Origin of the sequence: Leisingera sp. UBA4491 (assembly GCF_002388965.1) — a bacterium.
In the GTDB taxonomy this organism is placed as follows: Bacteria; Pseudomonadota; Alphaproteobacteria; order Rhodobacterales; family Rhodobacteraceae; genus Leisingera; species Leisingera aquaemixtae.
This window is the reverse complement of record NZ_DGNN01000026.1, coordinates 55491-111323: the sequence shown is the minus strand read 5'-3', so window position 1 is coordinate 111323 and position 55833 is coordinate 55491. Positions and strand designations below refer to the sequence as shown.

The following is a 55833-nucleotide window of genomic DNA, read 5'->3' as shown; positions in this document are numbered from 1 at the left end:
GCAGCCGGAATGCGCCATCTGCCCAGAATTCGATTTCCACCGGCGTCAGCCGGTAACCGCCCCAGAACGGCGGCCGCGGCGGGTTCGGACCCTTGGCGGCCGTCACCTTTGCCACCTCCGCCATCAGGGCGCCGCGGCTGTCCAGCGGCTGCGACTGCTTCGAGGCCCAGGCGCCCAGCCGGCTCTTGAGCGAGCGGGACTTGTAGTATTCATCTGCCTGCGGGCCGTCTTCGCGGCTGATCGTGCCGCGCACGCGGATCTGGCGGCGCAGCGATTTCCAGTGCATCACAAAGGCCGCCTTGCCGGCCTGTTCCAGCTCCTGCGCCTTGGCGCTTTCGTAGTTGGTGTAAAACACAAACGCCCCGTCCTCGATGTCCTTCAGCAGAACCATCCGGGTGTTCGGCAGCCCCGAGCTGTCGACCGTGGCCAGCGCAATGGCATTGGGATCATTGGGTTCGGTCTGCTCTGCCTCTGCCAGCCAGGCGCGGGCAATGGCAAACGGATCCTCGCCCGCGAAAATTCCAGATCGGTCAGACATTTCTGCACCTCTTCATGGGGTTTCGCAGCAACCTATGCAGCTTCCTGCCCGGCGGCAAGAGCGTGAACCCTTGAAGCGGCCCGCGCGGCATACTAAACACCGTCTAATTCAAGAGATCACAGGCGGAGAACCTGCATGTCTAGTCAACTGATGGCCGGTAAGCGCGGCCTTATCATGGGCCTGGCCAACGACAAATCCATTGCTTGGGGGATCGCCAAGGCCTGCGCCGATGCCGGCGCCGAGCTTGCCTTTTCCTATCAAGGCGAAGCGCTGAAGAAGCGTGTCGGCCCGCTGGCCGAACAGCTGGGCAGCGGTATCGTGCTGCCGTGCGATGTGTCGGACGAGGCCTCGATCGACGGCCTGTTCGCAGAGCTGGAAGCCAAATGGGGCAAGCTGGACTTCGTCGTTCACGCCATCGGCTTTTCCGACAAGAACGAGCTGCGCGGCCGCTATGTCGACACCAGCCGCAGCAATTTCCAGATGACCATGGACATCTCGGTCTTTTCCTTCACAGCGGTTGCAAAACGCGCCGAAAAGCTGATGGGCGAAGGCGGCTCGCTGCTGACCCTGACCTATTACGGTGCTGAGCAGGTGATGCCTCACTATAATGTGATGGGTGTGGCCAAGGCCGCGCTGGAGGCCTCGGTGAAATACCTGGCCGAGGATCTGGGCAAGGACGGCATACGCGTCAACGCGATCTCTGCCGGCCCGATCAAGACCCTGGCTGCGTCGGGCATCGGCGATTTCCGCTACATCATGAAGTGGAACGAGTACAACTCGCCGCTGCGCCGCAACGTGACCATCGGCGATGTCGGCAACTCGGCGCTGTACCTGCTGTCCGACCTCAGCTCCGGCGTGACCGGCGAGAACCTGCATGTCGATGCCGGCTACCATGTGGTGGGCATGAAGGCGGTGGATGCACCGGACATTTCGAAGTAAAAACACATACCGGGCCCGGACAGCACACCGGGCGCCGGCAAGCTGACGCGATCTCGCGGGGAGCAAGAAATATGACTGACCGTTTGCCGCACGAAAAAGGCTTTCACATCAGCTGGGATCAAATCCACCGCGACAGCCGCGCGCTCGCCTGGCGGCTGGACGGGCAAGGCCCCGACAGCGGCGCCTGGCGTGCCGTGGTCGCGATCACCCGCGGCGGCATGGCGCCGGCCATGATCGTCAGCCGCGAGCTGGACATCCGCACCGTCGACACCATCTCGGTGCGCTCCTACCACCACCAGGCCCAGGGTGAGGCCGAGGTGCTGAAAGCCCCGGATGAGAGCCTGATGGGCGACGGCGAGGGCGTGCTGATCATCGACGATCTGGTCGACAGCGGCAGAACCCTGGAACTGGTGCGCGAGATGTACCCCAAGGCGCATTTCGCCACCGTCTATGCCAAGCCAAAGGGCCGTCCGATGGTGGACACCTTCATCACCGAGGTAAGCCAGGACACCTGGATCTTCTTCCCCTGGGACATGGCCCTGCAATATGTGGAGCCTTACCGCGGCAAGGACTGATCCGGCCCCGGCTTACAAACCTGCAAAGGCGCGCGTTACAGCGCGCCTTTTTCTTTGGCCCTGCCCGTGCCGGCCGTTACCGCTTGAGCTGCCTAGGCGGCCGTGCCAGACATAGGCCGGCGCCCGGTCCCGCGCGCCCGCACCTCAGCCGCAGCCCGGAGCCGCTCATGCCCCTGCCCCGCACCCAAGCCACCTTTGTCTCGCCCATCGTCGAATCGCGCCGCTGGGTGGCCGGGGCCGCATTTCCGCCGGACCGCCCGCTGCTGAACGTGAGCCAGGCCGCCCCGGCCGAAGCCCCGCCGGAAGGGCTGCGGCAGGCGCTGGCCGATGCGGCGCTGAACGACGTCTCGGCCCATCTCTATGGCCCGGTGCTGGGCAATGAGCCGCTGCGCCGGGCGCTGGCGCAGCAGATCTCCACCCATTACCAGGCGCAGGTGCAGACAGAGCAGGTGGCCATCACCTCCGGCTGCAACCAGGCCTTTGCCGCCGCCATCGCCGCCCTCTGCGGCGAAGGGGATGAGGTGATCCTTCCGGTGCCGTGGTACTTCAATCATAAAATGTGGCTGGACATGGCGGGCGTCACCGCCGTGCCGCTGCACGTGGGCTACGGCATGCTGCCCGCCCCGGCAGCGGCCGAAGCGCTGATCACGGACCGCACCCGCGCCATCGTGCTGGTGACACCCAACAACCCCTGCGGCGTCGAATACCCCGATGGCCTGGTGCAGGCTTTCTTCCGCCTCGCCCGCGACCGCGGCCTGGCGCTCATTGTGGATGAGACCTACCGTGATTTCGACAGCCGCGCGGGCGCGCCGCACGGTCTGTTCCAGAGGCCGGACTGGGACCGCACGCTGATCCATCTCTACTCCTTTTCCAAGGCCTACCGGCTGACCGGCCACCGGGTTGGCGCCATCGCAGCCTCTGCCGCGCGAATGTTCGAAATGGAGAAGTTTCTGGACACCGTCACAATCTGCCCCTCGCAGCTCGGCCAGGCCGGCGCGCTTTGGGGAATTGAAAACCTGCAGGGCTGGCTGGCAGGCGAACGCCACGAGATCCTGAACCGCCGCGCCGCGATCGACGACGGCTTCCCGCTGCTGGCCGCCAAAGGCTGGAACCTGCTCGGATGCGGCGCCTACTTCGCTTATGTGAAGCATCCCTTCGACGCCCCGGCGGAGGAGATCGCGAAGCAGCTGGTGGCCGAGGCCTCGATCCTGATGCTGCCGGGCTCAATGTTCATGCCGGCAGGCGACCCCGACGGCGACCGCCAGTTCCGCATCGCCTTTGCCAATGTGGACAGGACGGGCATCGGCACGCTGTTTGACCGCCTTGCGGCCTTTAACCCCTGATCATCCGGCAGTTTGATCCGCAACCGTCTTGCCCCTCTGCGGGCAGCCGCGTATTCAGTCAGCGGCATTTCCCGCTGCCAGGCAAACGCTTGCGCAGCAGAACACTTAAGAGGGCATCATGGCCGCAGGCATGAAAAAGCTATCCAAAACCTTTGTCTGGATCCTGATGGGGATGCTGATCGTCGGCCTTGCCGGATTTGGCGCGGTGAATTTCACCAGCTCCTCCTCCTCCGTTGCCCAGGTCGGCGAAGAGGAAGTCAGCATCGGCAACTATGTGCGGGAACTGCAGCGCGAACAGCGCGCCCTGCAGGCGCAGACCGGCCAGGCGGTGACCATGGCGCAGATGAGCGCCTTTGGCATGGACCGGATGGTTCTGGGGCGGCTGATCTCCCTGGCGGCGCTGGACCACGAATCCAGACAGCTGGGCCTGTCGATCGGCGATGACAACCTGATCGAGGAACTGTCGGCCATTGACGCCTTTAAGAACGTCAGCGGAGACTTCGACCGCGAGGCCTACCGGTTCGCCCTGCGCAATGCCGGCCTGACCGAGAAAGAATTCGAAGACGACCTGCGCCGCGAGGCCGCCCGCACCCTGGTGCAGAATGCGGTGCTGTCCGGCAGCAAAATGCCGGCAACCCTGACCGAGACGCTGACCAGCTTCATCGGCGCCCGCCGCAGCTTCTCTTACGTGCAGCTCAATGCCGCCGATCTTGCCTTGACCGCCGAGGCGCCGTCCGACGCGGACCTGCAAGCCTTCTACGAGGCCAATCAGGACCAGTTCATGCTGCCGGAAACCAAGGTCATCACCTACGCCGCCCTGCGCCCCTCCACGCTGCTGGATGAGATCGAGGTGGACGAGGCCCAGCTTCAGCGCCTGTTCGAGGACCGCGCCGATCAGTACCAGGTGCCCGAACGCCGCCTGGTCGAACGTCTGGTCTTCGCCAGTGAGGACGCCGCCGCCAGCGCCAAGGCGCAGCTGGAAACCGGCGGTGCCACCTTTGAAAGCCTGGTCGAGGCCCGCGGCCTGACGCTGCAGGATGCCGACATGGGCGACGTCACCATGGGTGATCTCGGCGCCGCAGGCACTGAGGTGTTTGCGGCGCAGGTTGGCGATGTGGCAGGCCCCCTGCCCTCCGATCTCGGCCCGGCGCTTTACCGCGTGAACGGCCGTCTGGAGGCGCAGATCACCACCTTCGAGGACGCCAAGCCGGACCTGATCGAGGAGCTCGCCTCCGACCGCGCCCGCCGTCTGGTGGAAACTCAGGCTGAGGATATTGACGACATGCTGGCCGGCGGCGCCACGCTGGAGGAGCTGGCCACCGAAAGCGGCCTGGAGCTGGCCCAGATCAACTGGACCGAAGACACCAGCGACGGCATCGCCGCCTACGAGGGCTTCCGCACGGCCGCCGCTGCCGTCACCGCCGAAGACTTCCCGGAGGCCGGCTTCCTGGAGGACGGCAGCCTGTTTGCCCTGCGCCTTGATGACGTCCTGCCGGAACGCCCGGAACCCTTTGCCGATGCCAAGGACAAGGTCCTCGCAGCCTGGCAGGCGGACCGTCTGGCCAAGGCGCTGAAGGATCAGGGCGAGGCGATTCTGGCCCAGGCTGAACAGGCCGGCAGCTTTGCCGAAGGCGCTGATGTCAAAACCGAAACCGGCCTGACCCGCACCGCCTATATCGACACCGTGCCGGAGGCGCTGGTCTCCCGGGTCTTCACCATGGAGGTCGGCGATTTCCGCCTGGTGCAGGACGCGGAGTCGGCTGTGGTGGTGCGTCTCGACGCCATCCTGCCGCCGGAGCAGAGCGATGATATGACCCTGCTCACCCAGGCGCTGCAGGCACAGCTGGACCAGTCCCTGGCCGAGGAGCTGTTCGAGGCCTATGTGCAGGACGTTCAGGCCCGCGCCGAACCCCGTGTCGACCAGCAGGCGCTGAATGCGGCGCAGGCAAACTTCCAGTAATCAAGGCAAGCACCCATGGCCCTGACCCCCGATTTCGACACTTTCGCCAAGGCTTACGAGGCCGGTGAAAACCAGGTCGTCTACACCCGCCTTGCCGCCGATCTGGACACGCCGGTGTCGCTGATGCTCAAGCTGACCGGCGCCCAGAAGGACGCCTTCATGCTGGAGTCGGTGACCGGCGGCGAGGTGCGCGGGCGCTATTCGATCATCGGCATGAAACCGGACCTGGTCTGGCGCTGCCACGGGGAGCAGTCTGCGCTGAACCGCTCGGCGCGGTTCGATGCGGATGACTTCACAGCCCAGGACGGCAACCCGCTGGACAACCTGCGGGCGCTGATTGCCGAAAGCAAAATTGCCCTGCCCGACGATCTGCCGCAGGCCGCTGCCGGCCTCTTCGGCTACCTTGGCTATGACATGATCCGTCTGGTGGAGCATCTGCCGGACGTCAACCCCGACCCGCTCGGCCTGCCCGACGCGCTGATGCTGCGCCCCTCGGTCATTGCCGTTCTGGACGGGGTCAAGGGCGAGGTCACCGTGGTCTCCCCTGCCTGGGCCAGCGACGGCCAGACCGCCAAGGCAGCCTATGCCCAGGCGGCGGAACGGGTGATGGACGCGGTGCGCGACCTGGAACGCGCCATGCCCGCCGAAAGCCGCGACCTTGGCGACGCCGATGAAGTCGCGCCGCCCCAGTCGAACTTCACCAAGGAGGGCTACATGGCCGCGGTGGAGAAGGCCAAGGACTACATCCGCGCAGGCGACATCTTCCAGGTGGTGCCGGCGCAGCGCTGGACGCAAGCGTTCCGCCAGCCGCCCTTCGCGCTCTACCGCTCGCTGAGGCGCACCAACCCGTCGCCCTTCATGTTCTATTTCAACTTCGGCGGCTTCCAGGTGGTGGGCGCGAGCCCTGAAATCCTGGTCCGCGTCTTCGGGCAGGAGGTCACCATCCGCCCGATCGCCGGCACCCGCCCCCGCGGCGCCACCCCGGAAGAGGACAAGGCGCTGGAGGCCGATCTGCTCGCCGACAAGAAGGAGCTGGCAGAGCACCTGATGCTGCTGGACCTCGGGCGCAACGACACCGGCCGGGTGTCCAAAATCGGCACCGTCCGCCCGACCGAAAAATTCATCATCGAGCGCTACAGCCACGTGATGCACATCGTCTCCAACGTCGTGGGCGAGCTGGCAGAGGACAAGGACGCGCTGGACGCCTTCTTTGCCGGGATGCCCGCAGGCACCGTCTCCGGCGCGCCCAAGGTGCGCGCGATGGAAATCATCGACGAGCTGGAGCCGGAAAAGCGCGGCATCTACGGCGGCGGGGTCGGCTATTTCTCGGCAGGCGGCGACATGGACATGTGCATCGCGCTGCGCACCGCCATCGTCAAGGACCAGACCCTTTACATCCAGGCCGGCGGCGGCGTGGTCTATGACAGCGACCCGGAAGCGGAATATATGGAGACGGTCCACAAATCCAACGCGATCCGCCGCGCCGCGGCAGATGCGGCCCGCTTCACCGGCAACGGCAACCGCTAACGCGTTAGAGGCCCCGCCGCCGCTTCATCTTTCCCGAAGTACTCCCGCCGGAGGCAACGGCGCCCGCTCAGGGCGCCGTTTCACTTGGGCGGCAGCTGCGCTTCCAGACTGGCAGAGACAGGCGCCAGCGCCACCCGGGCAGCCCGGTCCTCCAGGCCCCAGATCAGCAGCGCCGAGATCGTGTCGGGGCGCAGCCGGCCCAGCATGATCACCGACCCCTCTTGTCCGGCCCGGAACGCGGCCTGATCCAGAAACCGGCGGATCGCTCTGGGGGTCTGGCCCGCTCCGTCGAAATCGCGGAACACCACGCCGGCAGGCACGCCATCGCGCAGCGCCAGCCGCTGCACCGTGTTCAGGCCGCTGTTCTGCGTCACCAGGCCATAGCCGGCCGCGGCCGCCATCGCCGCCACCTGGTCCGCCAGCGGCCGGTTGCCCTGCACGCCGGTCTCCACGCCCTCAAGGATCGCAACCGCTTCTGGCACCCTGCTGCGCCAGACCTCCAGCGCCATCTCGGCATCCTGCGGCGTGGCCGCGCGCGGCAGATCCGCCAGCATCAGCACCTCAAAGCCGGCCGCCCGGCGCGCCGCCATCTTCGCCGCCGCATCCGGATCGCCGGGGTCGATGGCAAAGCTCAGCGGGTAGGGAAACGCCGCCAGCGCCTCTGCTCCGACAGCGCCTGCGTCATCAATCAGCACGATCGACATCAGCGGCCGGTCTTCCGGGTTGTAAAACGGTTCGGAAAACGCCTGGAACGGCGGCTTGTCCAAAGGCTGCGCCGCGGCCAGCGCGATCTCCTGCGCGTCGTCCCGGTCGGTCAGCGGCACCACCGGCGTGCCGATCCGGGGCGCCAGCGCCTCCTGCTGCGGCGCGTCAGCTGCCGGCGCGTCTTCTGCCGGCACGGCGTCATCATCGGCGCTTTCGTCCGGCACGGACGGCGCCGCGCCGATCACCGGCAGCGTGGTCGCCTGCGGCGCCGCGCCGATATCGGGGGCCAGCACCGACGCCGCGGCCTGCGGATCCGGCGCGCGGCCCACCGCGGGCAGCGGCGCTGCATCCTGCGGCTGCGCGGCGGCGGTGATATCGGGCTCCTGCGCGGGCTGTTCCGGTTCCGGCGCCGGATCTGTTGCCGCTATGACGGCGGCCTCGCTGCCGGGCGCCTGCGGCGGCTCCGGCTGGGCGGCTTGCGGCTGGCCTTCGGGGCCGCCAGGATCCAGCCCCGGGGCGGCGGCCGGCGCCGGGCTGCTGCCCTCCAGCGTTGTGGCCGCAAGGCCGACCTCCGGCTTGCCCGCTGGCGCGGTATCCGCCCCGGCCAGCGCGCTCAGATCGTCGCCGCTGCCGGTTGCGGCCGGCCCTGCGGGCTGCGCCTCCACCAGATCGGCATCCCGCCCCTGGCCGTTGCCGGGAATCTCTGCGGTTTCCCTGCCGCCATCCGGCAACTGCGGCGCATCGCCCGGATCATGCACTGCCGGCTCCGGCTGCGCCGCTGCGCGATCCTCTGCGGGCTGCGCCTCAGCAGGCTGCGGCACTGCCGCCATCGTGTCTTCGCCCGGCTGGCCCTCCGGCCCGCTGACCGGCAGCGGCACCGACAAAGACAGCATCGCCAGCCCGCCTGCGGCCAGCAAAGCCCCGACACTCACGCCGCCCAGAAATCCACGCATGCCTGTTTTGCCTCTCAATCCGTATGATCGTGCTGCGCCGTTCCGGCCTGCAGGGATGGAGCCCGTTACCGGCCCTCTCCCGCAATCGCCTATCCTGCCCTTGACGCTGCCCCGTATCCCTGAACATGTATGTTTCGACCACTATACTGCGGCGCGCCCCCGGCCCGCCACCCTTAAAAGAGCCCGCTACGATGCTGCTGCTGATCGACAACTACGATTCCTTTACCTACAACCTCGTGCATTATCTGGGCGAGCTTGGCGCGGAAATGGAAGTGCACCGCAACGACGCCATCAACGTGCAGGAAGCCATGGCGATGAAGCCCGCGGGCATCCTGCTGTCGCCCGGCCCGTGCGATCCGGATCAGGCGGGCATCTGCCTGGCGCTGACCGAAGCCGCGGCTGAGACCGGCACGCCGCTGCTGGGCGTCTGCCTTGGCCATCAGACCATCGGCCAGGCCTTCGGCGGCAAGGTGGTGCGCTGCCACGAGATCGTGCACGGCAAGATGGGCCAGATGCACCACAACAACACGGGCGTTTTCAAGGACTTGCCATCGCCTTTTGAAGCGACGCGCTATCACTCCCTGGTGGTGGAGCGCGACAGCCTGCCGGACTGCCTGGAGATCACCGCAGAACTGGACGACGGCACCATCATGGGCCTGCAGCACAAAGACCTGCCGATTCACGGTGTCCAGTTCCACCCCGAATCCATCGCGTCCGAACACGGCCACGCGCTGCTGAAAAACTTCCTGGACGTGATGAAGGTGCCCGCATGAGTGACCGCCTGAAGCCGCTGATCGGGGCTGCCGCCGAACGCGCCCTGACGCGCGAGGAGGCGGAAACCGCCTTTACCCTGCTGTTTGAGGGCGAGGCCACGCCCAGCCAGATCGGCGGCCTGCTGATGGCGATGCGCACCCGCGGCGAGAGCGTTGACGAATACGCCGCCGCCGCCGCGGTGATGCGCGCCAAATGCAACCCGGTGACGGCGCCCGCCGGCGCGATGGACATCGTCGGCACCGGCGGCGACGGCAAGAACACCCTGAACATCTCCACCGCGACCGCCTTTGTGGTTGCGGGCGCGGGCGTTGTGGTGGCCAAGCACGGGAACCGCAACCTCAGCTCCAAATCCGGCACCGCCGACCTGCAGTCCCAGATGGGCATCAACGTGATGGTCGGCCCGCAAGTGGTTGAAAAAGCGATCAATGAAGCCGGGATCGGTTTCATGATGGCGCCGATGCACCATCCTGCAGTGGCGCATGTGATGCCCACCCGGCAAGAGCTGGGCACCCGCACCATCTTCAACATCCTCGGCCCGCTGACCAACCCGGCCGGCGTGAAGCGCCAGCTGACCGGCGCCTTCCGCCGCGAATTGATCCGCCCGATGGCCGAGACGCTCAAAACTCTGGGGTCCGAGCGCGCCTGGCTGGTGCACGGCTCTGACGGCACCGACGAGCTGACCATCACCGGTATCAGCTGGGTCTCCGCGCTGGAGGAAGACGGCAGCATCCGCGACGTTGAACTCCACCCGGAGGACGCGGGCCTGCCGGTGCATGGCTTCGATATGATCGTCGGCGGCACGCCTGCGGAAAACGCCATGGCCTTCCGGGTGCTGCTGCAGGGCACGCCCTCGGCGTACCGCGACGCGGTGCTGCTGAACGCGGCCGCAGCGCTGGTGGTGGCCGGCAAGGCCGCTGACCTCAAAGACGGCGTGGCCCGTGCCGCCGAGTCGATCGACAGCGGCGCCGCCAAGGCCAAGGTCGAGGCGCTGGCCCGCATCACCTCAGCCGCATGACAGGTCTGCCATCAGGGCTGGGCCGCTGGGCCGGCCTGCCCTTTTTCACGGAGCACTGGCCCGGTATCGAAGCCGCCCTGCAGGCGGACCCGCACGAAGTCCTGCCGCCCACGCCTCAGCGGTTCGCCGCGCTGGAGCTGACCCAGCCGGAGGACACCCGCGTGGTGATCCTTGGCCAGGACCCCTATCCGACGCCCGGCCATGCCCACGGGCTAGCCTTTTCGGCGGACCCCGGCGTGCGCCCGCTGCCCCGGTCCTTATCCAATATTTATAAGGAGCTGGAGGCCGATCTTGGCGTGTCCCGCCCGAATGGCGACCTGCGCGGCTGGGCCCGCCAGGGCGTGCTTTTGCTGAACACCGCGCTGTCGGTCCCTGCCGGCAGCGCCAATGGCCACAAGCACCTAGGCTGGCACCATCTGGTGCATCAGGTGCTGGCGCTGACCTCCGCACGCCCCACCGCTTACATTCTCTGGGGTAATGCGGCGCAGAAGCTTGAAAAACATATTAAAACGGGCGATCACCTGATCTTGAAAACCGCACATCCCTCGCCCCTGTCGGCGCGGCGCGGCTTTTTTGGGTCCCGGCCCTTCTCAAAAGTGAACAATTGGCTCGCCGCCCGCGGTGAAGCCGGCATAGACTGGAACGCAGGAACGGAGGCACCGGTATGACCCAAAACGTGCTGGACAGGATCAAGGCCTACAAGCTGGAGGAAGTTGCCGCGGACAAGGCCGCCAAACCGCTGGAGGCGGTGGAGGCCGAGGCGCGCGAAGCCTCCCCTGTGCGCGGCTTTGCCGACAGCCTGATGAAGGCCAGCCGCCAAGGGTACGGGCTGATCGCAGAGATCAAAAAGGCGAGCCCCTCCAAGGGCTTGATCCGCCCGGATTTCGAACCGGCAGAGCTGGCCAAGGCGTATGAGGTTGGCGGCGCCACCTGCTTGTCGGTGCTGACGGATACCCCCAGCTTTCAGGGCGCCAAGGCGTTCCTCACCAAGGCGCGCGCGGCCTGCGCGCTGCCCGCGCTGCGCAAGGACTTCATGTACGACACCTACCAGGTGGCCGAAGCCCGCGCGCTGGGGGCCGACTGCATCCTGATCATCCTGGCCTCAGTCTCCGACGATCAGGCGCAGGAGCTGGAAGACTGCGCCTTCGGCTGGGGCATGGATGTGCTGTTGGAGGTGCATGACGCCGAAGAGCTGGAGCGCGCCTGCAACCTGAAATCGCCGCTGATGGGCATCAACAACCGCAATCTCAAGACGTTCGAAACGACGCTGGACACCACCCGGCACCTGTCGCGCATGGTGCCGGCCGACCGGACCATTGTCTGCGAAAGCGGCCTGTCCACGCCTGAGGATCTGGCCGAAATGGCCCGCTACGGCGCCCGCACCTTCCTGATCGGCGAAAGCCTGATGCGGCAGGACGACGTCGCCGCGGCCACCCGCGCGCTGCTCGCCAACCCGCTGACACCCGGCATGATGTAAAGGAGGCAGCCCATGAGCCTCACCCATTTCGACACCAAGGGCGACGCCCATATGGTCGATGTCTCGGACAAGGCGGTCACCTCGCGCATCGCCACCGCCGAGGGACACATCACTATGGCGCCGGAAACCTTTGAAATCATTTCAGAAGGCCGCGCCAAGAAGGGGGATGTTCTGGCCGTGGCCCGCCTGGCCGGCATCATGGGCGCCAAGAAGACGCCGGACCTGATCCCGCTCTGCCATCCGCTGCCGGTGACCAAGGTCGCGGTGGAGCTGACGCTGGACCCGGATCTGCCCGGCGTCCGGATCGAGGCCACCGTCAAGACCACCGGCCAGACCGGCGTCGAGATGGAGGCGCTGACCGCCGTCTCCACCGCCGCGCTCACCGTCTATGACATGGCCAAGGCGGCGGACAAGGCGATGCAGATCGGCGGCATTCGTGTTACGCTGAAAGATGGCGGGAAATCAGGCAGGTACGAGGCATAAATGATCCCCGTCAGCCAAGCCCTCGCGCATCTTCTAACGCTGGTCTCGCCGCTGGAGAGCGAAGACGTCCCCCTGGCGGAGGCCGCAGGCCGGGTTCTGGCCCGGGACATGCACGCCCGCCGCGACCAGCCGCCCTTTTCGGCATCTGCAATGGACGGCTATGCCGTCAACGCGGCGGAGGTCGAGAGGCACGCGATGTTCAAAGTGATCGGAGAGGCCGCCGCGGGACATGCTTTTGACGGCCGCGCCGGCGCAGGCCAGGCGGTGCGCATCTTTACCGGCGCCCCGGTGCCCGAAGGCGCAAATTTCGTTGTAATTCAAGAAGATGTGAGCCGCACCGGCGATCTTATCACGATCACGGATGACCCCGGTGAAAACCCCAACATCCGGCCCCGCGGAGGCGATTTCACCGATGGCGAAACCGTCACTGCGCCCCGGCTGCTGAGTGCTGCGGATGTCGCCCTGCTGGCCGCGATGAACATTCCCAGCGTGCCGGTCACCCGCCGCCCCGAGGTTGCGCTGATCTCCACCGGGGATGAGCTGGTGATGCCGGGCGCAGACCCCGGTCCGGACCAGATCATCGCCTCCAACACCTTCGGGCTCAAGGCGATGCTGGAGGGCTTTGGCGCCCGCGCCCGCATCCTGCCCATCGCACAGGACACCGAAGGCGCGCTGCGCACCGCCTTCGGACTGGCAGCGGGCGCCGATCTGGTGGTGACGATTGGCGGCGCATCCGTTGGCGATCACGATCTGGTCGGCAAGGTGGCCCAGGATCTGGGCATGGAGCGCAGTTTCTACAAGGTTGCCATGCGCCCCGGCAAACCGCTGATGGCGGGCCGGATGGGGTCTGCGGCGATGGTGGGCCTGCCCGGCAATCCGGTGTCCGCCATGGTCTGCGGCCACGTCTTCCTGGCGCCGATGGTCCGGGCGATGCTTGGCCTGCCGGACGCGGGCCAGCAGCTGCGGAACGCCCGGCTGGCGGAGCCGCTCGCCGCAAACGGCCCGCGGGAGCACTACATGCGGGCCCGCGCCGCCGACGGGGTCATCCGCGCCTTCCCCGACCAGGACAGCTCGCTGCTGACGGTACTGGCGGAGGCAAACGCCCTGCTGATCCGCCCGCCCGGGGACAGCGCCCGCGTCGCAGGCGAGCCTGTGCAATACATGCCGATCTGAAATCGCGCCGCCTTTGCAAAAATACACTCACGGCTGGCCCGCGCCTTTGGCGTGTCCATTATCTGGCACAACCGTAAGCGGCCATGTTGACACAAAACGTGAACATGCGTAGAACAAAAGAAAACATCTACACGAGGCGCGGAGGGAGCGGCGATGCTCACGAAAAAACAGCTGGATTTGCTGGAATTCATTCACAAACGCCTGCAGCGGGACGGGGTTCCGCCCAGTTTCGATGAAATGAAGGAAGCGCTGGACCTGCGCTCCAAATCCGGCATCCACCGGCTGATCACCGCGCTGGAGGAGCGCGGCTTCATCCGCCGCCTGGCCCACCGCGCCCGCGCCATTGAAATCCTGCGCCTGCCCGACAGCCTGGGCGGCAAAGCCGAACCGCAGGGGTTTGCCCCCACCGTGATCGACGGCGGCCAGACCGGTGCCCGCGCCGCCGCCGCGGCGGCAGATCCGATGCGCCAGGCTGCGGTTGAACTGCCGGTGATGGGCCGCATCGCGGCCGGTGTGCCGATTGAGGCGATCAGCCAGGTCTCGCACCAGGTGGCGGTGCCGGGCGGCATGATTGCCCCCAACGGCCAGCATTATGCGCTGGAGGTCAAAGGCGACTCGATGATCGAGGCCGGCATCAACGACGGCGATATCGTGGTGATCCGCGAAGCAGACACCGCGGACAACGGCGACATCGTGGTGGCGCTGGTGGAAGGCCAGGAAGCCACGCTGAAATATTACCAGCGCCAGGGCGGGATGATCGCGCTGGAGGCTGCGAACCCGGTCTATGAAACCCGGCGATACCCGGAGGATCAGGTCCAGGTCCAGGGCCGCCTGGTCGGGCTGATCCGCACTTACTGAGACGCCGCCGCCGCGCCCAGCAGGCGGCGCAGGCGGCGCACTTCCGGGCCTTCCGGCTGCCATCCGCTCCACAGGCGCATCCCGGTTGCTGCGCGGGCTGTCAGCAGCCGGCCATCGGGCCGCACCGCGATACTGCCGGTCTGCCGCAGGATGTCCGGCGTCAGCACCAAACAGCCGGCCGGCACCGCGGCGGCCACAGTGGACACGACAATATCGCCCTCTTTACAATTGCTTGCCTGCAACAGTTTACGTTTGCCCGGCGCGTGAACCAGCCGGACGCCCGTGCCGTGCCAGACAGGCAGCGCGCCGTCCCGGACCTTCCAGCGGGCCGCGGCCTCGGGCTGGCTGGCTGCGTCGCCATCATTCTCCAGCCAGATCTCAGCCGTGAACCCCTGCCCCTTGGCGCGGGACAAGGCGCGCCCCTCCGCCTCCATCACCCCGATCAGCCCGCCGGAGCTGGCGATGATCACCGGCGGCCGCACCGCCCCGCTCCAGATCCACAGCGCCGCAGCCGCGGGCAGCAGCCCCGCGAGCCGCAGCCGTCCCTGCCAGATCACCGCAAACACCATGCCGGCGGCAAACAGCGGCAGCACGGCGCTGTCCGGCGCAGTCACATGGGACACCGCGCCCTCGAACCCGGACACCGTCCGCGCCACCCCCAGGATCCAGTCCATTCCCCACTGCATCACGGTCAGGCCGATCCCCTCCAGGCCGGCGGGCAGCAGGCACAGCGCCAGCACGGCGGCAGGAATCACCACCGTGCCCATGACCGGAACCGCCAGCAGATTTGCAAAAAGGCCGTAGTGCGGCAGGGTGTTGAAATGCGCCGCTGCAAAGGGTGCCGTGGCAGCGCCCGCCACGGCGGAGGAGATCACCAGCGCCAGCACCGGCCGCAGCCAGCCCGGCCCCAGCGGCACCCCGCCGTCGCGCAGCGCGGCAAACACCGCCACCAGCGCAGCAGTCGCGGCAAAGCTCATCTGGAAGCCGGGGCTCAGCAGGCTTTCGGGCCGCCGCAGCAGCACGATCAGCGCCGCCAGCGCCACCGCCCGCAGGGTGATCGCGCGCCGGTTCAGCAGCACCGCGCCCAGCATCACCGCGACCATGACAAAGGCGCGCTCCGTCGCCACATTGCCGCCTGACAGCAGCAGATAGCCAGACCCCGCGGCCAGGGCGGCCAGCGCCGCCAGTTTCCGCACCGGCCAGCGCAGGGCCAGCGGCGGCACCAGGCAGAACAGCACCCGCACCGCGGCAAAGACAAAGCCGGTGAGCAGCCCCATGTGCAGGCCCGAGATCGCCAGCAGATGCGCCAGGTTACTTTGGCGCAGCGCCGTCAGCGTCTGCTCCCCGACGCCGCTGCGGTCGCCTGCGGTGAGGGCCGCGGCAAACCCGCCGGTCTCGCCGGGGATCCGCTGCTGCAGGTGCTGCGCCATGGCCCGGCGCAACCGCTCCACCGGCACGCTGTCCCCCGGTGCTCCGGCCAGCAGCACCGGCGCTCTGGTATATCCCAGCCCGCCCAGCTGCTTGAACCAGGCATGGCGGCGGAAATCAAAGCCGCCGGGCTCCGCCGGGCCCTGTGGCGGCAGCAAATGCGCGGTTGTCATCACCAGCGCGCCGGGCGGCGGCACCGCGTCCTGCCCTGTCAGGGAAATCCGCACCCGTTCGGGCGTTTTTGCGGCGGGAACACGGTCCAGCCGCACCTGATCCAGGGTCAGCCGCAACGCGTCCGTCGGGGAGCGGTCCACCGAGACCACCCGCCCCTCCACCGGGCCGTAATAGCGAAACTCCAGAACCGGCGCCGCAACCCAATGGGCGCGGGCGCCCGCCAGGCACAGGCCCGCGGCCGCAAAGGCCGGCGCCCAGCACAGGAACGCCAAGGGCCGCCGCTGCACCGCAAGCAAGGCCAGCAGCAGCCCAGCCGCCGCAAGGCCGGCATAGACCGCCCAGCCGGGTTCGCTTTTCAAACTGAAATAGGCCCCGATCCCGGTGCCCAGGAATACTGGGGTCCAGGGGAACAGATGCCCCCGCTGCGCCTGCAGCAGGTCTGCGATGGCTGCGCTCAGCCGCATGCTTGCCCCCCGCCTTCTGGCCCGGTAGACAGGCGGAAACACTAGGCCTCCCATGGTTTCCAAAAGGTAAATCCCGCTCATGACCCAACCGGTTGTCACCCGCTTCGCGCCGTCTCCCACCGGCTTTCTGCACATCGGCGGCGCCCGCACCGCGCTGTTCAACTGGCTGTATGCCCGCGGCCGCGGCGGCAAATTCCTGCTGCGGATTGAGGACACCGACCGCGAACGCTCCACCCCCGAAGCCACTGCCGCCATCCTGCAGGGCATGGCGTGGCTGGGCCTGGACCACGACGGCGATGTGATCAGCCAGTTCGAACGCGCAGACCGCCACGCTGAGGTCGCCAATCAGCTGCTGGCCGACGGCAAGGCCTACAAATGCTTTGCCACCCAGGAGGAAATCGCCGCCTTCCGCGAGCAGGCCAAGACAGCGGGCAAATCCACTCTCTACCGCTCGCCCTGGCGCGACGCCGATGCGGCCAGCCACCCGGACGCGCCTTATGTGATCCGCATCAAGGCGCCGCAGGATGGCGTCACTGTGATCAAGGACCAGGTGCAGGGCGATGTGACCATCCGCAACGATCAGCTCGATGACATGGTCTTGCTGCGCTCCGACGGCACCCCGGTTTACATGCTGGCGGTGGTTGTCGATGACCACGATATGGGCGTCACCCACGTGATCCGCGGCGACGACCACCTGAACAACGCCGCCCGCCAGATGACGATCTATGAGGCGATGGGCTGGGACGTGCCGGTCTGGGCCCATATCCCCCTGATCCACGGCCCCGACGGCAAGAAACTCAGCAAGCGCCACGGCGCCCTGGGCGCCCAGGAATACCAGGCGATGGGCTATCCCGCGGCCGGAATGCGCAACTATCTGGCACGCCTCGGCTGGTCGCACGGCGATGACGAATTTTTTACGGACAGCCAGGCCAAAGAGTGGTTTAATTTCGACGGGATCGGCAAAAGCCCGGCCCGGTTTGACACCAAGAAGCTGGAAAACCTCTGCGGCCAGCATATTGCCGTTAGCGATGATGCTGCACTGCGGCAGGAAATCTGCGAATACCTGGCCGCTGCCGGGAAACCCGCCCTGACTGACGCGCAGTCACAAGGGCTGGAAGCTGCGATGTATTGCCTCAAGGACCGGGCCCGCACTTTCCCGGAACTGCTTGAAAAAGCGCATTTTATCCTTGCATCACGGCCTCTTGAACGGGACGAGAAGGCAGAAAAAGCGCTGGCGTCTGTATCCGATGGTATACTGGAAGAATTGACGCCGCAGCTGCAAAATGCTAGCTGGGTCCGTGACGATCTGGAGGCGCTTCTGAACGTATTTGCAGAAGCACATGATACCAAGTTCGGCAAGCTGGCCGGCCCGTTGCGGGCTGCGCTTGCGGGCCGGGCGGTAACGCCTTCGGTGTTCGATATGATGCTGATTCTGGGCCGCGATGAAACCATCGCCCGGCTCAAAGACGCGACGGGCTGATCCCGGCTTTTACGCCCGGGTAAGCTTGTTTTGATACGACAACCCCTGCGCGACTCAGCGCAGGCGCTGCCCCGCATGAAGACGCCTGACCGGCCGCTTTCGTGCCTGTAACAGGAAGGGACATCCATGACCGAGACACAGAAATCTGCCACGCTCAGCCTGAATGGCGAAACTTACGAGCTGCCCATTTTCTCGCCAACGGCCGGGCCCGATGTCCTCGACATCCGCAAGCTCTACGCGCAGGCAGGTGTGTTCACCTATGACCCGGGCTTCACCTCCACCGCCAGCTGCGACAGCACCATCACCTATATCGATGGCGGCAAGGGTGAACTGCTGCACCGCGGCTACCCGATCGACCAGCTGGCGTCGAAATCGCATTACCTGGAAGTCTGCTACCTGCTGCTCTACGGCGAGCTGCCGACCGCCGCGCAGCTGGAGGATTTCGAGACCCGTGTGACCCGTCACACCATGGTGCATGAGCAGATGCACAACTTCTTCCGCGGCTTCCGCCGCGACGCGCACCCGATGGCGACCCTGGTGGGCGTTGTCGGCGCGATGTCGGCCTTCTACCACGACTCGCTGGACGTGACCGACCCCTGGCAGCGCGAAGTTGCCGCCATCCGGCTGATCGCCAAGCTGCCGACCATCGCCGCGATGGCCTACAAGTACTCGATCGGCCAGCCCTTCGTGTACCCGCGCAACGATCTGGATTACGCGGCCAACTTCCTGCACATGTGCTTCTCGGTTCCGGCCGAGGAATACCATGTGAACCCGATCCTGAGCCGCGCGATGGACCGGATCTTCATTCTGCACGCCGACCACGAGCAGAACGCCTCCACCTCGACCGTGCGCCTGGCGTCCTCTTCCGGCGCCAACCCGTTTGCCTGTATCGCGGCGGGTATCGCCTGCCTCTGGGGCCCGGCCCACGGCGGCGCCAACCAGGCCTGCCTGGAGATGCTCAAGGAAATCGGCTCGGTCGACCGCATTCCGGAATTCATCGAACGCGCCAAGGACAAGAACGATCCGTTCCGCCTGATGGGCTTTGGCCACCGCGTGTACAAGAACACCGACCCGCGCGCCAAGGTGCTGAAGCAATCCGCGGATGAGGTTCTGGAGCTGCTGGGCGTCGAGGACAACCCGCTGCTGCAGGTCGCCAAGGAGCTGGAGCGCACCGCGCTCAACGACCCCTATTTCATCGAGAAGAAGCTGTTCCCGAACGTCGACTTCTACTCCGGCATCATCCTGGAGGCGATGGGCTTCCCGACCTCGATGTTCACCCCGATTTTCGCGCTGTCGCGCACCGTCGGCTGGATCTCGCAGTGGAAGGAAATGATCGCCGATCCGCAGAACAAGATCGGCCGCCCGCGCCAGCTGTACCTGGGCGAGACCCTGCGCGACTACGTCGACATCGAAAAGCGCTAAGCGCGCCACGGACAACACCAGACAAACGCCCCGCACTGCGCGGGGCGTTTTTCGTTTGGCGGCGGTGTAAGTACCGCAGTGCGGCCGCCCCTTGTTACAACCCGCCGGCCGCTGCACCGGCGCCACGCGGGCAACAATTCTGCCATGGGCAGCGAATAGTTTCCTCGGAAAGTTCAATGTTTACGAGTATTTGACTAAATCCGCACAACCACATACTGAACTCATAAGTTTACTTAGGTCTGGCAGTGCGCACCCTACGCGCGCGGAATTGCAGAACGCCACCCGCCAGGCGGCAACGGGATTGATGACATGGAACTTTTGATCTTGCTTGGGATTGGCCTGACCATTGGCGGTGTGGCCTTGGCGATGGACGACGATGATGATGATGGCGGTGCAGCCGAGCGGGAGGTTTCCGAGCCGGAGGCGAACGTGGAGGCCGGAGGCACCACCACCGCAACCGACATTGCAGATGATCTGATCGGCACAAACGATGATGAAACCGTTTTCGCCAGGGGCGGCAACGACATCGTTGAAGGCCGCGGTGGCGACGACCGCCTGTTTGGTATGGACGGCAGCGATATTCTGGTAGGCGGCTCTGGCGCCGATTTCATGCGCGGCGGCGCCGGCGATGATTATTTGATCGACAATGCCGGTTCGGACACCCTGCACGGGGATACAGGTGACGACAGGATCGTTACGACCAGCGGCATCGATGGCGAAGGAATTGTCGGTCTTTCCCGCGGGTTGTCTGACGGGTCCATCACCGACCTCAGCGGTCTGGCAGAGTTTGTAAACCCGGACACGGATCTCGACGAGAGCGCAGACAGCGTGTCCGCCGGATACGGCGACGATACCGTGATCGCGGGTGATGGCGATACCGTCTCGCTCGGCGAAGGAAACGATACTCTGGTGGTTGGAGATTGGGTCGTGTCCGAGGATGACCCTGTTATCGTCACGGATTTCGACCCCGCCGAAGATCAGCTGATCTATTCCTACGACGGCGAGGGGCTGCCGCCCAGGTTGTCAGTTCAGACAATCGGCGACGGCACCGGCGACGAGGGACAGGGCTCGGCGCTCCTTTTTGCGGACAATGTCTTTGTCGCGCGGATCCAAGGCGCCGGCGGGTTGCTGACGGTCAGCGATGTTTCCATCGTTGACCGTGCTTCGGACGGATCTCTGTTTTCCTTATCCAGCAGCTCCGCCGCCTGAACGCCCCTCAGCGCCCCTCGAACTTCGCGGGGCGTTTTTCCATAAAGGCGGTCACGCCTTCCAGGAAATCCCGTGTCTTGCCGCACTGGCCTTGCAGATGCGCCTCTTCGGACAGCTGTTCCATCAGGCTGCGGCCAGAGCTTTCGCGCAGGGCGGATTTGGTGGCGGCAAAGGCTTTGCTGGGGCCTTGGGCCAGATAGGCGGCACGCGCGCGCCAATGGGCGTCGAACTCCGCGTCCGGCACCGCTTCCCAGATCATGCCCCAGTCGCTGGCCTGCTTGGCACTGATGCGGTCGGCAAACAGCGCCGCGCCCATCGCCTTGGCCATGCCAACCTGGCGCGGCAGGAACCAGGTGCTGCCGGCATCGGGGATCAGGCCGATCTTGCTGAACGCCTGCATGAAAAACGCGCTTTCGCTGGCGATCACCACATCCGCGGCCAGGGCCAGGCTAGCGCCTGCACCGGCTGCGGCACCGTTCACCGCTGCCACCACCGGCACCGGGCAGTTATAGATCGCCTCGACCATCGGCAGGTATTCGTCGCGCAGCGTGCGCTCCAGATCCAGATCGCCAGAGCCGGAGGCATCGCTCAGGTCCTGTCCGGAACAGAAGGCATCGCCCGCGCCGGTCAGCACCACTGCCCGCGCCTCTGCCTGGGCGGCCTGCATGGCATGGGTGATTTCCGAGCGCATCCGGCTGGTCAGCGCGTTTTTCCTGTTGGCCCGGTTCAGGGTGATGACGGCCAGCCCGTCCTCCAGCGTGAACAGGATTTCCTTGTAGTCCATAGGGTCGCCTCATGCAGCTAGTGTCCCGGGCTGGCCATGCGCCAGCGGGCCCGTTTGGCGCCATGGTGACGCAAAGCCCTGCCGCCGGAAAGGCAGACCCGGCGTCAATCCTCCAGGATTTTCCGCAGCCGGTCCTGCTCTTCCGCGCTCAGCCCCGTCTCTGCCGTTTTCGGCGCCCGGGAGCGGCCGCGGACATAGAACACCGCAATCACCAGCGCCGCCAGCAGCATCAGCGGCCCCGCCGCCCACAGCAGCCAGTTGGCCCCGCTGGTGGTGGGGCGCAACAGCACGTACTCGCCGTAACGGGCCACGATAAAGTCCATCGCCTCCCGGTCGCTGTCGCCCGCCACCAGCCGCTCGCGCAGCAGCACCCGCAGGTCGCGCGCCAGTTCGGCGTTGGATTCGTCGATGCTTTCATTGCGGCAGACCAGGCAGCGCAGGTCCTTGGACAGCTCCCGCGCGCGCGCTTCCAGCGCCGGGTCCGCCAGGATCTCGTCCGGCTCCACCGCCAGCGCAGGCGCCGGGGTGAACAGCGCCGCGGCCATCAGGGCCGCCAGGGCCACGATCAGAAAACGCATCGGTTTCATTCCGCAGGCACTCCCGCTGCCGGTGTCTTGCGCGCGCCCGCGGCCACGCGGAACCGCCTGTCGCTCAGGCTCAGAAGACCGCCAAGCGCCATCAGGATGGAGCCGGCCCAGATCCAGTTCGCAAAGGGTTTGATATAGGTGCGCATGGTCCAGCTGCCATCGGCCTGCTGGTCGCCCAGCACCACATACAGATCCCGCGTCACCCGGTAGTCAATCGCCGCCTCGGTGGTCGGCATCTTCGCCACCGGATAGTCGCGTTTCTCCGGGAACATCACCGCCTCGGGCCGTCCGTTGCGAGTGACTTCGACCCGGCCCTTGGTGGTGAAGTAGTTCGGCCCCTGCTCGCGGGTCACCTCCTGCAGCACCAGGGAGAAGGCGCCAACCTCAAACGGCTCGCCAAGACGGGCCACGCGGATATCCTCCTGTTCCCAGGCGGTCAGGCCCGCGATCGCAAAGATGGTGACGCCGAGGCCCGCATGGGCCGTGGCCTTGCCCCAATCCGCCCGCGGCAGCCGCAGCATCCGCTGCAACCGGCCGGATTTGCCGCTGCGCATCCACAGATCCGCCAGCGCACCGAACACCACCCAGGACCCCAGGAACAGGCCCACCGGCCCCAGCGCCGAGCGCCCGGTCTGCATTGACCAGGCCAGCACGCCCAGCGACACCGCCAGCACAAACACATAGCGCAGCTGCCAGGCCGTACGCCCGATCCGTCCGCGTTTCCACGGCAGCATCGCGCCGACGGGCAGCAGCAGGCCCAGCACCACCATGAAGGGAGTGAAGGCCGAATTGAAGAACGGCGGGCCGACGCTCAGCTTCCGGTCCAGCAGCATCTCCGCCACGATCGGCCAGATGGTGCCGAAGAACACCACAAAGCAGCTGACCGCCAACAGGATATTGTTGGCCAACAACGCGCTTTCGCGGCTGATCACGCCAAAGACGCCCTTGGCTTCCATCGCCTGTGCGCGCGCCGCAAACAGGGTCAGCGCGCCGCCGGTGAAGAAGGCCAGGATGAACAGGATGAACACGCCGCGCTCCGGGTCGTTGGCAAAGGCATGCACGCTGGTGATCACGCCGGAGCGCACGATGAAGGTGCCGATCAGCGAGAAGCCGAAGGCCAGGATCGCCAGCAGGATGGTCCAGCTTTTCAGGCTTTCGCGCTTTTCCACCACGATGGCGGAGTGCAGCAGCGCGGCGGCCAGCAGCCAGGGCATGAAAGAGGCATTCTCTACCGGGTCCCAGAACCAGAAGCCGCCCCAGCCCAGCTCGTAATAGGCCCACCAGGACCCCAGCGCGATGCCGATAGTGAGGAAAATCCAGGCCGCCAGTGTCCAGGGCCGCACCCAGCGGCCCCAGGCGGCGTCGATGCGGCCTTCGATCAGGGCGGCCACCGCAAAGGAAAACGCCATGCTGAGGCCCACGTAGCCGAGGTAGAGGAACGGCGGGTGGAACGCCAGCCCTGGGTCCTGCAGCAGCGGGTTCAGGTCCTGCCCGTCAAACGGCGGCACCGTCAGGCGCAGGAACGGGTTGGAGGTGAACAGGATGAAGGCGAAAAACGCCACCCCGATCGCCGCCTGCACGGACAGCACACGGGCCTTCAAAGTCGGCGGCAGGCCGCCGCCAAAGACCGAGGCCAGCGCCCCGAACAGGCTGACGATCAGCACCCACAGGAGCATCGAGCCCTCGTGGTTCCCCCAGGTGCCGGAGATCTTGTACAGCATCGGCTTGGCCGAATGGCTGTTCAGCGTCACCAGCTTCAGCGAGAAGTCGGAGGTGATGAAGGCCCACATCAGCGCGCCAAAGGAGAACGCGGTGAACAGGAACTGCGCCTGCGCCGCAGGCTCTGCCACGGCCATCCAGCCGGGCCAGCGTTTGTGGGCGCCGATCAAGGGGATCACGGCCTGCACGATAGCGATCATGAAGGCGAGGATAAGGGCAAAGTGGCCAAGCTCTGTAATCATGGGATTTCCTATACGCCTGTCTGCCGGCAGGGCCAATGGCAAACGCCGCGCCATGCCGCCGCAGAGGGCAAAATGTGATCAGCCGCGGCGCGCCTTCCAGGCGTCCAGCGCCGGATTGTCCTCCGCCGCAGAGGCGGCGTCCAGCCCAGCTGCCGCCTCCGTCCGGGCGGAGGCCGCGTCAGGCGGCTCGGCCCTGAGCCGCTCCAGCGCGGCGATGTTTTCCGCCACCTGCGGCGCCCGCGCCATGCTGGCGGCCAGCGCGTGCTGAAATTCCTGGCTTTTCACCTGATGGCGGGCGCCAAAGTAGAAGGAAACGATGACCCCCAGCAGCCACCATAAGGGTTCCGGCACCAGCGCCAGCCCTTGCATTCTTGCAGCAAACCAAACCGGATCGCTGAGAGACGCCCCCATCAGTGCAAGGGTTCCCAGCGCCAGCAGGGGGCGCGGCAGCCGGTTTACCCCGTCCATGAAGCGGTCAAAGCGGCTTTTGCCGCCATACTGGAACTCCGCCGCCAGCTGGCTCAGTGCAGCGCTTTGCATCTCGTGCGCGCGGGCGGCGCCGGCCTCCGCGTTTTCGCGAAACACTTCAAGCGTTTCCCGCAAGGCATTGCGGCGGCTTCCAAAAACAAGGCTGAATACATCAGCGATCACCCCCATGCCGCTGTCCTCCGCTGGAACGCCTGCTGGCTCAGATGGTATTGGGCAGAGATGAACTCCTCTGCCCGTGTGATCCAGCCGCCCTTGCCGCCTGCACGGGTGCGCGCGTATTTGCGGCTGGCCGGACGCCGGTCCGCCAGGCGGAAGTAATAATTGCGGCGCGCCACGCCGTAGGCATCGCGCAAGGCCTCCGCGCCGATCTCTGCCGCCTGCGCTGCCGCGCCGGCGGTCTGCGGGCCGATGGCGCCGTCAACCGCCACCGCATAGCCCATGTCGCGCAGCAGCCGCTGCAGAATGCGCACCGCGTTGCTGCCGGCATTCACATACATGTCGAAGACCGATGCCTGCAGGCAGGGCGGCAGGCTGGCGATCCGCGGTGCCTCGAAATAATGGCGGATGAAGATGTCTGCCGCCTGGGCCCGGCTGAGCGCCTGCACATCCTCCACCCCGACAGCACCGTCGCCGGTCAGATCCAGCCCCAGCCGCCGCAGGGTGCCGATGGTCACGCCGTATTTGGTGGCCCCGCCGGGATCATCCGGATCATTTGCAAACCCGCCTTCGCGCGCCACGATCTGTTCTGCAATTTCCTGAACGCTCTGCATCTCACCTCACCACTTGCAACCGCAACAGGATGCCGCAGAGGGCCTAAAACCTGATGACACAACCGTGCGCAGGCTGCGCAACACCCCCTCGAAGCGCTGCCGCGCCGCGCGCAGCGCGGCGCCCGGCCCAACGCAAAACGCCTCCCCGGAGGGAGGCGTCTTTGGGGCGGGAGCACACCGGCTGCGGAACCGGGATCAGGTCTCGGGCTCTTGATAAACGCCCTGCTCCTTCAGCGCGTCCATGACTTCCTTTGGCATATAGGTCTCATCGTGTTTCGCCAGGATTTCAGTGGCTTCAAAGACACCGTTTACGTAACGCCCGGTGCCGACCATACCCTGGTTCTCCTCGAACAGGTCAGGCAGCACGCCGGTATAGGCGACGTTTACGGTCGCCCCGCCATCGGTCACGGCAAAGCGCACGGTTTCACCCTGGCCGCGCTGAAGCGAGCCTTCTGCCACCAGCCCGCCGATACGGAACACTTCCGACGGCTTCGGCGGTTCCTCCATCACCTGGCTGGGCGAGCGGAAGTAGTTGATCCCGTCCCGCATGGCATAGCCGATCAGGGCGGTTGCCACGATCAGGGCCACCGCGGCAACCGCGATGACCTGGATACGGCGCTGTTTCTTCAGGTTCTTCATGGTGTCCTCTATTCAGGCCCAAGCCAGCGCCGCCCCCGGATCAGGGGAACAGCGGCGCCATCATCAGGCCTTCGGTCTCGTTCTCACCTAACATCAGGTTGGCATTCTGCAAGGCCTGGCCGCTGCTTCCTTTTGTCAGGTTATCCAGTGCTGCAATGACGATGGCGCGGCCTTCGATCCGGTCCTGCGCCACGCCGATATGGCAGAAGTTGGAGCCGCGCACGTGATGGGTCGAAGGCGCCTCGCCAAAGGGCAGCAGCTCGATGAAGGGTTCATCGGCGTAAGCCTTGGCAAAGGTCTCATGGATCGCCTTGGCATCGCCCTTCACATAAACGGTCGCCAGGATGCCGCGGTTCACCGGCAGCAGATGCGGGGTGAACTGCACCTTCACGGGGCGGCCAGCGATCTTGCTGAACTCCTGGTCGAACTCGCCCAGGTGCCGGTGGGTGCCGCCGATGGCATAGGCGTTGTAGCCCTCGCTCAGCTCTGCGTGCAGCAGGTTTTCCTTGAGCGACCGGCCGGCGCCGGAGACGGCGCATTTCAGGTCAAGAATGATCTCGTCCAGGTCGATGACGCCCGCCTCGATCAGCGGCCGCAGGGCAAACTGGCCGGTGGCGGCGTTGCAGCCGGTGCCGGCCACCAGGCGCGCGGATTTGATTTCTTCCCGGTAGAACTCGGTCAGGCCATAAACCGCCTCTTCCTGCTGCTCCAGCGCGGCATGCGGGTTGCCGTACCACTTCTCGTACTCCGCCGGGTCGCGCAGCCGGAAGTCCGCCGACAAATCGACGATCTTCAAGTCCTTGGGCAGGGCTTTGATCACGTCCTGGCTGGTCTTATGCGGCAGCGCGCAGAAGCAGAGGTCTATATTTGCGAAGTCGATCTCGTCGATCTTGCACAGCACCGGCAGTTCCATGTGGCGCAGGTGCGGGAACACCTCGGCCATGGTCATGCCGGCCTTGCGGTCGGCGGACAGCGCCGCGATCTCGATATTCGGATGCTGGGCGATCAGCCGCACCAGTTCGGCGCCGGTATAGCCGGAGGCGCCAAGGATAGCCACTTTATGGGTCATGTCAGACCTCGTCTTTCAATGTGATATGCCGGTTCCGCAGCCATCTGCGGAGAGAAATAGGAAAAACTGCGCCTCAGCACTTTGACCTGGAACAAGGTTCCGGACGGTCGCAGTTCAGGCTGCCTGAAAGGTGATTTCCCGTCGGAGAAACTGCGTCGCGCGGTCGCTGACGCGGCCCGGGTTTCCGGTGGTATAGAACCCGCCCGCGCCATTGCCCTGCATCCCGGGATGGCGCTGCAGGTAGTCCGCCAGGCTGTCTGCCACCAGGCTGCCCTGGCTGAACACCTTCACCTCCGGCCCCAGTGCGGCCTGAAAGGTCTGCTCCATCAGCGGGTAATGGGTGCAGCCGAGGATCGCGGCCTCAGGGTGCGGCATCTTGCGCTTCAGCGCATCGACATGGGAGCGCACCAGCGCCTCCGCCAGGATCATGTCGCCGTCCTCGATCGCGTCGACAACGCCGCCGCAGGCCTGTGCCTCGACATCGACGCCGATGGCGCGGAAGGCCAGTTCCCGCTGGAAGGCGCGGCTGGCAACGGTGGCGGGCGTTGCAAACAGCGCCACATGCTTCACCTCCACCTCGCGCGGCGGCGAATTGTCGCCCCACTGCCGTTCGGTCAGCGCTTCAATCAGCGGCACAAATACGCCCAGCACCCGCTTGCCCTGGGGCAAGCCGCCCTCCTGCATCCGGCGCAGCGCGGCGGCAGAGGCGGTGTTGCAGGCGAGGATCACCAGATCGCAGCCCTTATCCCACATGTTCTCCATCGCGGCCTTGGTCAGCTGATAGATGTTTTCGGCATCGCGCACACCATAGGGCGCATGGGCGTTGTCGCCGTAATAGAGGAAATCCACGTCCGGCAGGCGCCTTTGCGCCGCGTCCAGGACGGTCAGCCCGCCCAGGCCTGAATCAAAGATGCCTACAGCCATTTCGCCTTCTCACGCGCGGTGTTTCTCTTCGAACTCAAACCCGTAACCCAGGGATTTGAGCGGTACTGGAGAAAGCTCATACGTCGCTTTGCGCAAGAAATCCATAAGTGCTTTTGTATCACCCGCCAGGGGCGCCAGAACGCCGCGGCCGATGGGGTCTCCGATCACCACCCGGACCGGCGTGTCGACCCGCTTGCGGAATTCCTGGATCAGCAGCCCCATGCGCAGTGTGGCATGCAGGTGGCTGGCGATCTGGAACAGGCGCGAGGTGTGGCCGTCAAAGAACACCGGCACCACCACCGCCTCGGATTTGGCGATCATCCGGGCGGTAAAGCCGCGCCAGCCGGGGTCCATCGGGTGGCCCAGCGGACGCGCCGCGGTGGACACGGTGCCGCCGGGAAAGATGCCGATGGCACCGCCCTCAGCCAGAAAGCTGAGCGCGTCCTTACGGGTCTGCAGGTTGGTCTGCACAGCTTCGCGCGTTTCGGCAAAATCCACCGGCAGGATCACCTTGTTCAGGTCCTCGGCCTTACGGAAGACATGGTTGGCCAGGATGCGGAAGTCGCCGCGGGTTTGTGCCAGGATATGCCCCATCATCAGCCCGTCGAGAATGCCATAGGGATGGTTCGCTATGAGGATCACCGGCCTGTCCTGCGGAATATTGCTCAGCGCGCCGCCGGCCACGTCCAGCGCCAGCCCGTAACGCTCTGCCATCACCGGCCAGAAGCTGCGCCCCGCCGCCACCTCCTGCTCATACCCGGCGGCACGGCGGATCAGGCTCAGCCGGCCCGTGGCATTCTCCATCAGACGGATCACCGCGCGGCCTGCGCGGGTGGAGGCGGAATGGGCGTAGGAAATGTCACGGGCGGTATGGCGCTGCGCCTGCATCGGGGCGGGTCTCCGTCTGGTGGCTGCGGCCAGATAAGGCCGGAGGCGCACTTTGGAACAGGGGCGTAACAGGGGTGTGACGCTTTGCAGCAAGCCGCTGCGCCGCATCCCCCGCCCGGGTCAGGCGGCGGCAGTCCGCTTGCCGCCCATCAGCGGCAGGCCCGCCAGCCCGGCGCCGCGCCACAGCACATAGGTCAGGACCGGCTCTGCGCCCGTGTTCATCGCATGGGGCTGCCAGCCGCCGTGCAGCCGGGTGCCGCCGGCCTCCAGCCAGCATTCGCTCTCCTGGGTCAGGAACTCAGCGCCGCCGCCCAGCACCACATACAGCTCTTCGGCCTCGTGGCTGTGCCAGTCATACCGCAGCCCGGCGCCCCAATAGGCGATATAGCCGCGCAGCTGGGTGCTGCGGAAATGGCCGGCCGGGCCGAACAGCTCGAAATATCCGTAGTTCTGCAGGAAATGCGCGCCCACCTCGGCCTCGGTGTAGGTCTGCGCCCAATGCGCCTGCCCCGCCGCGGTGCGCAGTGTGCCGATCAGGGGCTGGGTCTCGGGCGTGCCCGGCAAGGCGAACTCTGCCACTTGCTGCTGCGCGGGGATGGCTGCCGGAGCCAGCGCGGCGGGCTCCAGATCGCTGGGCCAGGGCGCGAACGCCCGCAGGGCGGGAAGCCGGGAATGCAGGTCGCAAGCAGCCTGCAAGGCCTGTGAGAGAGACATCGGGCGGCTCCTTTCCGGTGCGGCTAGGGAATGCAATCCGGGCAGAGCCTAGCGGCGGCGCGCCGAAACGCGCGCTGCATTTGCTGAAAAAATGCGCTGAAAGCGACCGCTGCGGCAGAATTCTGCATGCGGGCCGGCCCGAGGGGCGCGGAACGGCAAACGCCGCGCGTCAGCGCGGCGCCCGGCCCAACGGCTTTGGGCCTTTCTGTGAAAGGATCAAAGCGGGCGGGAGCGCCCCGCCCTGCCCTCAATCACCCGGCGTTATTCTGCCGCCTGTTTGACTGGCATGCCGCCCCGGCGCAGGGCTGCCAGCAGCTCCTCGCGCCGTTTGGCGGCCTTTTGCTCGTTCGCCATCTTCACCGGACCGAAGCCTCGGATCTGCAGTGGCAGTTCGGCCAGGGCCACCAGCGGCTCCATGATTTCAGGCGATGCTTTCGGCAGCCATTCCTGCATGTCACCCTCATACTGCTTGATCAGCGCCCGCTCCATCCTGCGCTCCTCGGTGTAGCCGAAGATGTCGAGCGGGGTGCCGCGCAAGGATTTCAGCTTGGCCAGCAGGCGGAACCCGCGCTCCATGCCTGCGCCGAACTTGCGCTTTTGCGGGCGGCCGTTCGGGTCGGTGCCGCCCAGCATCGGCGGCGCCAGGTGGTAGGAGAGCTTGAGGTCGCCCTCAAACTCCGCCTCCGCCTTGGCGCGGCTGTCCAGCAGCAGGCGGGCGACCTCGTATTCGTCCTTGTAGGACAACAGCTTGTGATAGCCCTTCGCCACCGCCTCTTTCAGCGCCGGATCGCTGATCCCGTCCAGCAGCTTGCCATAGCGCTTGGCCAGCCCCTTGCCCTGATAGGCCACCAGATGACCGGCGCGGAAAGCGATTTTCTCCTCCAGCGTCTTGGGTTTCTCCACCACCTTGGGCTGGATCAGCCGTGCGGCCTCTTCCGGGTGCAGCACCGCCCAGCGGCCGATGTCGAAGGCGCGCTTGTTGCGCTCCACCGCGGCGCCGTTCATCTCGATCGCCTGTTCGATCGCCTCAAAGCTGACGGGCACCAGCCCCTTCTGCCAGGCGCCGCCGAACACCATCATGTTGGAAAAGATCGAGTCGCCCATGGTGACGCGCGCCAGCTCGGAGGCGTCAAACAGGTCCAGCCGGTCGCGCAGGCGCGCCTGCAGAGCGACCTCCAGCCGGTCGGTGGGGACGGCGAACTCTGTGTTGCGGGTGAATTCGCCGGTGATGATCTCGTGGCTGTTCACCACTGCGCCGGTCTGGCCGGTTGTGGTCAGGCCCAGGGTCTTGGCACCGGCGCTGACCACCAGGTCGCCGCCGATCAGCGCATGCGCCTCGCCGGTGGCGACGCGGATGGCAGAGATATCCTCCGGCTTGTTGGCGATCCGGCAGTGGATATGCACCGCGCCGCCCTTCTGGGCGAGGCCGGCCATTTCCATCAGCCCGGCGCCCTTGCCGTCGATCTGCGCCGCCTGCGCCAGCACCGCGCCGATGGTCACCACGCCGGTGCCGCCGACGCCGGTGATCACCACGTTATGAGTTCCGTCGATTGCCGGCAGCGCCGGCTTGGGCAGATGCGGCAGGTCGATGGCTGCGGTCGCCTCCTTGCGGATCTTGGCGCCTTCGACGGTCACGAAGGACGGGCAGAAACCGTTCAGGCAGGAGAAGTCCTTGTTGCAGGACGATTGATCAATGGCGCGCTTGCGGCCCAGTTCGGTGTTTTTCGGCACGATGGAGACGCAGTTCGACTGCACCCCGCAATCGCCGCAGCCTTCGCAGACGTCGGAGTTGATGAACACCCGCTGGTCGGGATCGGGGAACTGGCCGCGCTTGCGGCGGCGGCGTTTCTCGGCGGCGCAGGTCTGGATGTAGATGATGGCAGAGACGCCCTCGACCTGCTCGAACTCGCGCTGGATCTTCATCATCTCGGCGCGTTCGTGCATCCGCATCCCGGCCGGGAACAGGCCGGCGTCGACGTCCTCTTTCTCGTCATAAACCACCGCGATGGTCTTCACGCCCATCGCGGTCAGTTCGTGCGCGATCTGCTGCGCCGTCAGCCCGCCCTCAGCCTGCTGGCCGCCGGTCATCGCCACCGCGTCGTTATACAGGATCTTGTAGGTGATGTTGGTGCCCTCGGCGAGCGCCGCCCGGATCGCCTGCACGCCAGAGTGGTTGTAGGTGCCGTCGCCAAGGTTCTGGAACACATGTTTGCGCTTGGAGAATGGCGCCTCGCCCACCCAGTTGACGCCCTCGCCGCCCATATGGGTGAAGCCGGTGGTCTCGCGGTCCATCCACTGCACCATGAAATGGCAGCCGATCCCCGCATAGGCGCGGGAGCCGTCCGGCAGCTTGGTGGAGGAGTTGTGCGGGCAGCCGGAGCAGAAATAGGGCAGACGGGTGGCGATTTCCTCAGCGTTATCGGCACGGCGCGCCTCTGCCAGGCTCTCCAGCCCGGCACGCAGCGCCTCGGTGTCACGGCCTTCCTCAATCAGGATGCTGCCCAGTTTCTCGGCGATCATGATCGGGTCCAGCGCGTAGCGGGTCGGGAACAGCTCATCCCGGTGCATGGAGCCGGCACCGCCCTTGTACCAGCCATAGACGCGGCGGCCCTGGCGGGTGTCGAAGATCGCTTCCTTGATCTGGATCTCGATCAGCTTGCGCTTTTCCTCGACCACCACGATCAGGTCCAGGTCTTCGGCCCAGTCATTGAAGCCCTTCATGTCCATCGGCCAGGTCTGTCCCACCTTGTAGGTGGTGATGCCCAGCCGCTCGGCCATGTTTTCGTCGATGTTCAACAGCTTCAGCGCATGCACCAGGTCGAGCCAGTTCTTGCCCGCGGCGACAAACCCGATCTTGGCGCCGGGCTTGCCCCACACGCGCTTGTCCATCTTGTTGGCGTGGCTGAACGCCTCTGCCGCAAAGCGCTTGTAGTCGATGATGCGGTTTTCCTGGCGGAAGCGGTCGTCGTCCAGGCGGATGTTGAGGCCATCGGCGGGCATGTCGAACTCCGGCGTGACCAGCTGCACCCGGTCCGGGCGCGCGTCGACGACCGAGGTCACCTCGATGGTGTCCTTCATGGTCTTGAGGCCGACCCAAAGGCCGGAGAAGCGGCTGAGCGCATAACCGTAGATGCCGTAGTCCAGGATTTCCTGCACGCCGGCCGGGCTGACGATCGGCAGGTAGCAGTCCAAGAGCGACCATTCCGACTGGTGCAGCACGGTGGAGCTTTCGCCGGTGTGGTCGTCACCCATCGCCAGCAGGACGCCGCCGTGCTTGGAGGTGCCGGCCATATTGGCGTGGCGCAGCGCATCGCCGGAGCGGTCGACGCCCGGGCCCTTGCCGTACCACAGGCCAAAGACGCCGTCGTATTTGCCCTCGCCGCGCACCTCGGCCTGCTGCGCGCCCCAGAGCGCGGTGACCGCCAGATCCTCGTTCAGCCCGTATTGAAAGGTGACATCCGCCGCCTTCAGGTGCTTTTCCGCGCGGCTCATCTGCAGGTCCACCGCGCCCAGCGGCGAGCCGCGGTAGCCGGTGACCAGACCGGCGGTGTTCAGGCCTGCCGCCTTGTCGCGGTGCTTCTGCATCAGCATCAGCCGCACCAGCGCCTGAGTGCCGTTCAGCAGAACCGGCGATTTGGTCAGATCGTATTTATCATTGAGTGAGATCTTTTGCGTGCTCATCGTGGCCTCCTCAACCGGGACTAGCTTGCACTTTCTGGCCCGCAGAATAGGTCATAATTGCTGACCTGAATAGCCGCTTTTTTTTTGTTTTCGCTCGCTTGCGTCACGAAAACTGATACATAACTAAGATTTCATATAGTCGGCCCCGAACGCACAGAAAGTAACGGATATGGATTGGGACAAGCTCAGAATATTTCACGCGGTGGCGGACGCGGGCAGCCTGACCCATGCCGGCGACAAGCTGAACCTGTCGCAATCGGCGGTCAGCCGCCAGATCCGGGCGCTGGAGGAGAGTTTGAACGCCACTCTGTTTCACCGTCACGCGCGCGGGCTGATTCTCACCGAACAGGGTGAGCTGCTGTTTGACGCCACCCAGTCCATGACTGCGCGGCTGGAGGCGGCCTCAGCCCGCATCCGCGACAGCGAAGAAGAAGTGTTCGGCGAATTGCGGGTGACCACCACCGTGGGCTTCGGCACCCTGTGGCTGGCACCGCGGCTGACCAAACTGTATGAGCAGTACCCCAACCTCAAGATCGACCTGATGCTGGAGGAACGGGTGCTGGACCTGCCGATGCGCGAGGCCGATGTGGCGATCCGCATGAAGGAGCCCAGCCAGGCCGATCTGGTGCGCAAGCGGCTGATGACCGTGCGCATGGGGCTCTATGCGACGCCGGCCTACCTGGAGAAGCACGGCAATCTGGAAACATCCGCCGACATTTCGCAGCACCGGCTGATATGCCAGAACCAGCGGTCTGCCCAGGTGGGCTCTGCCGCGGTTCTGGGCAAGAAGCTGATGGCGCAGGATCCGGCATCCCTGCTGACCGTCAACAACTATTTCGGCGTGCTGCAGGGGGTTCTGCACAATCTGGGCATCGGCATTCTGCCCGACTATGTGACAGAAGAATTCCCGCAGCTGGTCGAGGTGCTGCCGGACGAGGACCAGAACGAGGTTCCGGTCTACCTCGCCTATCCGGAAGAGCTGCGCCATTCGCAGCGGGTCGGCGCCTTCCGCGATTTTGTGCAATCCGAGATCATGGAACACCGCAAGCACATGAAAGCGCTGGGCAAGCTGTAAGCCCGGCAGCCGCCGCCACGGAGCGTTCCAGCCGCAGTGCGGCGACCGGCCGGCGTGCGTCCGGCCTGTCCCGGGACCGCCGCCCCAGCCATGCAAAAACCGCATAGCAGCATTGACACCCATTTATTGTTAATCCCCTTGAAGGGGCAGGCCCGGAGCCCTAAATGAAACTCATGAAGGCGGCGGCAACGCCTCCCTTCATACCTCCCTGTTGGACTTCGGCCGAGCTTAGTGCTCGGCCTTTTTTTTGCGCGCAACCGGCTGGCATATAAGCACTGTTTCGGCGCTGCAAACACCTGCCCCCCCGGCCATTGGCCTTTGCAGCGCCGGTCCGGCGCGGATCGCCGGCTGCCTGGGCTGTTTAGCACCGGTGCGGGAAAGGACGCCCGAACATTCTTACTCTTTCCGGCGGCCTGCATTCGCAATGCTTGTATTTTCAGCGCTTTGCCTGCCCGCCGCCGCAGTTTCCGCCGCTTTCAGAACTCCGCGGTGCCATCTGCGGCCGCGGGGCACGGCGGCGGGCGTGCTGCGGCGCAAAGACGCCGCCTGCGGCATCTGCCGGGGATTCGACTAATTCCACTTCCCCCGCGCCCCTCCTTGCCCTAAAAGGCGCGCAATCGCAGCCATTGGGGACGTTTACGGATGCAGGAACCCGCCATCACGCCTGAATTGATTGCCAATCACGGGCTGAAGCCCGAGGAATACGATCTGATCCTGGAAATCATCGGGCGGGAGCCGACCTTCACCGAGCTGGGGATTTTCTCGGCGATGTGGAACGAGCACTGCTCCTACAAGTCCTCCAAGAAATGGCTGCGCACCCTTCCGACCGAAGGCCCGCAAGTGATCTGCGGCCCCGGCGAGAACGCAGGCATCGTGGACATCGGCGACGGCGATGCCGTTGTTTTCAAGATGGAAAGCCACAACCACCCCTCTTACATCGAACCCTACCAGGGTGCGGCAACCGGGGTTGGCGGCATTCTGCGTGACGTCTTCACCATGGGCGCGCGGCCGATCGCCTCGATGAATTCGCTGTCGTTCGGCGAAACGTCGCACCCCAAGACCCGCCGGCTGGTTAACGGCGTGGTTGAGGGCATCGGCGGCTATGGCAACTGCTTTGGCGTGCCCTGCGTCGGCGGCGAAGTCCGCTTCCACCCCGCTTACAACGGCAACTGCCTGGTCAACGCCTTTGCGGCGGGCCTCGCGCGCACCGATGCAATCTTCTATTCCGCCGCGTCGGGCGTGGGCATGCCGGTTGTGTACCTGGGCGCCAAGACGGGCCGTGACGGCGTTGGCGGCGCCACCATGGCGTCGGCGGAATTCGACGACACCATCGAGGAAAAGCGCCCCACCGTTCAGGTCGGCGACCCCTTCACCGAAAAACGCCTGATGGAAGCCACGCTGGAGCTGATGCAGACCGGCGCGGTGATCTCGATCCAGGACATGGGCGCGGCAGGCCTCACCTGCTCTGCCGTGGAAATGGGCGACAAGGGCAAGCTGGGCGTGCGCCTGGACCTGGAAAAGGTGCCGCAGCGCGAAGAGAACATGACCGCCTACGAGATGATGCTGTCGGAATCCCAGGAGCGGATGCTGATGGTGCTGAAGCCGGAGCTGGAAGCCGAGGCGCGCGCGGTGTTCGAAAAGTGGGATCTGGACTTTGCCATCGTCGGCGAGACCATCGCCGAAGACCGCTTCCTGATCATGCACAACGGCGAAGTGAAGGCCGATCTGGTGCTGTCGAAACTGTCCTCCACCGCGCCGGAATACGACCGCCCGTGGAAGGAAACCCCGGCAGCCGAGCCGCTGAGTGACGCGGATGTGCCGACCATCGACCCGATCGACGGGCTGAAGGCGCTGCTGTCCTCCCCCAACTATGCCGGCAAGCAGTGGGTTTACGAGCAGTACGACACCACCGTGATGGGCGACACCCAGCGCCGTCCGGGCGCGGGCTCTGGCATTGTGCGGGTGCATGGCACCGACAAAAAGCTGGCCTTCACTTCCGACGTGACGCCGCGCTACGTCAAGGCAAACCCGTTTGAGGGCGGCAAGCAGGCGGTGGCAGAAGCCTACCGCAACCTGACCGCGGTCGGGGCCAAGCCGCTGGCAACCACCGACAACCTGAACTTCGGCAACCCTGAAAAGCCGGAGATCATGGGCCAGTTCGTCGGCGCCATCAAAGGCATCGGCGAGGCGGTGGCGGCGCTCGACATGCCGATCGTGTCCGGCAACGTGTCGCTGTACAATGAAACCGACGGCAAGGGCATCCTGCCGACCCCGACCATCGGCGCCGTGGGCCTGATTGCCGCCGGAGAAGAGCCGATCATCGGCGAGGCACGCGACGGCCATGTCGCCCTGCTGGTGGGTGAAACCATCGGCCACCTCGGCCAGTCGGCGCTGCTGGCAGAGGTTTTCAACCGCGAGGACGGAGACGCCCCGGCGGTGGACCTGGAGGCTGAGAAGCGCAATGGCGAATTCATCCGCGCCAACCGCGATTTCATCAAGGCCTGCACTGACCTCGGCGACGGCGGTCTGGCGCTGGCGGCGTTTGAGATGGCCGAAGAGGCCGGCGTCGGCGTGCAGATCGATGCGGGCGACACCCCGACCGTGTTCGGCGAAGACCAGGCGCGCTACCTGATCGCCTGCAACTTTGACCAGGCTGAGGCGCTGATGCTGGCCGCAGGCCAGGCGGGCGTGCCGCTCACCTCCGTCGGCAAGTTTGGCGGCGACATGGTGAAGATCGGTGCTTCCGAGGCGCCGCTGGCTGAGCTGAAGGACATCTTCCGCTCCAGCTTTGCCGCAGCCGTGGCCTGAGGCGCGGCGCTGCCCCTTGGGGCGGCAGATACATGATCAAGGGCGGGATGGCACAGCCGTTCCGCCTTTTCCTTTGACACGTCCTATGACACAGGGACCGGCCCATGACCCTTCCTGACCTGACAGAGGATTGCAGCCGCTGCGCGGGCCTTTGCTGCGTGGCCTATCCGTTTGAGGCGCATGAGGATTTCGGCCTGCTGAAGGACGCGGACACGCCCTGCCCCAACCTCGCCCCGGATTTCCGCTGCACCATCCACGAGGATCTGGCCAAATGCGGCTTTGGCGGCTGCGCCGCCTACTCCTGCGCCGGCGCCGGGCAGCGGGTGACGCAAGACCTGTTCGGCGGCGAAACCTGGCGCGATGACCCCGACCTGCTCACCCATATGACCCATGCCTTGCGGGTGGTGCGCCCGATCCACGAGGCGCTTTTGGTGCTGCAGGAGGCTGCCGCGCTGCCGCTGCCCACGCCCCTGCAGGACCGCTGCGCAGAACTGACCCGGGCGCTGTGCCCGGAAAACCCCGCGTCGGTCTGGGACTTTGAGGAGGACAGCGTACAGGAGGCGCTGGCCAGCCTGCCGGACTTTGTCGAAAGCCTGGCCCCCTTTGCCCGGGACGGCTGCTAATCCTGCTTGCACAGCCTCCGGCGCCCCCCTACATTTTTGGCAAACAAGACAAAGGACTTCCCCGGATGCCCATGCAAGCCCACGAAATCGAAGAACTGCTGCGTGCAGCTTTCCCGGATGCCGAAATCCAGGTTGGCGGCACCGATGGCGTTCACATGTCGGCGATGGTCGTCGACGAAAGCTTCCGCGGCAAGAACCGCGTCCAGCAGCAGCGCGCCGTCTATGCCGCGCTCAAAGGCAAGATGGACGGCCCCGCGGGCGAATTGCACGCGCTGGCGCTGACCACCAAGGCGCCGGAATAACGTTCCATGTCATTGTTCGCCTCCATTCTGGTGCTCGGCATTGTGGTCATGACCGCCGTTGTTGCGGTCGTCTCCCAGCGCCGCCGCCCGCTGGAGGATGATGATACGGACCCGGACTACCACACCCTGCGTTCCGACTATCAGTCGGGCATGGGCGGCGGATCCGTTCGCACTTGGAAGGTTCCCAAAGACCCGCAGGAATACGCGCGCTTCTTCGTGCCCAAGAGCAACCGGAAATAGCGTAGAACCGGTCCCGGTATGCCCGACGGGGCGGATTGGCAAAACCCGCGAAACTGCCTATATGACGGCCAACGCAAACGGCGCAGCAGCCGAAAGGAAATAGAGATATGACCGACGCAAAGAACCGCATCGACGAAACCGTCAAAGCCAATGACGTGGTGCTCTACATGAAAGGCACCAAGGAAATGCCGCAGTGCGGCTTCTCCTCGCGCGTGGCGGCGGTGCTGAACTATATCGGCGTCGACTACACCGACGTGAACGTGCTGGCGGACGAAGAGATCCGGTCCGGCATCAAGGAGTATTCTGACTGGCCGACCATTCCGCAGCTCTATGTGAAGGGCGAGTTTGTCGGCGGCTGCGACATCATCACCGAGATGGCCCTGTCGTCGGAGCTGGACACCCTGTTCGAGGACAACGGCATTTCCTTCAACAAGGAAGCAGCCGACAAGATCCGCGAAGCCAACGCCTGATTTCCGTCAGCAGCGGCAAGAAAAAAGGCGCCCCAGCGGCGCCTTTTCCTTTTTCGGGCAACGGCTTGGGGCAAAAACCTCAGCTTGCCGCCTGTTCCTCGACCTGCTGGGCCAGCGCCTCGGTGCGGGCGGCCAGTTCGGCCAGGCTTTCGGTCACCTGCGGCGGCACCACCGCCACCTCGACCCGTTCAGGCTCCGGCGGGGGCGCGTTTTTCAGCGCTTCCAGCTCCTGCACGCGCTCGGCGAGTTCGGCCTCCACTTCCTTGATCCGGTCCTCGACGGCAGCGGTCTTGTCGGCCAGCATCAGCCCGGCCATCAAGAGCATCCGCGCCTCGGGCATCCGGCCGATCTGGTCAGACAGCACCTGCGCCTCGTCGTCCAGCATCTTGGCGGCAGAGTGCAGATAGCTTTCCTCGCCCTCCTGGCAGGACACTTCAAAGCCGCGGCCGCCGATATGAATGGTCACTTCGGGCATCAGACTTCCTCTCCTTCCGGCAGATTGCGGGCGGTGGCCAGCAGCGGTTCCAGCTTTGCCAGCACCGCGTTGACCTGGGCCTGGTCGCTGGCCTGGGCTGCGCGCAGGCCTTCGATTTCCGCCTCCATCGAGGCATTGATCAGCCCGGCATCGCCAAGGCTTTGGGCGTTGGCCTCGCGCAGCGCCGCGTTGGAGGCGCGAAGTTCCTCATTGGCCTGGCGCAGCTGCTGCAATTCACTGTCCAGCCGCAGAAGGGCCTCGTTCTGGCGCGCGATCTCTGCGCTCATGTCCGGTGCCGCGGACGGCTCTGCAGCGGGCTGCGCGGCGGAGGTGCCGGGCTCCTCCAACTGGGCCTTCAGGCTGTCATTTGCGGCCTGCGCTTCGGCAAGCTGGTCTTCCAGCCGCTCTCTGTCGCTGGCGGCAGTGTTGGCTGCGGCCTCAATCTGGCTTTTCAAACGCGCAACTTCGACCCGCAGCGCTTCTTTTTCGGCCGGGTCGCCGGCCTCGTTGCGCAGCAGCTGCAGCTCCGCCTGCATTGCCGCAACGTCATCAGCGCCGGCAGGCGCCTTGCTTTCGGCCTCCTGCAGGCGGGCGTGCAGCACCTTCACCCGCTCTTCCAGCTGGGCGTTGGCGGTTTTCTCTTCATCCAGAGCCTGCTCCAGCGCCTCGTTGGCGGCATTCGCAGCCGCCTCCTCGGCAGCCTTGGCGGCTGCTGCGGCGGCTTCCGCCGCCTTTACCTGGTCCGCCGCGCGGGCCTCCTGCAGAGCTGCCGTGCCTGCGCTGATGCGCTCCAGCGCGGCCTGGATGCGGCCTTGCAATTCTTCGATCTGGTTCATGCCTGTCCCTCACCCGTCCACATCAGTTCACTCTTCTTTTGCCGGTGCCTGCGCGAATCGCGCACGCGCCTCTGACATGGGCCAGTTATTCCCTATCAGGGATAAAACACCCCCCCTTGTCTTTCAACCACTTGCCGCGCCAACTTCGCGCAGGGCAGCAGACATGCGCGCAACCGTGCTTGATCTTTGGCTCATCGCTGCTATTGAGCGCACCAATTGCCTGTAACGCCAAAGGAACAATCCCAGTGGACCTGACAGCCCTGCGCACCGCCAATCCCGAGCATTGGAACAAGGCCGCCGCCATCCGCGCGCTGGCCCTGGACGCCGTCGCCGCCGCCAACTCCGGCCACACCGGTATGCCGATCGGCATGGCCGATGTGGCGACCGTTCTGTTTGAAAAACACCTAAAATTTGATGCATCCAACCCGTCCTGGCCGGACCGCGACCGGTTCATCCTGTCGGCTGGCCACGGCTCGATGCTGATCTATGCGCTGCTGTATCTTGCCGGCGACAGCCAAGTCACCCTGGATCAGATCAAGAACTTCCGCCAGATGGGCGCGATCACCGCGGGCCACCCGGAAAACTTCCTGGTCGACGCTGTCGAAGTGACCACCGGCCCGCTGGGCCAGGGCATCTCCAACGCCGTCGGCTTTGCCATGGCAGAGGAAATGCAGCGCGCCCATTACGGGCGTAAGGTTGTCGATCACCACACCTATGTGATCGCCGGCGACGGCTGCCTGATGGAAGGCATCAGCCAGGAGGCCATCGGCCTTGCAGGCCGCCACCAGCTGGGCAAGCTGATTGTCTTCTGGGACAACAACAACATCACCATCGACGGCACCGTTGACCTCAGCGACCGCACCAACCAGGTGCAGCGCTTCAAGGCGTCGGGCTGGCAGGTGCTGGAAATCGACGGCCACGACCCCAAAGCCATCGACGAGGCCATCGAAGCGGCGAAGAAGTCGAAAAAACCGTCGATGATCGCCTGCAAGACCCATATCGCCCTGGGCCACGCCGCGCAGGACACCTCCAAGGGCCATGGCGCGCTGACCGACAAGGACCAGCTGCAGGCGGCCAAGGACGCCTACGGCTGGACCGGCGGCCCGTTCGAAGTTCCGGCAGAGATCAAGTCGCAGTGGGAAGAAATCGGCGCCCGCGGCAAATCCGAGCGCGAAGCCTGGGAAGCCCGCTTTGCCGAGCTGTCGCAGCAGAAGCAGGACCGTTTCAACCGCGCCTATGCGCTGGAGGCCCCCAAGAAGCTGTCGGCCACCATCAAGGCGCTGAAAAAGCAGGTCTCCGAGACCCAGCCATCGGTTGCGACCCGCAAGTCGTCGGAAATGGTGCTGGAAGTGATCAACCCGATCATGCCGGAAACCGTCGGCGGCTCCGCCGACCTCACCGGCTCCAACAACACCAAGACCGGCGACCTGGGCGTCTTTGACACCGACAACCGCAAGGGCCGCTATGTCTACTGGGGCATCCGCGAGCACGGCATGGCCGCAGCGATGAACGGCATGGTCCTGCACGGCGGCGTGCGCGCTTACGGCGGCACCTTCTTCTGCTTCACCGACTATGCCCGCCCGGCGATGCGCCTGGCCGCCCTGTCGAAGATCCCGACCGTGTTTGTGATGACCCACGACTCGATCGGCGTCGGCGAAGACGGTCCGACCCACCAGCCGGTGGAGCATCTGGCCATCTGCCGCGCGACCCCGAACACCTATGTGTTCCGCCCGGCCGACACCGTGGAAACCGCCGAGGCCTGGGAGATTGCCCTGACCGCCAAGGACACCCCCTCGGTGCTGGCCCTGACCCGTCAGAACCTGCCGACCGTGCGGACCGAGCACAAGCTCAGCAACATGGTCGAAAAAGGCGCCTATGTTCTGGCCGAGGCAGAGAACAAGCGCCAGGTGATCCTGATCGCCACCGGCTCCGAGGTCTCGGTTGCGATGGAGGCCAAGGCCAAGCTGGAGGCCGAGGGCATCGGCACCCGCGTGGTGTCCATGCCCTGCATGGAGCTGTTTGCAGAGCAGGACGAAGCCTACCGCCGCAAGGTCCTGCCCGCAGGCCCGGTCCGCGTCGGCATCGAGGCCGCCGTGCGCGCCGGCGGCTGGGACCGCTGGCTGCTGGGCGAGCGCGGCCAGGAGAAGAAAGCCGGTTTCGTCGGCATGGACCGCTTCGGCGCGTCTGCGCCTGCAGGCGAGCTGTTCGAGAAGTTCGGCATCACGGCTGAAGGCACAGTGGCCAAGGTGAAAGAGCTGCTGGCGTAAGCTATCGCAATTACCTTAATCTAAAGGGGCATCCGATTGGTTGCCCCTTTTTTGTTGCATCGCTCACAAGGTACTTTCGCAGATGGAAAAATACTTCTTTGATCTTCCCGTTTATCGGCTGAGTAGATCAAAGTACTATAAGTGGAGGGAAGAAACTAAAATTCGTCCACATGAAGAGAACTGGCTATCTGTTGCGGGGCGGCCAATTCCCCAAGAAACAAAGAGTGCCCTGGACCAACACATCTATGAAAAGTACGGGCCGTGGGAGTTCAACGAAATCATAGGTTATATCCGGCTGTACTTTCTTGGCAGTCAGATCCGAGGAGACTACCTGAGCGCTGAAAAGAAGCGGAATCCGATAAGTCGTCGAAAGGTGTTCACTTTTAGAACTCTTAAGTTAGCCCCTGAGCATCAGATTTGGCCCGAGGACCAGAACAGCAACCAAGATATTTGGCGTGAAATCCAAAAATACATTGCGAGTTGTGAGAAGCAGCTCACAAAGGGAAGAGTCATAGACTCTTCAAAGCTGGAACTGCTTGGCCCTCACATAGATTGGCTATCGATTTTAGGTTGGAAGAAAAAGGACGAATAGAGGTAGCTTCCTACCCTTTCGCATTAAAGCGTCCGACCACCGGACCGATCACCTTGGTCGCTAGCGGGATCAGCAGCAGCCCCAGCACCACGCCAAACACCCCGTCCATCGCCGCCTTGGCACTCCACTCGGCAAAGCCTTCCCAGGCGGCAGGCACCGCGTGGCCCACGGCATAGGCCCAGTCGTGGATCAGATGGCCCAGCCAGCCAAAGCCCAGCACCTCCAGCCCGTGGATGATGATGGAGCCGCCGACCCACAGCATCGCTGCGGTGCCGACCACCGACAGGATCTTCATCAGCACCGGCATGAACTTGACCAGCCCGCGCCCCAGGCCCCGGCCCGGGGAGGTCAGCGCGTTCTGCGCCAGGTAAAGCCCCACGTCGTCCATCTTCACAATCAGCGCGACAGAGCCGTAGACCGCCAGCGTCACACCGATGGCAACCACCGCCAGCGTCGCCGCCTGCATCCACACCGTCGGCGCCTCGATGGCGGCCAGCGCGATGGTCATGATCTCCGCCGACAGGATGAAATCGGTCTTGATCGCGCCCTTGATCTTCTGCTCCTCCAGATGGCCGGGGTCCTTGATGCTCATGTCCTCGTCAATGGCATGGCTGGCGTGCGGGAACAGCACGTGAAAGATCTTCTCCGCCCCCTCGAAGCACAGGTAGGACCCGCCCAGCATCAGCAAGGGCGTGATCGCCCAGGGCGCGAAGTTCGCCAGCAGCATCGCCACCGGCAGCAGCAGGATCAGCTTGTTGAACAGGGAGCCGCGGGTGATGCGCCAGATGATCGGCAGCTCGCGCGCAGGCGCAAACCCCTGCAGGTACTTGGGCGTCACCGCAGCATCGTCGATGATCACCCCGGCGGTCTTGGCGCCGGCCTTGCCCGCCGCCGCCGCCACATCATCAACGGAGGCCGCCGCCACCTTGGCGATCCCCGCCACGTCATCCAGAAGCGCCAGCAATCCGCTCATGCCAAAATCCTCAAAACCTATCCGCTTTAACAGGCAATCTGCCCGCTTCCGCGGCGCAGCACAAGCGTTAGCGCAACCGCGCCAGAGCCGCGGATTTCCGTTAACGCCACCGCCGCAGAACGTTACCGCCAACATCATGATTTTGCGCTAACAGTTTCATTTAATGACGCTTTTACCCCTTTAGACCACATGGCCGCCGGTCTATATGGCGGCCAAAGGTTTTTGCTCGCTTGGAGACGTACTCATGACCATCAAAGTCGGGATCAACGGTTTTGGCCGCATCGGCCGCTGCACCCTGTCGCATATCGCCGCCTCGGGCCGCGACGACATCGAAGTGATCAAGGTGAACGCCACCGGGCCGCTGGAAACCGCAGCGCATCTGATCAAGTACGATTCCGTGCATGGCCGTTTCCCGGGTGAGGTGACCATCGGCGACGGCACCATGAACCTGGGCCGCGGTGACATGCAGATGTTCTCCACCTACGACGTGGCTGAGCTGGACTGGTCGGGCTGCGACGTGGTTCTGGAATGCACCGGCAAGTTCAACGACGGCGAGAAGGCCAAGGCGCACATGGAGCGCGGCGCCAAGAAAGTGCTGCTGTCCGCCCCTGGCAAAAACGTCGACAAGACCATCGTCTATGGCGTCAACCATGACCAGCTGGAAGCCGGCGATACCATGATCTCCAACGGCTCCTGCACCACCAACTGCCTGGCGCCGCTGGCCAAGGTACTGGACGAGGCGTTCGGCATCGAGCACGGCATCATGACCACCATCCACGCCTACACCGGCGACCAGCCGACGCTGGACCGCCGCCACAAGGACCTGTACCGCGCCCGCGCCGCCGCCATGTCGATGATCCCGACCTCGACCGGCGCCGCCAAGGCCCTGGGCGAAGTGCTGCCGAACCTGAAAGGCCGCCTGGACGGCTCCGCCATCCGCGTTCCGACCCCGAACGTCTCCGCCGTGGACCTGACCTTCCGCGCCGGCCGCGACGTGACCGCCGAGCAGGTCAACGCCGCCGTCAAGGAAGCGGCTGAGGGCCCGATGAAGGGCGTGCTGGGCTATGAGCCGGCGCCGCTGGTCTCCGTCGACTTCAACCACTCCCCGGAAAGCTCGATCTTCGCGCCCGACCAGACCCGTGTGGTCGAGGACCGCATGGTGCGCGTGCTGGCCTGGTACGACAACGAATGGGGCTTCTCGGTGCGCATGGCCGACGTGGCCGTTGCCATGGGCAAACTGGGCTGATCCCAGCCTAACCCCTTGAGACTTCACGCCCGCTCAGGTTATCTGGGCGGGCGTTTTCCTTTGCGGCGGAGCTGTCATGACCAACCGGATTGCCCTTGTCCTGGGCCTGTTCCTGATTGCCGCCGCCGTCATTGACATTATCCTCTTCGGCGACCGGCACATGATCTTTCTCGGCAAGAAGCTGTTTGCGCTGATCGACTGGGTCGCTTTCTGGCGCTGATCCGCCCGCCGCTGCCGCTGCCTCGGCGTGCGCCACCCCCCTCTTAGTCGACTTAGCAGGGGCGCCAGCCCCTGCCCGCGCGCGCAGCGCGCCGCCGAAAGCACAAAGCCGGGCGTCAGCCCGGCTTTGCCGCAGTCAGCTCTGCTGTGCAAACTCAGGCGGTCTTGCCCAAGCGCTCCAGCAGCTTTTCATTGACCAGCGGGGTGACGAATTTGGACACATCCCCGTCCAGCCGGGCGATTTCCTTGACCAGCTTGGAGGCAATCGCCTGATGCCGCGCCTCGGCCATCAGGAACACGGTCTCGATCGAGCTGTCGAGCGCGCGGTTCATGCCGACCATCTGGAACTCATACTCGAAATCGGCCACCGCCCGCAGGCCGCGCACGATGATCTGGGCACCGACGTCGCGGGCGCAGTTGATCAGCAGGTTCTCGAACGGATGCGCGACAATCTCGGTGCCGGTCTCCTCGCTCAGCTTGGCGCATTCCGCCTCGATCATCCCCACCCGCTCCTCCAGCGGGAACAGCGGACCCTTGTCGCGGTTGATGGCGACGCCGATCACCAGCTTGTCCACCAGCGCGCTGGCGCGGCGGATGATATCGATATGCCCGATGGTGATCGGGTCAAAGGTGCCGGGATACAGACCCACACGCATGGGCGGCCTCCTGCCTTGTCAGAATTTCTGCGCACGCAAACATATTTGCGGATGGCAATGCAAGGGGGCAGAAATACGGATGCCCCGCTTGCGGCTCAGCCTCCGGACTCCCGCCTGCGGCTCAGTGCCCCATGATCATGTCCTGCAGCGCGTCCTTCTCCATCGCCACCTGCGCCAGCTGCGCCTTGACCGCATCGCCAAGGGTCACGATTCCCACAAGTTTTCCGTCCTCGACCACCGGCATGTGGCGGAACCGCCCCTCGGTCATCTGCTTCAGCAGCTCGCCCACATTCGACTGGGTGGTGCAGGTCACCAGCTCGCGCGTCATATAGCCGCTGACCGGCTTGTCCAGGCAGGCGGCGCCTTCCTTCGACAATTCCCGGACGATGTCCCGCTCCGACAGGATGCCATCAGGCGTTACCCCGTCCGCGGACACGACAACAGAGCCGAACTTGTTTTCTGCCAGAAGCCGGGCGGCATCCGACACGCTGGCATCCGGTTTGACGGTGACCACACCGCTGGTGGCTTTGGACTTCAAAATGACCTGAACGAGCACGCTGCAGACCTCCTAAAATATGGCGCGTTATAAATAACTGTGCCGCAACGCAGCTTTAAGTCAAGGATTCCAGCCGGGCCACCTCGTCGCGGATGCCCTTGGACAACGCCTGGGCAAACCGGTTCAGCCGCTCGCTGCGCTGGTCGCCCTGGTGGCGCACCAGGTGGAAACTGCGCGTCAGGCTCACCTTGTCGGTCAGGATCTTGCGCAGCATCCGGTGGGCCGGCAGGCTGAAATCATGCGCCACGCAGACGGCCGTGCCCTGCGCCGCCATCTTGATCTGGACCGAGACCGAGTTGGAGGCCAGCGCCACCCGCTCGACCCCGATGTCGTTCAGATAGTCGAGCTCCTTGTCGAAGATCATGTCCGGGATGTAGCCGATCATCTTGTGGCCCTTCAGATCCTCCAGCCTGGTGATCGGCGGGTGGTCCTTCAGATAGTAGCGCGAGGCCACCAGATGCAGCTGGTAGTCGCAGATTTTCTGCACCAGCAGCTTGCCCGCCGTCGGCGCGCTGACCGTGACCGCCATATCCGCCTCGCGGCGGCTGAGGTTGATCACCCGCGGCAGCGCCACGATCTGAATGTCCAGATCCGGATTGTCTTCGGAAATCTGCGCGCAGACCTGCGGCAGGATGTAGTTGGCGGCACCATCCGGCGCGCCGATGCGGATCTGGCCGGACAGGGTATCATTGGGGCCGGTCAGCGCCTCTGTGCCCGCCCGCATCGCCTGTTCGGCGGCTTCGGCATGGATCAGCAGCCGGTCTCCGGCCGCGCTCAGCGCATAGCCTTGCGGCGATTTCACGAACAGCGGAGTCTCCAGCGCCGCCTCGAACCGGGCAACCCTGCGGCCGACTGTCGCCGGGTCCATCTTCAGAATGCGGCCGGCGCCGGACAGGCTCGCCTCCCGTGCCACCGCCAAAAACACTTTCATATCATCCCACTGGGGATCCATCGGCCCGGTTCCTCCGTGTTCCTGCTAACGCTCCGTTAACCTTTTGCGTTACTGCAAAGCCTCTTTGAAATCTTTCCTCTTTTCCGATGTTTTTTGCAAGCCTACGATGAAGGCAACATGAACAGAGGAGGAACCGATGCAAGAACTCGGCCACTTTATCAACGGCAAGATCGTCTCCGGCACCTCGGGCCGCTTTGACGATGTCTTCAACCCGGCAACCGGCGAAGTGCAGTACAAATGCCCGATGGCCAGCGCGTCTGAGACCACCGACGCCATCGAAAAAGCCGCGGCGGCACAGCCCGCATGGGGCGCCACCAACCCGCAGAAGCGCGCCCGCGTGATGATGGCGATGGTTGGCCTGATGAACCGCGACATGGACAAGCTGGCCGAGGCGCTGAGCCGCGAGCACGGCAAGACCATCCCGGACGCCAAGGGCGACCTGCAGCGCGGCCTGGAAGTGATCGAATACTGCGTCGGCGCGCCGCAGATGCTGAAGGGTGAATTCACCGACAGCGCAGGCCCCGGCATCGACATGTACTCCATGCGCCAGCCGCTGGGTGTTGTCGGCTCGATCATGCCGTTCAACTTCCCCGCCATGATGCCGCTGTGGCACGTCGGACCGGCCCTGGCCTGCGGCAACGCCGTGGTGCTGAAGCCGTCCGAGCGCGACCCCTCCGTGCCGCTGATGCTGGCCGAACTGTTCGTCGAGGCAGGCCTGCCCGAAGGCGTGTTCCAGGTGGTGAACGGCGACCGCGAGGCGGTTGACACCATTCTGGACAGCGAAATCATTCAGGGCGTGTCCTTCGTGGGCTCCACCCCGATCGCGCAGTACATCTATTCCCGCGCCACCGCTAACGGCAAGCGCGCCCAGTGCTTCGGCGGCGCCAAGAACCACATGATCGTGATGCCCGACGCCGATCTGGACCAGGCCGCTGACGCGCTGGTCGGCGCAGGCTTCGGCGCGGCCGGCGAACGCTGCATGGCGATCTCGGTTGCGGTGCCGGTCGGTGAGGAAACCGCCGACAAGCTGATCGAAAAGCTGATCCCGCGGATCGAAAAGCTGAAAGTCGGCCCCTACACCGCAGGCGACGACGTCGACCTGGGCCCGGTTGTGACCGCGGCCGCCAAGGACCGCATCCTGGGCCTGATCCAGTCCGGCGTTGACCAGGGCGCCACGCTGGTGGTCGACAACCGCGACTTCAAACTGCAGGGCTACGAGGACGGGTTCTTTGTCGGCGCCCACCTGTTCGACCACGTCACCCCCGACATGGACATCTACAAGCAGGAGATCTTCGGCCCGGTGCTTTCGACTGTGCGCGCAGGCACTTACGAGGAAGCGTTGAAGCTGGCGATGGACCACGAGTACGGCAACGGCACCGCGATCTTCACCCGTGACGGCGACACCGCGCGCGACTTCGCGTCCCGTGTGAACATCGGCATGGTGGGCATCAACGTGCCGATCCCGGTGCCGCTGGCCTACCACACCTTCGGCGGCTGGAAGAAGTCGATGTTCGGCGACCTGAACCAGCACGGCCCGGACAGCTTCAAGTTCTACACCCGCACCAAAACCGTGACCTCCCGCTGGCCCTCGGGCATCAAGGAAGGCGGCGAGTTCAACTTCAAGGCAATGGACTAAGTCCTTGCTTGGAAATCAGAAAAAGGCCCCGGATTTTCCGGGGCCTTTTTCTGTGCCGCATGATTTTTGAGGATTCGCCGCCACGACGGCCGGCGCCTTTGGCGGCACGGTCCGGTTTAAAATATGGTTTTCAGCCAAATTCCCCTTGTTCCGCGGCGTAACTCGTCTATCCGGTCACCAACGGACAAACAGACGGCAGGCGCATGAGCAAGACACCCGACCCGAACCAGCCGCAGGCAGCTGCAAGAACCGCCCGCGACTGGGTCAAAATCCTGGCCCAATACCGAGAACCCAACCCGGCGCGCAGCGCATTCGAGCTGGCGGTGACGGTGGTCCCCTTCCTGCTGCTCTGGGCTGCGGCCTGGTGGTCGCTGTCGGTCAGCTACTGGCTCACCCTTGCGCTTTCCGTCTGCATCGCCGCCTTCCTCTTGCGCCTGTTCACAATCCAGCACGACTGCGGCCACGGCTCCTTCTTCACCAACCGCCATGTCAGCGACTGGGTGGGCCGCATCATCGGGGTGCTGACGCTGACGCCCTATGACGTCTGGCGCCGCACCCATTCGATCCACCACAGCACCCACGGCAACCTGGGCAAGCGCGGCATGGGCGACATCCACACCATGACGGTGGCCGAATACCGCGCCGCAAGCCGCTGGGAGCGGCTGGTCTACCGGCTTTACCGCCACCCGGTGACCCTGTTCGGCATCGGCCCCGGATACCTGTTCTTCCTGCAGAACCGCATCCCCTACGGGCTGACCGGCCAGGCCCGCTACTGGATCAGCGCCATGGGCACCAACGCGGCAATCCTCGCGGCGCTGGGGCTGATCTGGTATTTCGGCGGCCTGATGCCGCTGCTGCTGATCTTCCTGCCTGCCACCTTGATCGCCGCCACCGCCGGCCTGTGGCTGTTTTATGTGCAGCACCAGTTCGAAACCACCCAGTGGACCCAGGAGGAGGACTGGCAGCTGCACGACGCCGCCCTGCACGGCAGCTCGCATTACGTGCTGCCGCCGGTGCTGCAGTGGCTCAGCGCAAATATCGGCATTCACCACGTGCATCACCTCTACAGCCGCATCCCGTTCTACCGCCTGACCGAAGTGCTGCGCGACCACGCGGAGCTGGCCGAGGGCAACCGCATGACCATCCGCGAAAGCCTTGCCAACGCCCGGCTGCACCTGTGGGACGAAGACAGCTGCCGGCTGCTGTCCTTCGCCCAGGCCCGCCGGCTTTACGCCTGACACCCTGATCCGGTCCGGGCGGCAGAAAATTGCCGTCCGGGCCTACACAAACCCGTGAGGCGCTGCCGCAGCGCTTTGACGCCTCTGGAAATTCCTGAGCCGGTGCTTATCTTGCCCAGAGTTTTTGAGCAGCACGGTAGAGGAAACAATGACAGAACTCCGTATCACCCGCCGCGCCACCCTGATGGGCCTGGGCGCGACCCTGGCTACCCCCGCCATCCTGCGCGCGGAGTCGACAGACGCCTTCCCGCAGAACGAGCCGGCCATCCGTGACGAGGTTCCGGTGCAGCGCAATCTCTCCGCCTTCTCGCAGCAGGACTGGCAGGATCATTTCGATCAGCTGGGCAAGGGCTGCCTGCTGGCCGACATCAGTTCCCGGGCGCTGCATTACTGGGGCCCGGACGGTGAAACCTACCGGCTGTTCCCCTCCTCCGTGCCGATGACCGAGGAACTGACAAGGCGCGGCTATTCCCAAATTGTGCGCAAAGCGGAAAATCCCAGCTGGACTCCGACCCAGTCGATGCGCGAGCGCGATCCGACGCTGCCGGTCCGCATCGAAGGCGGCGCCCCGGGCAATCCGCTGGGCACCCGGGCGATGTATCTGGACTGGCCTGCCTATCTGGTCCACGGCACCCACGACACCCGCAAGATCGGCCGCCAAAGCTCCTCCGGCTGCATCGGCCTCTATAACCAGCACGTGGAAGAGCTGTACGAGCTGGTGCAGGTCGGCACCCAGGTCCGGCTGCTGTGATCCCTCAGCGCTGACGAGCTGCCTGCAAATGAAACGGGCGCGGGTGATCCCGCGCCCTTCTTTCATCTGCGGCAGTCTCACTTCAGACTGATGTGATCCGGCTTCAGCCCGGCATTGAAACGCTCCAGCGTCTTTTCCAGAAGCGCCTCAAAATTGCGGGTGAACTTCTCTGTGTCATAGAGCGGGCCGGTCTTGATCCCCTCTTTCACCCGCGCCTTTATTTCCGCCAGATAGTCCTTGTCCCGCGCCAGTTTCAAAGCCAGCGCCTGGTACAGCTGCGGGGTGGCAACCGCGAGCTCGGGGACCCCGGCGCAATGCACCAAGCTGGTGGCCACCCGCGCGGCAAACTGCTTGCCGGTTTTGGTGACAACCGGCACCCCTGCCCACAGCGCGTCGCTGGCCGTGGTATGGGCATTCACCGCAAAGGCATCCAGAAACACGTCCGCCAGCTGCAAGCGGGCCAGATGCTCTTTTTGCCCGGCAAAGCCCGCGAACACGATGTGGTCCGGCCCGATGCCGCGTTTCTTGGCCTCCTTCAGGATGTTTTCCTGGACCTTGTCATTTGGCGCATAGAACCACAGAACGCTGTCCGGCACCCGCTGCAGCAGTTTCATCCAAATGTCGAATTCATCCGGCGACACCTTGTAGGGGCTGTTGAAGGAACAGAACACAAATGCCTCCTCCGGCAGCCCGGCCTCAGCCCTGGAGGGAACAGTATCCGCGGCCGCGCGCTGATCATCATTCGGCTGATAGCAGTCCGGCATGTAGAGGATCTTTTCAGTGTAGAATTTGCGCAGCTTTTCGGGGATCGTGACCGCATCGGCGATCATATAGTCCATTTGATCCACCCCGGTCGTTCCCGGATACCCCAGATAGGTCACATGCACCGGCGCCAGCCGGTTGTTGAAAATGTTCACCCGGTTGCCCTTGGTGTACCCCTTGAGGTCAACAGCAATATCCAGGCCATCCTCACGCGCAACGGCAGCGATCTCGTCGTTTTCCAGGCTCGACACCTGCTTGTAAACATCTGCGGCGTTCTCGGCCCGCAGGCGGCCTTCATGGTCGTTCACCTCGCCATAGTCGTAGATGTAGATTTCAAACCGGTCGCGGTCATGCAGTTCCAGCTGCCGCCCGATCAAATACATGGTGGCGTGGTTGAAGAAGTCGTTTGAGAAATACCCCAGCCTGATCTTGCGCCCTTCCGCCCGCGGGCGTTCAAATTTGGTTGCGGAGGTATCGGCCTTGGCCAGTTCCGCGGCCTTCACCGAGAACTTCATTTGCAAGCCCGGGTCATCGACCATCGACAGAAGGGCAAACGGGTCGATTCCGACATCCGTCTTGCGGAACACCTGAACCCGCTTTTCCCGGTTGTTCAGATCGGTCCAGTCGCAGATCCGGCGGCGCAGATAGACCAGCCGGGCCAGCGCCGTCGCATTATTCGGGTCGAATTTCACCGCCGCGTCAAAATAGTTGGCCGCCTCCTCATCCTGGTTCAGCCGCATCAGGTAACTGCCGATGTAGGACAGGCATTTTGAGTTCGAAGGATCCAGCCGCAGCGCGTCGATATGGGCCAGGATCGCCTTGTCGTGCTGGTTCATCATTTCCAGAACTTCGCCGAGCGCGGCATAGATCAGCCGGTTTTTGTCATCCAGCTTCAGCGCCTCGCGCAGTAGGTATTCAGCGTCGCTGAACTGACGTTTCAGCGCCAGTTTACGGGCTTTTGCATACAACGCGACAGCCTGGGCCTGCGGGGTGCCGCTGGTTTGCTTGACCATCCCGTGCCGCATCGACAGCGCGAAATCGGCGCGGGCGTTGCTGCTGACCGCGCCGGCAAATTCCTGTTTTGTGCGGTCCGGGTTTTCGGGTCCCGAGGGGGCCAGGAAATGCTGCGCCTGAGAGTTCGCCACTGCGTGTGCTCCTTTTGGAATGCCTCTGCAGGATTCACCTGCGAGTGATCTGTTTGGGACAGAGTTTCCGCGAAGTTTGTTAATTTTCTCCTGACCAGACCACCATCGCGCCCGCGCAGCCCTGCGGCTGTTAGGGGACACTTCATATTGCAGTAAAGGCCTCATGCGCTGCTTGGCTTCGGCCAAGGAAGAGATCGACAGCTACTTGGGTGTGCGTTACACGCTGCCGCTGCCCGAAGTTCCAGCGCTTCTGAAGCAATTCAGCGTGGACCTTGCACTGTACCGTCTGGCCCTCGGACGGGACGTCCTTTCGGAAGAACACCGCCGCCGCTACGAAGACAGCATCAAGCACCTGGCCAAGCTGGCCGAGGGCAAGGCGTTTTTGAACCTGCCCGCGCCGGGCGATGAGGAAACCGGCGAACCCGCGGCCCCATCCGGCCCGCGTCCGGTCGTGTCCGGCGGCCCGGCCCGGATATTCACCCGCGACAAACTGCGGGGCCTCTGAACATGGCCGGTGTTTCCACCTCACTCACCACCATCGGCCTGGACGCCGCGATCCGGCGGCTTTCGGCCCTGGAAGGCTTCCGGATGGCCGAGCTGGCGGATGATGCCGGGGCGGTCCTGGAAATCTCCACGCGCCGCCGCTTTGACACCCGGCTAGCGCCTGACGGCGCGGAATGGGCGCCCTGGTCGGAAGCCTACGACGAAACCCGCGACTACGATGCCCATTCGCTGCTGGTGAGTGACGGCGACCTGCGCGACAGCATCGCGAGTTATGCAACTGGCTCCGAAGTTGAGGTAGGCACTGCGCTGATCTACGGCGCGCACCACCAGTTTGGCGGAGAGGAAACCGGCTCCGGGATTCCCGCGCGCCCTTATCTCGGAATATCCCGGGACGATGAGCTGGACCTTGCCGATCTTGTCACCGGCACTTGGGGGGATCACCTAGCATGAGCGAGGATCACCTCAACAGCCTGACGGATGCGGTGTGCAGCGGGGTCAAGGAGCGCCTGCCGCACCTGGCGCGCTGCATGACTATTGCGGGCAAGTTCGATCTGACCGAACTGAAAAAGCGCGGGGTTCCGGCACCAGCCGTTCTGGTGTCTACCCTGGGCGCAATTCAGGACACCACCCGCGCCGCCGAACTTAAATGGAGGCGTCTTCGACGGCCCCCGGGCATCGCAATGGACATTCACAAGACCGACGGTTCCTACTGGCCCCTGTTTGAGCCGCATCACTACTTGAAACTGCCCCGCATGGTCGCGGCGGATTATTACGTCGGCTTTGTCGGCGACCAACCCGTTGCGCATGTCGCCTTTGCGCCCCGGCCGGGCCTGGTGGAAGCCCGCGCTTGCCGTCTTGTGATCATGCCCGAATGGCAGGGCGCTGGCCTCGGCCTGCGCTTTCTGAATGAAGTTTGCGCACTTTGGCGCCGGGGCGTGAACCGCTACGGCCGCCCGATGCCGTCTCTCTTTCACACGTCCCACCCCGGGTTGGCTGCAGCGCTCAGAGGGCACCCGCTCTGGGCGCAGGTTTCCGCGAATTTGGGCCAGCCCTCGTCTAAGGCGCGGGACAGCGTCAAGGGCCGTTTAGGCGGTCACTTCCGGGCGGTACAAGGATTTCGCTATGTCGAGTAAAGAACCCTTCCGCGTGGCCGTTATCGGCTGCTCCTGGTTGGCTGCCGAGGTGCTGCGCCGCCTCTCAGGCCAAGGCATTGAGCTCGCACTGATCACAGAACCTGAGGATAAGTTGGCCAAGGCTGCGGCAGAGGAATTGGGCGTGCCCCACTGCGTAAAGCCGCGCCGGTTGCCGTTGCTCAGCGCGGATTTCCCCTGGCGGCCCGACCTGATTGTTTCCGCGCATTCCTTGCGCATCGTCCCCGCCTGGTTCCTTCAATGGTCCCGGCTGGGTGCCATCAGCTACCACCCCTCTATTCTGCCGGATTACAAAGGCCAGCACGCGATCCGGGATTGCCTGGCAAACGGCGGCCGGTTCACTGGAGGGACAGTCTACTGGATGACACCGGAGATTGATGCCGGTCCTGCTGTCGTAGCCTACGGCAAGCGTCTACAGGAGCGGGTCCAAATCCTGCCGGGGGAAACTGCGCTAGGCCTGTGGAAACGGGCGCTGGCACCCATCGGGGCGAACCTCCTGGAGGCTGCAGTAAGGTCCGTTAGCTTTACGGCCCTGTCAAACGCCCTTTAAATTCACCGCCGCCCGCCGGATTTAAACGGTTTGGGCGGCGGCTTTATCACTACTGCAGTCTGAAGTGTCCCGAGGCCGCCGCCTCGGCAGCCGCTATTCCCGCCCCGCCGGGGCTGGAAACCACCCCGGAAAAACCCTAGAAATCAGGGGATTTTCAAAAACGGGTTGCTGCAACGGGAAGTGTCCCGCACTGCAACGCGAAATGTCCCGCTACACCTGCGGCATTGCTGCACGGCGGCTTTGCATTTGCGCAGCTTGCCTCAGCGTCCGCCGGGCGCTATTAAATAAACAACTGTTCAATTCATTGCGCCACGGGAGGAGCTGAATATGGATTTCGCACTCACAGAGGAACAGCAGGCCATCTTTGACATGGCCCAAGCCTTTGGCCAGGAAAACATCGCGCCGCACTCCCGCCAGTGGGAGAAAGACGGCACCATCCCCAAATCCCTGTGGCCGCAGCTGGCGGAACTGGGCTTTGGCGGGCTCTATGTCTCCGAAGAATACGGCGGCTCCGGTTTGTCCCGCCTCGACGCCACACTGGTGTTCGAAGCGCTGGCAATGGCCGACCCCGCCGTTGGCTCTTTCCTGTCGATCCACAACATGTGCGGCGGCATGATCGACAAGTTCGGCTCCGAAGAGACCAAGCAGAAATGGCTGCCCAGCCTCTGCTCGATGGAGAAGATCTTCTCCTACTGCCTGACCGAACCCGGCTCCGGCTCCGACGCGGCGGCGCTGAAAACCCGCGCCGAACGCAGCAATGACGGCTATGTGCTGAACGGCACCAAGGCGTTCATTTCCGGCGG

General features: G+C 64.8%; 54 protein-coding genes (2 of these 54 running past the window's edge). 33 read left to right on the top strand and 21 right to left on the bottom strand.

The annotated features are described in order from the left end of the window. Positions 1-538 carry the 5' portion of a pyridoxamine 5'-phosphate oxidase gene (pdxH, locus tag B2P87_RS14105; protein WP_141890363.1) on the bottom strand. 68 nt of this gene lie to the left of the window's left edge, so 538 of the gene's 606 nt are visible here — the first part of the coding sequence; its start codon is at positions 536-538; its stop codon lies beyond the left edge, outside the window. Positions 539-673: 135 nt separating this feature from the next. Here pdxH and fabI point away from each other — a divergent pair, with 135 nt between their 5' ends. The 5 genes from fabI to trpE all read left to right on the top strand — a co-directional run bounded on the left by fabI (position 674) and on the right by trpE (position 6882). Further along, positions 674-1477, top strand: a complete 804-nt coding sequence (fabI, locus tag B2P87_RS14100; protein ID WP_141890364.1) for an enoyl-ACP reductase FabI — start codon at positions 674-676, stop codon at positions 1475-1477. Positions 1478-1548: 71 nt separating this feature from the next. After that, positions 1549-2052: a xanthine phosphoribosyltransferase gene (gpt, locus tag B2P87_RS14095; RefSeq protein WP_141890365.1), complete on the top strand. Its 504-nt coding sequence runs from the start codon at positions 1549-1551 to the stop codon at positions 2050-2052. 167 nt (positions 2053-2219) lie between these two features. Further along, on the top strand, positions 2220-3395 hold the full coding sequence (locus tag B2P87_RS14090) for an aminotransferase (RefSeq protein WP_141890366.1): 1176 nt from the start codon (positions 2220-2222) through the stop codon (positions 3393-3395). 118 nt (positions 3396-3513) lie between these two features. Continuing rightward, positions 3514-5355 (top strand): peptidyl-prolyl cis-trans isomerase, encoded by a 1842-nt coding sequence (locus B2P87_RS14085; protein WP_141890367.1) that lies wholly within the window; start codon positions 3514-3516, stop codon positions 5353-5355. Between the two features lie 15 nt (positions 5356-5370). After that, entirely contained in the window at positions 5371-6882 is a 1512-nt protein-coding gene (gene trpE / locus B2P87_RS14080) for an anthranilate synthase component I (RefSeq protein ID WP_141890368.1), read from the top strand. Between the two features lie 80 nt (positions 6883-6962). Here trpE and B2P87_RS14075 read toward each other — a convergent pair whose 3' ends face one another. Then, a complete protein-coding gene (locus tag B2P87_RS14075) occupies positions 6963-8540 on the bottom strand; it encodes a divergent polysaccharide deacteylase family protein (RefSeq protein WP_141890369.1) in 1578 nt (525 codons plus the stop codon). Positions 8541-8731: 191 nt separating this feature from the next. Here B2P87_RS14075 and B2P87_RS14070 point away from each other — a divergent pair, with 191 nt between their 5' ends. The 7 genes from B2P87_RS14070 (at position 8732) to lexA (ending at position 14320) form a co-directional block, all read left to right on the top strand. Beyond that, positions 8732-9313 (top strand): anthranilate synthase component II, encoded by a 582-nt coding sequence (locus tag B2P87_RS14070; RefSeq protein ID WP_141890370.1) that lies wholly within the window; start codon positions 8732-8734, stop codon positions 9311-9313. Next, on the top strand, positions 9310-10329 hold the full coding sequence (gene trpD / locus B2P87_RS14065) for an anthranilate phosphoribosyltransferase (RefSeq protein ID WP_141890371.1): 1020 nt from the start codon (positions 9310-9312) through the stop codon (positions 10327-10329). Before B2P87_RS14070 ends, trpD begins: the two co-directional genes overlap by 4 nt. Next, positions 10326-10997, top strand: a complete 672-nt coding sequence (locus tag B2P87_RS14060; RefSeq protein ID WP_141890372.1) for a uracil-DNA glycosylase — start codon at positions 10326-10328, stop codon at positions 10995-10997. The genes trpD and B2P87_RS14060 overlap by 4 nt, the downstream gene beginning before the upstream one ends. Then, the gene (gene trpC, locus B2P87_RS14055) at positions 10994-11806 is read left to right on the top strand and encodes an indole-3-glycerol phosphate synthase TrpC (protein WP_141890373.1); all 813 of its coding nucleotides are present in this window, start codon (positions 10994-10996) and stop codon (positions 11804-11806) included. The genes B2P87_RS14060 and trpC overlap by 4 nt, the downstream gene beginning before the upstream one ends. Before the next feature lie 12 nt (positions 11807-11818). After that, on the top strand, positions 11819-12289 hold the full coding sequence (gene moaC / locus B2P87_RS14050) for a cyclic pyranopterin monophosphate synthase MoaC (RefSeq protein WP_141890374.1): 471 nt from the start codon (positions 11819-11821) through the stop codon (positions 12287-12289). Continuing rightward, positions 12290-13462, top strand: coding sequence for a gephyrin-like molybdotransferase Glp (gene glp, locus B2P87_RS14045; protein WP_141890375.1), 1173 nt, complete (start codon positions 12290-12292; stop codon positions 13460-13462). Between the two features lie 153 nt (positions 13463-13615). Beyond that, entirely contained in the window at positions 13616-14320 is a 705-nt protein-coding gene (lexA, locus tag B2P87_RS14040) for a transcriptional repressor LexA (protein WP_058286963.1), read from the top strand. Here lexA and B2P87_RS14035 read toward each other — a convergent pair. Continuing rightward, on the bottom strand, positions 14314-16386 hold the full coding sequence (locus B2P87_RS14035; protein WP_141890376.1) for a ComEC/Rec2 family competence protein: 2073 nt from the start codon (positions 16384-16386) through the stop codon (positions 14314-14316). The two genes, lexA and B2P87_RS14035, sit on opposite strands and share 7 nt — an antisense overlap. A 79-nt stretch (positions 16387-16465) precedes the next feature. Here B2P87_RS14035 and gltX point away from each other — a divergent pair, with 79 nt between their 5' ends. The 3 genes from gltX (at position 16466) to B2P87_RS14020 (ending at position 20497) form a co-directional block, all read left to right on the top strand. After that, complete coding sequence (gltX, locus tag B2P87_RS14030) at positions 16466-17866, top strand: glutamate--tRNA ligase (RefSeq protein ID WP_141890377.1); 1401 nt, start codon at positions 16466-16468, stop codon at positions 17864-17866. 126 nt (positions 17867-17992) lie between these two features. After that, positions 17993-19288, top strand: a complete 1296-nt coding sequence (locus B2P87_RS14025; RefSeq protein WP_008556539.1) for a citrate synthase — start codon at positions 17993-17995, stop codon at positions 19286-19288. A gap of 309 nt (positions 19289-19597) precedes the next feature. Then, positions 19598-20497, top strand: a complete 900-nt coding sequence (locus B2P87_RS14020; protein ID WP_141890378.1) for a calcium-binding protein — start codon at positions 19598-19600, stop codon at positions 20495-20497. Positions 20498-20504: 7 nt separating this feature from the next. Here the strand turns inward: B2P87_RS14020 and B2P87_RS14015 are convergent, their stop codons facing one another. The 11 genes from B2P87_RS14015 to B2P87_RS13965 form a co-directional block, all read right to left on the bottom strand. Next, positions 20505-21281, bottom strand: coding sequence for an enoyl-CoA hydratase-related protein (locus B2P87_RS14015; RefSeq protein WP_141890379.1), 777 nt, complete (start codon positions 21279-21281; stop codon positions 20505-20507). 104 nt (positions 21282-21385) lie between these two features. After that, positions 21386-21859: a cytochrome c-type biogenesis protein gene (locus B2P87_RS14010; protein ID WP_141892072.1), complete on the bottom strand. Its 474-nt coding sequence runs from the start codon at positions 21857-21859 to the stop codon at positions 21386-21388. A 5-nt stretch (positions 21860-21864) separates the two neighbouring features. Next, positions 21865-23829: a heme lyase CcmF/NrfE family subunit gene (locus B2P87_RS14005; protein WP_141890380.1), complete on the bottom strand. Its 1965-nt coding sequence runs from the start codon at positions 23827-23829 to the stop codon at positions 21865-21867. A 78-nt stretch (positions 23830-23907) separates the two neighbouring features. Next, positions 23908-24486, bottom strand: coding sequence for a holin family protein (locus tag B2P87_RS14000; RefSeq protein WP_141890381.1), 579 nt, complete (start codon positions 24484-24486; stop codon positions 23908-23910). After that, a complete protein-coding gene (locus tag B2P87_RS13995; protein ID WP_058286971.1) occupies positions 24477-25088 on the bottom strand; it encodes a holin-associated N-acetylmuramidase in 612 nt (203 codons plus the stop codon). Before B2P87_RS13995 ends, B2P87_RS14000 begins: the two co-directional genes overlap by 10 nt. Positions 25089-25283: 195 nt before the next feature. Then, positions 25284-25727 (bottom strand): cytochrome c maturation protein CcmE, encoded by a 444-nt coding sequence (ccmE, locus tag B2P87_RS13990; RefSeq protein ID WP_141890382.1) that lies wholly within the window; start codon positions 25725-25727, stop codon positions 25284-25286. 40 nt (positions 25728-25767) lie between these two features. Then, positions 25768-26796: an N-acetyl-gamma-glutamyl-phosphate reductase gene (gene argC / locus B2P87_RS13985; protein ID WP_141890383.1), complete on the bottom strand. Its 1029-nt coding sequence runs from the start codon at positions 26794-26796 to the stop codon at positions 25768-25770. 114 nt (positions 26797-26910) lie between these two features. Then, a complete protein-coding gene (murI, locus tag B2P87_RS13980) occupies positions 26911-27720 on the bottom strand; it encodes a glutamate racemase (RefSeq protein ID WP_141890384.1) in 810 nt (269 codons plus the stop codon). A gap of 9 nt (positions 27721-27729) precedes the next feature. Then, positions 27730-28608: a lysophospholipid acyltransferase family protein gene (locus B2P87_RS13975; protein WP_141890385.1), complete on the bottom strand. Its 879-nt coding sequence runs from the start codon at positions 28606-28608 to the stop codon at positions 27730-27732. Positions 28609-28728: 120 nt separating this feature from the next. After that, a complete protein-coding gene (locus B2P87_RS13970; protein ID WP_141890386.1) occupies positions 28729-29322 on the bottom strand; it encodes a dimethylsulfonioproprionate lyase family protein in 594 nt (197 codons plus the stop codon). 261 nt (positions 29323-29583) lie between these two features. Next, complete coding sequence (locus B2P87_RS13965) at positions 29584-33003, bottom strand: indolepyruvate ferredoxin oxidoreductase family protein (protein ID WP_141890387.1); 3420 nt, start codon at positions 33001-33003, stop codon at positions 29584-29586. Positions 33004-33172: 169 nt separating this feature from the next. Between B2P87_RS13965 and B2P87_RS13960 the strand changes: the two genes are divergently transcribed. The 6 genes from B2P87_RS13960 to grxD all read left to right on the top strand — a co-directional run bounded on the left by B2P87_RS13960 (position 33173) and on the right by grxD (position 38521). Next, positions 33173-34078 carry a LysR family transcriptional regulator gene (locus B2P87_RS13960; protein ID WP_058286978.1) on the top strand — a complete coding sequence of 302 codons (906 nt, stop codon included), beginning with the start codon at positions 33173-33175 and terminating at the stop codon, positions 34076-34078. Positions 34079-34720: 642 nt separating this feature from the next. Next, positions 34721-36886: a phosphoribosylformylglycinamidine synthase subunit PurL gene (gene purL / locus B2P87_RS13955; protein ID WP_141890388.1), complete on the top strand. Its 2166-nt coding sequence runs from the start codon at positions 34721-34723 to the stop codon at positions 36884-36886. A gap of 104 nt (positions 36887-36990) precedes the next feature. Next, the gene (locus B2P87_RS13950) at positions 36991-37509 is read left to right on the top strand and encodes a hypothetical protein (protein ID WP_244940809.1); all 519 of its coding nucleotides are present in this window, start codon (positions 36991-36993) and stop codon (positions 37507-37509) included. Between the two features lie 65 nt (positions 37510-37574). Further along, a complete protein-coding gene (locus B2P87_RS13945) occupies positions 37575-37811 on the top strand; it encodes a BolA/IbaG family iron-sulfur metabolism protein (RefSeq protein ID WP_141890389.1) in 237 nt (78 codons plus the stop codon). Positions 37812-37817: 6 nt separating this feature from the next. After that, positions 37818-38051: a hypothetical protein gene (locus B2P87_RS13940; RefSeq protein WP_141890390.1), complete on the top strand. Its 234-nt coding sequence runs from the start codon at positions 37818-37820 to the stop codon at positions 38049-38051. Between the two features lie 107 nt (positions 38052-38158). Next, the gene (gene grxD / locus B2P87_RS13935; protein ID WP_058286982.1) at positions 38159-38521 is read left to right on the top strand and encodes a Grx4 family monothiol glutaredoxin; all 363 of its coding nucleotides are present in this window, start codon (positions 38159-38161) and stop codon (positions 38519-38521) included. A gap of 79 nt (positions 38522-38600) precedes the next feature. Here the strand turns inward: grxD and B2P87_RS13930 are convergent, their stop codons facing one another. Beyond that, the gene (locus tag B2P87_RS13930; RefSeq protein ID WP_141890391.1) at positions 38601-38996 is read right to left on the bottom strand and encodes a cell division protein ZapA; all 396 of its coding nucleotides are present in this window, start codon (positions 38994-38996) and stop codon (positions 38601-38603) included. Beyond that, entirely contained in the window at positions 38996-39832 is an 837-nt protein-coding gene (locus tag B2P87_RS13925) for a colicin transporter (protein WP_141890392.1), read from the bottom strand. Before B2P87_RS13925 ends, B2P87_RS13930 begins: the two co-directional genes overlap by 1 nt. Positions 39833-40077: 245 nt before the next feature. Here B2P87_RS13925 and tkt point away from each other — a divergent pair, with 245 nt between their 5' ends. Together tkt and B2P87_RS13915 are read left to right on the top strand one after the other, a co-directional pair. Further along, entirely contained in the window at positions 40078-42099 is a 2022-nt protein-coding gene (gene tkt, locus B2P87_RS13920) for a transketolase (RefSeq protein ID WP_141890393.1), read from the top strand. Positions 42100-42181: 82 nt separating this feature from the next. Next, a complete protein-coding gene (locus B2P87_RS13915; RefSeq protein ID WP_141890394.1) occupies positions 42182-42691 on the top strand; it encodes a hypothetical protein in 510 nt (169 codons plus the stop codon). A 10-nt stretch (positions 42692-42701) separates the two neighbouring features. Here the strand turns inward: B2P87_RS13915 and B2P87_RS13910 are convergent, their stop codons facing one another. Further along, positions 42702-43664, bottom strand: coding sequence for a DUF808 domain-containing protein (locus tag B2P87_RS13910; RefSeq protein ID WP_141890395.1), 963 nt, complete (start codon positions 43662-43664; stop codon positions 42702-42704). A gap of 244 nt (positions 43665-43908) precedes the next feature. Between B2P87_RS13910 and gap the strand changes: the two genes are divergently transcribed. Together gap and B2P87_RS13900 are read left to right on the top strand one after the other, a co-directional pair. Beyond that, the gene (gene gap, locus B2P87_RS13905) at positions 43909-44910 is read left to right on the top strand and encodes a type I glyceraldehyde-3-phosphate dehydrogenase (RefSeq protein ID WP_141890396.1); all 1002 of its coding nucleotides are present in this window, start codon (positions 43909-43911) and stop codon (positions 44908-44910) included. 76 nt (positions 44911-44986) lie between these two features. After that, positions 44987-45130 (top strand): hypothetical protein, encoded by a 144-nt coding sequence (locus B2P87_RS13900; protein ID WP_167510251.1) that lies wholly within the window; start codon positions 44987-44989, stop codon positions 45128-45130. 154 nt (positions 45131-45284) lie between these two features. Here the strand turns inward: B2P87_RS13900 and coaD are convergent, their stop codons facing one another. The 3 genes from coaD to B2P87_RS13885 all read right to left on the bottom strand — a co-directional run bounded on the left by coaD (position 45285) and on the right by B2P87_RS13885 (position 47293). After that, entirely contained in the window at positions 45285-45785 is a 501-nt protein-coding gene (coaD, locus tag B2P87_RS13895; protein WP_141890397.1) for a pantetheine-phosphate adenylyltransferase, read from the bottom strand. 121 nt (positions 45786-45906) lie between these two features. Then, positions 45907-46341 carry a CBS domain-containing protein gene (locus tag B2P87_RS13890; RefSeq protein ID WP_058286990.1) on the bottom strand — a complete coding sequence of 145 codons (435 nt, stop codon included), beginning with the start codon at positions 46339-46341 and terminating at the stop codon, positions 45907-45909. Between the two features lie 55 nt (positions 46342-46396). Further along, complete coding sequence (locus B2P87_RS13885) at positions 46397-47293, bottom strand: LysR family transcriptional regulator (protein WP_141890398.1); 897 nt, start codon at positions 47291-47293, stop codon at positions 46397-46399. A 136-nt stretch (positions 47294-47429) separates the two neighbouring features. On the opposite strand from B2P87_RS13885, the gene B2P87_RS13880 reads away from it, so the two are divergent. From B2P87_RS13880 to B2P87_RS13870, 3 genes are all read left to right on the top strand, one after another. Then, positions 47430-48929 carry a CoA-acylating methylmalonate-semialdehyde dehydrogenase gene (locus tag B2P87_RS13880; RefSeq protein WP_058286992.1) on the top strand — a complete coding sequence of 500 codons (1500 nt, stop codon included), beginning with the start codon at positions 47430-47432 and terminating at the stop codon, positions 48927-48929. A 203-nt stretch (positions 48930-49132) separates the two neighbouring features. After that, positions 49133-50167, top strand: coding sequence for a fatty acid desaturase (locus B2P87_RS13875; RefSeq protein ID WP_058286993.1), 1035 nt, complete (start codon positions 49133-49135; stop codon positions 50165-50167). A 148-nt stretch (positions 50168-50315) separates the two neighbouring features. Continuing rightward, the gene (locus tag B2P87_RS13870) at positions 50316-50918 is read left to right on the top strand and encodes a L,D-transpeptidase (protein WP_058286994.1); all 603 of its coding nucleotides are present in this window, start codon (positions 50316-50318) and stop codon (positions 50916-50918) included. 77 nt (positions 50919-50995) lie between these two features. Here B2P87_RS13870 and B2P87_RS13865 read toward each other — a convergent pair whose 3' ends face one another. After that, positions 50996-52825 (bottom strand): hypothetical protein, encoded by a 1830-nt coding sequence (locus B2P87_RS13865; RefSeq protein WP_167510252.1) that lies wholly within the window; start codon positions 52823-52825, stop codon positions 50996-50998. A gap of 163 nt (positions 52826-52988) precedes the next feature. Here B2P87_RS13865 and B2P87_RS13860 point away from each other — a divergent pair, with 163 nt between their 5' ends. The 5 genes from B2P87_RS13860 to B2P87_RS13840 all read left to right on the top strand — a co-directional run. Further along, positions 52989-53330 (top strand): gp436 family protein, encoded by a 342-nt coding sequence (locus B2P87_RS13860; protein WP_141890400.1) that lies wholly within the window; start codon positions 52989-52991, stop codon positions 53328-53330. Positions 53331-53332: 2 nt separating this feature from the next. After that, positions 53333-53779, top strand: a complete 447-nt coding sequence (locus tag B2P87_RS13855; RefSeq protein WP_141890401.1) for a phage virion morphogenesis protein — start codon at positions 53333-53335, stop codon at positions 53777-53779. Next, a complete protein-coding gene (locus B2P87_RS13850; RefSeq protein ID WP_244940810.1) occupies positions 53776-54462 on the top strand; it encodes a GNAT family N-acetyltransferase in 687 nt (228 codons plus the stop codon). The genes B2P87_RS13855 and B2P87_RS13850 overlap by 4 nt, the downstream gene beginning before the upstream one ends. Beyond that, the gene (locus tag B2P87_RS13845; protein WP_141890402.1) at positions 54452-55030 is read left to right on the top strand and encodes a formyltransferase family protein; all 579 of its coding nucleotides are present in this window, start codon (positions 54452-54454) and stop codon (positions 55028-55030) included. The genes B2P87_RS13850 and B2P87_RS13845 overlap by 11 nt, the downstream gene beginning before the upstream one ends. A gap of 327 nt (positions 55031-55357) precedes the next feature. After that, positions 55358-55833, top strand: the 5' end (the start) of a protein-coding gene (locus B2P87_RS13840) for an acyl-CoA dehydrogenase family protein (protein WP_141890403.1). The gene runs 664 nt beyond the window's last position; the window shows 476 of its 1140 coding nt (coding positions 1-476); the start codon lies at positions 55358-55360; its stop codon lies beyond the right edge, outside the window.

Coding starts and splice junctions, on each gene's coding strand:
- fabI (WP_141890364.1), top strand. CDS start 674: ATGTCTAGTCAACTGATGGCCGGTAAGCGCGGCCTTATCATGGGCCTG.
- gpt (WP_141890365.1), top strand. CDS start 1,549: ATGACTGACCGTTTGCCGCACGAAAAAGGCTTTCACATCAGCTGGGAT.
- B2P87_RS14090 (WP_141890366.1), top strand. CDS start 2,220: ATGCCCCTGCCCCGCACCCAAGCCACCTTTGTCTCGCCCATCGTCGAA.
- B2P87_RS14085 (WP_141890367.1), top strand. CDS start 3,514: ATGGCCGCAGGCATGAAAAAGCTATCCAAAACCTTTGTCTGGATCCTG.
- trpE (WP_141890368.1), top strand. CDS start 5,371: ATGGCCCTGACCCCCGATTTCGACACTTTCGCCAAGGCTTACGAGGCC.
- B2P87_RS14075 (WP_141890369.1), bottom strand. CDS start 8,540: ATGCGTGGATTTCTGGGCGGCGTGAGTGTCGGGGCTTTGCTGGCCGCA.
- B2P87_RS14070 (WP_141890370.1), top strand. CDS start 8,732: ATGCTGCTGCTGATCGACAACTACGATTCCTTTACCTACAACCTCGTG.
- trpD (WP_141890371.1), top strand. CDS start 9,310: ATGAGTGACCGCCTGAAGCCGCTGATCGGGGCTGCCGCCGAACGCGCC.
- B2P87_RS14060 (WP_141890372.1), top strand. CDS start 10,326: ATGACAGGTCTGCCATCAGGGCTGGGCCGCTGGGCCGGCCTGCCCTTT.
- trpC (WP_141890373.1), top strand. CDS start 10,994: ATGACCCAAAACGTGCTGGACAGGATCAAGGCCTACAAGCTGGAGGAA.
- moaC (WP_141890374.1), top strand. CDS start 11,819: ATGAGCCTCACCCATTTCGACACCAAGGGCGACGCCCATATGGTCGAT.
- glp (WP_141890375.1), top strand. CDS start 12,290: ATGATCCCCGTCAGCCAAGCCCTCGCGCATCTTCTAACGCTGGTCTCG.
- lexA (WP_058286963.1), top strand. CDS start 13,616: ATGCTCACGAAAAAACAGCTGGATTTGCTGGAATTCATTCACAAACGC.
- B2P87_RS14035 (WP_141890376.1), bottom strand. CDS start 16,386: ATGCGGCTGAGCGCAGCCATCGCAGACCTGCTGCAGGCGCAGCGGGGG.
- gltX (WP_141890377.1), top strand. CDS start 16,466: ATGACCCAACCGGTTGTCACCCGCTTCGCGCCGTCTCCCACCGGCTTT.
- B2P87_RS14025 (WP_008556539.1), top strand. CDS start 17,993: ATGACCGAGACACAGAAATCTGCCACGCTCAGCCTGAATGGCGAAACT.
- B2P87_RS14020 (WP_141890378.1), top strand. CDS start 19,598: ATGGAACTTTTGATCTTGCTTGGGATTGGCCTGACCATTGGCGGTGTG.
- B2P87_RS14015 (WP_141890379.1), bottom strand. CDS start 21,281: ATGGACTACAAGGAAATCCTGTTCACGCTGGAGGACGGGCTGGCCGTC.
- B2P87_RS14010 (WP_141892072.1), bottom strand. CDS start 21,859: ATGCGTTTTCTGATCGTGGCCCTGGCGGCCCTGATGGCCGCGGCGCTG.
- B2P87_RS14005 (WP_141890380.1), bottom strand. CDS start 23,829: ATGATTACAGAGCTTGGCCACTTTGCCCTTATCCTCGCCTTCATGATC.
- B2P87_RS14000 (WP_141890381.1), bottom strand. CDS start 24,486: ATGGGGGTGATCGCTGATGTATTCAGCCTTGTTTTTGGAAGCCGCCGC.
- B2P87_RS13995 (WP_058286971.1), bottom strand. CDS start 25,088: ATGCAGAGCGTTCAGGAAATTGCAGAACAGATCGTGGCGCGCGAAGGC.
- ccmE (WP_141890382.1), bottom strand. CDS start 25,727: ATGAAGAACCTGAAGAAACAGCGCCGTATCCAGGTCATCGCGGTTGCC.
- argC (WP_141890383.1), bottom strand. CDS start 26,796: ATGACCCATAAAGTGGCTATCCTTGGCGCCTCCGGCTATACCGGCGCC.
- murI (WP_141890384.1), bottom strand. CDS start 27,720: ATGGCTGTAGGCATCTTTGATTCAGGCCTGGGCGGGCTGACCGTCCTG.
- B2P87_RS13975 (WP_141890385.1), bottom strand. CDS start 28,608: ATGCAGGCGCAGCGCCATACCGCCCGTGACATTTCCTACGCCCATTCC.
- B2P87_RS13970 (WP_141890386.1), bottom strand. CDS start 29,322: ATGTCTCTCTCACAGGCCTTGCAGGCTGCTTGCGACCTGCATTCCCGG.
- B2P87_RS13965 (WP_141890387.1), bottom strand. CDS start 33,003: ATGAGCACGCAAAAGATCTCACTCAATGATAAATACGATCTGACCAAA.
- B2P87_RS13960 (WP_058286978.1), top strand. CDS start 33,173: ATGGATTGGGACAAGCTCAGAATATTTCACGCGGTGGCGGACGCGGGC.
- purL (WP_141890388.1), top strand. CDS start 34,721: ATGCAGGAACCCGCCATCACGCCTGAATTGATTGCCAATCACGGGCTG.
- B2P87_RS13950 (WP_244940809.1), top strand. CDS start 36,991: ATGACCCTTCCTGACCTGACAGAGGATTGCAGCCGCTGCGCGGGCCTT.
- B2P87_RS13945 (WP_141890389.1), top strand. CDS start 37,575: ATGCCCATGCAAGCCCACGAAATCGAAGAACTGCTGCGTGCAGCTTTC.
- B2P87_RS13940 (WP_141890390.1), top strand. CDS start 37,818: ATGTCATTGTTCGCCTCCATTCTGGTGCTCGGCATTGTGGTCATGACC.
- grxD (WP_058286982.1), top strand. CDS start 38,159: ATGACCGACGCAAAGAACCGCATCGACGAAACCGTCAAAGCCAATGAC.
- B2P87_RS13930 (WP_141890391.1), bottom strand. CDS start 38,996: ATGCCCGAAGTGACCATTCATATCGGCGGCCGCGGCTTTGAAGTGTCC.
- B2P87_RS13925 (WP_141890392.1), bottom strand. CDS start 39,832: ATGAACCAGATCGAAGAATTGCAAGGCCGCATCCAGGCCGCGCTGGAG.
- B2P87_RS13915 (WP_141890394.1), top strand. CDS start 42,182: ATGGAAAAATACTTCTTTGATCTTCCCGTTTATCGGCTGAGTAGATCA.
- B2P87_RS13910 (WP_141890395.1), bottom strand. CDS start 43,664: ATGAGCGGATTGCTGGCGCTTCTGGATGACGTGGCGGGGATCGCCAAG.
- gap (WP_141890396.1), top strand. CDS start 43,909: ATGACCATCAAAGTCGGGATCAACGGTTTTGGCCGCATCGGCCGCTGC.
- B2P87_RS13900 (WP_167510251.1), top strand. CDS start 44,987: ATGACCAACCGGATTGCCCTTGTCCTGGGCCTGTTCCTGATTGCCGCC.
- coaD (WP_141890397.1), bottom strand. CDS start 45,785: ATGCGTGTGGGTCTGTATCCCGGCACCTTTGACCCGATCACCATCGGG.
- B2P87_RS13885 (WP_141890398.1), bottom strand. CDS start 47,293: ATGGATCCCCAGTGGGATGATATGAAAGTGTTTTTGGCGGTGGCACGG.
- B2P87_RS13880 (WP_058286992.1), top strand. CDS start 47,430: ATGCAAGAACTCGGCCACTTTATCAACGGCAAGATCGTCTCCGGCACC.
- B2P87_RS13875 (WP_058286993.1), top strand. CDS start 49,133: ATGAGCAAGACACCCGACCCGAACCAGCCGCAGGCAGCTGCAAGAACC.
- B2P87_RS13870 (WP_058286994.1), top strand. CDS start 50,316: ATGACAGAACTCCGTATCACCCGCCGCGCCACCCTGATGGGCCTGGGC.
- B2P87_RS13860 (WP_141890400.1), top strand. CDS start 52,989: ATGCGCTGCTTGGCTTCGGCCAAGGAAGAGATCGACAGCTACTTGGGT.
- B2P87_RS13855 (WP_141890401.1), top strand. CDS start 53,333: ATGGCCGGTGTTTCCACCTCACTCACCACCATCGGCCTGGACGCCGCG.
- B2P87_RS13850 (WP_244940810.1), top strand. CDS start 53,776: ATGAGCGAGGATCACCTCAACAGCCTGACGGATGCGGTGTGCAGCGGG.
- B2P87_RS13845 (WP_141890402.1), top strand. CDS start 54,452: ATGTCGAGTAAAGAACCCTTCCGCGTGGCCGTTATCGGCTGCTCCTGG.